Origin of the sequence: Azospirillum sp. TSO5, assembly GCF_003116065.1 — a bacterium.
GTDB lineage: Bacteria > Pseudomonadota > Alphaproteobacteria > Azospirillales > Azospirillaceae > Azospirillum.
The window spans coordinates 1-45,494 of sequence record NZ_LGQY01000112.1 but is presented as its reverse complement, the minus strand read 5'-3'; the positions used below and the strand labels follow the sequence as shown (position 1 = coordinate 45,494).

General features: G+C 63.6%; 41 protein-coding genes. 17 read left to right on the top strand and 24 right to left on the bottom strand.

Annotation, left to right across the window (positions count from 1 at the left end; all coding sequences use genetic code 11):
* Together TSO5_RS24975 and TSO5_RS24970 are read right to left on the bottom strand one after the other, a co-directional pair.
* The coding region (locus TSO5_RS24975) for a hypothetical protein (RefSeq protein ID WP_199231004.1) at nt 1-701 on the bottom strand (701 nt) is incomplete at its 3' end.
* A gap of 755 nt (nt 702-1,456) precedes the next feature.
* Nucleotides 1,457-1,711: a hypothetical protein gene (locus TSO5_RS24970; RefSeq protein WP_109154159.1), complete on the bottom strand. Its 255-nt coding sequence runs from the start codon at nt 1,709-1,711 to the stop codon at nt 1,457-1,459.
* Nucleotides 1,712-1,975: 264 nt separating this feature from the next.
* Between TSO5_RS24970 and TSO5_RS24965 the strand changes: the two genes are divergently transcribed.
* Genes TSO5_RS24965 through TSO5_RS24950 form a run of 4 tightly spaced genes read left to right on the top strand, consistent with a single transcriptional unit; the run spans nt 1,976 to nt 5,106 of the window.
* Complete coding sequence (locus TSO5_RS24965) at nt 1,976-2,515, top strand: iron transporter (RefSeq protein WP_109154158.1); 540 nt, start codon at nt 1,976-1,978, stop codon at nt 2,513-2,515.
* Nucleotides 2,516-2,564: 49 nt separating this feature from the next.
* On the top strand, nt 2,565-2,873 hold the full coding sequence (locus TSO5_RS24960) for a cupredoxin domain-containing protein (protein ID WP_199231003.1): 309 nt from the start codon (nt 2,565-2,567) through the stop codon (nt 2,871-2,873).
* 29 nt (nt 2,874-2,902) lie between these two features.
* Nucleotides 2,903-3,736, top strand: coding sequence for an FTR1 family protein (locus TSO5_RS24955; RefSeq protein ID WP_109154156.1), 834 nt, complete (start codon nt 2,903-2,905; stop codon nt 3,734-3,736).
* On the top strand, nt 3,691-5,106 hold the full coding sequence (locus TSO5_RS24950) for a 4Fe-4S binding protein (protein ID WP_109154155.1): 1,416 nt from the start codon (nt 3,691-3,693) through the stop codon (nt 5,104-5,106). The genes TSO5_RS24955 and TSO5_RS24950 overlap by 46 nt, the downstream gene beginning before the upstream one ends.
* 553 nt (nt 5,107-5,659) lie before the next feature.
* Here TSO5_RS24950 and TSO5_RS24945 read toward each other — a convergent pair.
* The 3 genes from TSO5_RS24945 to TSO5_RS24935 are packed head-to-tail and all read right to left on the bottom strand — an operon-like array spanning nt 5,660 to nt 9,588.
* Entirely contained in the window at nt 5,660-6,991 is a 1,332-nt protein-coding gene (locus TSO5_RS24945) for a TniQ family protein (RefSeq protein WP_109154154.1), read from the bottom strand.
* Between the two features lie 3 nt (nt 6,992-6,994).
* A complete protein-coding gene (locus TSO5_RS24940; protein ID WP_199231002.1) occupies nt 6,995-7,921 on the bottom strand; it encodes a TniB family NTP-binding protein in 927 nt (308 codons plus the stop codon).
* Nucleotides 7,918-9,588: a Mu transposase C-terminal domain-containing protein gene (locus TSO5_RS24935; protein ID WP_109154152.1), complete on the bottom strand. Its 1,671-nt coding sequence runs from the start codon at nt 9,586-9,588 to the stop codon at nt 7,918-7,920. Before TSO5_RS24935 ends, TSO5_RS24940 begins: the two co-directional genes overlap by 4 nt.
* Before the next feature lie 39 nt (nt 9,589-9,627).
* On the opposite strand from TSO5_RS24935, the gene TSO5_RS32375 reads away from it, so the two are divergent.
* Together TSO5_RS32375 and TSO5_RS32370 are read left to right on the top strand one after the other, a co-directional pair.
* Nucleotides 9,628-9,915, top strand: coding sequence for a hypothetical protein (locus tag TSO5_RS32375; protein ID WP_136706014.1), 288 nt, complete (start codon nt 9,628-9,630; stop codon nt 9,913-9,915).
* A gap of 148 nt (nt 9,916-10,063) precedes the next feature.
* Complete coding sequence (locus tag TSO5_RS32370) at nt 10,064-11,188, top strand: tyrosine-type recombinase/integrase (protein WP_158282480.1); 1,125 nt, start codon at nt 10,064-10,066, stop codon at nt 11,186-11,188.
* Nucleotides 11,189-11,291: 103 nt separating this feature from the next.
* On the opposite strand, the gene TSO5_RS32365 is transcribed toward TSO5_RS32370, so the two are convergent.
* Nucleotides 11,292-11,588, bottom strand: coding sequence for a hypothetical protein (locus tag TSO5_RS32365; RefSeq protein WP_136706012.1), 297 nt, complete (start codon nt 11,586-11,588; stop codon nt 11,292-11,294).
* A gap of 445 nt (nt 11,589-12,033) precedes the next feature.
* On the opposite strand from TSO5_RS32365, the gene TSO5_RS24920 reads away from it, so the two are divergent.
* From TSO5_RS24920 to TSO5_RS24910, 3 genes are read left to right on the top strand one after another with little or no spacing between them, the layout of a single operon-like run.
* Nucleotides 12,034-12,831 (top strand): damage-inducible protein, encoded by a 798-nt coding sequence (locus TSO5_RS24920; RefSeq protein ID WP_109154150.1) that lies wholly within the window; start codon nt 12,034-12,036, stop codon nt 12,829-12,831.
* Nucleotides 12,809-14,293, top strand: coding sequence for a DNA polymerase Y family protein (locus TSO5_RS24915; protein ID WP_343287127.1), 1,485 nt, complete (start codon nt 12,809-12,811; stop codon nt 14,291-14,293). The genes TSO5_RS24920 and TSO5_RS24915 overlap by 23 nt, the downstream gene beginning before the upstream one ends.
* A complete protein-coding gene (locus TSO5_RS24910; protein WP_109154148.1) occupies nt 14,290-17,445 on the top strand; it encodes an error-prone DNA polymerase in 3,156 nt (1,051 codons plus the stop codon). Before TSO5_RS24915 ends, TSO5_RS24910 begins: the two co-directional genes overlap by 4 nt.
* A 332-nt stretch (nt 17,446-17,777) precedes the next feature.
* Here the strand turns inward: TSO5_RS24910 and TSO5_RS32360 are convergent, their stop codons facing one another.
* The 4 genes from TSO5_RS32360 to TSO5_RS24890 form a co-directional block, all read right to left on the bottom strand.
* Entirely contained in the window at nt 17,778-18,359 is a 582-nt protein-coding gene (locus tag TSO5_RS32360; RefSeq protein WP_136706011.1) for a hypothetical protein, read from the bottom strand.
* 111 nt (nt 18,360-18,470) lie between these two features.
* Nucleotides 18,471-18,851, bottom strand: coding sequence for a hypothetical protein (locus TSO5_RS24900; protein WP_109154146.1), 381 nt, complete (start codon nt 18,849-18,851; stop codon nt 18,471-18,473).
* Between the two features lie 102 nt (nt 18,852-18,953).
* The gene (locus TSO5_RS24895; protein WP_136706010.1) at nt 18,954-19,370 is read right to left on the bottom strand and encodes a hypothetical protein; all 417 of its coding nucleotides are present in this window, start codon (nt 19,368-19,370) and stop codon (nt 18,954-18,956) included.
* A 17-nt stretch (nt 19,371-19,387) separates the two neighbouring features.
* Complete coding sequence (locus TSO5_RS24890; RefSeq protein WP_109154144.1) at nt 19,388-19,864, bottom strand: hypothetical protein; 477 nt, start codon at nt 19,862-19,864, stop codon at nt 19,388-19,390.
* 55 nt (nt 19,865-19,919) lie between these two features.
* On the opposite strand from TSO5_RS24890, the gene TSO5_RS24885 reads away from it, so the two are divergent.
* Nucleotides 19,920-20,150 carry a hypothetical protein gene (locus TSO5_RS24885; RefSeq protein WP_109154143.1) on the top strand — a complete coding sequence of 77 codons (231 nt, stop codon included), beginning with the start codon at nt 19,920-19,922 and terminating at the stop codon, nt 20,148-20,150.
* Nucleotides 20,151-20,594: 444 nt separating this feature from the next.
* Here the strand turns inward: TSO5_RS24885 and TSO5_RS24880 are convergent, their stop codons facing one another.
* Entirely contained in the window at nt 20,595-25,127 is a 4,533-nt protein-coding gene (locus tag TSO5_RS24880; RefSeq protein ID WP_109154142.1) for a strawberry notch-like NTP hydrolase domain-containing protein, read from the bottom strand.
* Nucleotides 25,128-25,613: 486 nt separating this feature from the next.
* Between TSO5_RS24880 and TSO5_RS24875 the strand changes: the two genes are divergently transcribed.
* Nucleotides 25,614-26,150: a hypothetical protein gene (locus tag TSO5_RS24875; protein ID WP_109154141.1), complete on the top strand. Its 537-nt coding sequence runs from the start codon at nt 25,614-25,616 to the stop codon at nt 26,148-26,150.
* Between the two features lie 80 nt (nt 26,151-26,230).
* Nucleotides 26,231-27,663, top strand: a protein-coding gene (locus TSO5_RS24870) for an IS3 family transposase (RefSeq protein WP_247870958.1) whose coding sequence is annotated in 2 segments (ribosomal slippage) — nt 26,231-26,600 and nt 26,600-27,663 — 1,434 coding nt in all. Because the reading frame shifts where the segments join, the coding sequence is not laid out codon by codon here.
* 367 nt (nt 27,664-28,030) lie between these two features.
* Here the strand turns inward: TSO5_RS24870 and TSO5_RS24865 are convergent.
* The 9 genes from TSO5_RS24865 to TSO5_RS24825 all read right to left on the bottom strand — a co-directional run bounded on the left by TSO5_RS24865 (nt 28,031) and on the right by TSO5_RS24825 (nt 35,006).
* Entirely contained in the window at nt 28,031-28,813 is a 783-nt protein-coding gene (locus tag TSO5_RS24865) for an XF1762 family protein (RefSeq protein WP_109154140.1), read from the bottom strand.
* A gap of 246 nt (nt 28,814-29,059) precedes the next feature.
* Nucleotides 29,060-29,743, bottom strand: a complete 684-nt coding sequence (locus TSO5_RS24860) for a hypothetical protein (protein ID WP_109154139.1) — start codon at nt 29,741-29,743, stop codon at nt 29,060-29,062.
* A 148-nt stretch (nt 29,744-29,891) separates the two neighbouring features.
* The gene (locus TSO5_RS24855; protein ID WP_158282479.1) at nt 29,892-30,122 is read right to left on the bottom strand and encodes a DUF4314 domain-containing protein; all 231 of its coding nucleotides are present in this window, start codon (nt 30,120-30,122) and stop codon (nt 29,892-29,894) included.
* Entirely contained in the window at nt 30,119-31,114 is a 996-nt protein-coding gene (locus TSO5_RS24850) for a hypothetical protein (RefSeq protein ID WP_146203834.1), read from the bottom strand. Before TSO5_RS24850 ends, TSO5_RS24855 begins: the two co-directional genes overlap by 4 nt.
* 250 nt (nt 31,115-31,364) lie before the next feature.
* A complete protein-coding gene (locus tag TSO5_RS24845; protein ID WP_109154136.1) occupies nt 31,365-31,949 on the bottom strand; it encodes a hypothetical protein in 585 nt (194 codons plus the stop codon).
* Complete coding sequence (locus TSO5_RS24840) at nt 31,946-32,362, bottom strand: hypothetical protein (RefSeq protein ID WP_109154135.1); 417 nt, start codon at nt 32,360-32,362, stop codon at nt 31,946-31,948. The genes TSO5_RS24845 and TSO5_RS24840 overlap by 4 nt, the downstream gene beginning before the upstream one ends.
* On the bottom strand, nt 32,362-33,102 hold the full coding sequence (locus TSO5_RS24835; protein ID WP_109154134.1) for a hypothetical protein: 741 nt from the start codon (nt 33,100-33,102) through the stop codon (nt 32,362-32,364). Before TSO5_RS24835 ends, TSO5_RS24840 begins: the two co-directional genes overlap by 1 nt.
* A 109-nt stretch (nt 33,103-33,211) precedes the next feature.
* Nucleotides 33,212-33,580: a hypothetical protein gene (locus TSO5_RS24830; protein ID WP_109154133.1), complete on the bottom strand. Its 369-nt coding sequence runs from the start codon at nt 33,578-33,580 to the stop codon at nt 33,212-33,214.
* Between the two features lie 166 nt (nt 33,581-33,746).
* A complete protein-coding gene (locus TSO5_RS24825; RefSeq protein WP_246458191.1) occupies nt 33,747-35,006 on the bottom strand; it encodes an AAA family ATPase in 1,260 nt (419 codons plus the stop codon).
* Nucleotides 35,007-35,647: 641 nt separating this feature from the next.
* Between TSO5_RS24825 and TSO5_RS24820 the strand changes: the two genes are divergently transcribed.
* The 3 genes from TSO5_RS24820 to TSO5_RS24805 all read left to right on the top strand — a co-directional run bounded on the left by TSO5_RS24820 (nt 35,648) and on the right by TSO5_RS24805 (nt 38,926).
* The gene (locus tag TSO5_RS24820) at nt 35,648-36,256 is read left to right on the top strand and encodes a hypothetical protein (RefSeq protein ID WP_109154132.1); all 609 of its coding nucleotides are present in this window, start codon (nt 35,648-35,650) and stop codon (nt 36,254-36,256) included.
* 120 nt (nt 36,257-36,376) lie between these two features.
* Nucleotides 36,377-37,561: an ATP-binding protein gene (locus TSO5_RS24815; protein WP_109154131.1), complete on the top strand. Its 1,185-nt coding sequence runs from the start codon at nt 36,377-36,379 to the stop codon at nt 37,559-37,561.
* 897 nt (nt 37,562-38,458) lie between these two features.
* On the top strand, nt 38,459-38,926 hold the full coding sequence (locus TSO5_RS24805) for a hypothetical protein (protein WP_109154129.1): 468 nt from the start codon (nt 38,459-38,461) through the stop codon (nt 38,924-38,926).
* A 54-nt stretch (nt 38,927-38,980) separates the two neighbouring features.
* Here TSO5_RS24805 and TSO5_RS24800 read toward each other — a convergent pair whose 3' ends face one another.
* Together TSO5_RS24800 and TSO5_RS24795 are read right to left on the bottom strand one after the other, a co-directional pair.
* Nucleotides 38,981-39,268, bottom strand: a complete 288-nt coding sequence (locus tag TSO5_RS24800) for a hypothetical protein (RefSeq protein ID WP_109154128.1) — start codon at nt 39,266-39,268, stop codon at nt 38,981-38,983.
* Between the two features lie 91 nt (nt 39,269-39,359).
* Complete coding sequence (locus TSO5_RS24795; protein ID WP_109154127.1) at nt 39,360-40,415, bottom strand: phosphoadenosine phosphosulfate reductase family protein; 1,056 nt, start codon at nt 40,413-40,415, stop codon at nt 39,360-39,362.
* Nucleotides 40,416-40,606: 191 nt separating this feature from the next.
* Here TSO5_RS24795 and TSO5_RS24790 point away from each other — a divergent pair, with 191 nt between their 5' ends.
* Together TSO5_RS24790 and TSO5_RS24785 are read left to right on the top strand one after the other, a co-directional pair.
* Entirely contained in the window at nt 40,607-41,092 is a 486-nt protein-coding gene (locus TSO5_RS24790) for a MucR family transcriptional regulator (protein WP_109154126.1), read from the top strand.
* 173 nt (nt 41,093-41,265) lie between these two features.
* Nucleotides 41,266-43,449: an ATP-dependent RecD-like DNA helicase gene (locus tag TSO5_RS24785; protein WP_109154162.1), complete on the top strand. Its 2,184-nt coding sequence runs from the start codon at nt 41,266-41,268 to the stop codon at nt 43,447-43,449.
* A gap of 553 nt (nt 43,450-44,002) precedes the next feature.
* Here the strand turns inward: TSO5_RS24785 and TSO5_RS24775 are convergent.
* Both TSO5_RS24775 and TSO5_RS24770 read right to left on the bottom strand, forming a co-directional pair.
* Nucleotides 44,003-44,215: a hypothetical protein gene (locus tag TSO5_RS24775; protein WP_109154125.1), complete on the bottom strand. Its 213-nt coding sequence runs from the start codon at nt 44,213-44,215 to the stop codon at nt 44,003-44,005.
* A 282-nt stretch (nt 44,216-44,497) separates the two neighbouring features.
* The gene (locus TSO5_RS24770; RefSeq protein ID WP_109154124.1) at nt 44,498-44,728 is read right to left on the bottom strand and encodes a hypothetical protein; all 231 of its coding nucleotides are present in this window, start codon (nt 44,726-44,728) and stop codon (nt 44,498-44,500) included.
* Nucleotides 44,729-45,494 lie beyond the last annotated feature (766 nt).

Below are 45,494 nucleotides of genomic sequence, written 5' to 3'. Positions count from 1 at the left end.
CTGGTCATGATCGTGCCGAGACCCAGACCACCGTACTGCTGGGCCTGCGACAGGAAATCGCCCAGCGATGCGCCAAGCGGTCGGGTCAGCACATAAGCGATCCAAAAGGTCAGGATCGGGTTGGCGCCGCGGTAGTAGGCGAGCGTGACCAGCGCGATCAGCCCGCCGAAAACGAGCACGCCGAGCTGGAAACCGAGTTGGAGCGCCTCGGTCGCAAGATCGCCGGCCGCCGTGCCCAGAGCGAAAGTGAAGAGGATCGCTGTCCAGTAGAACACCTCGCGACGGCTGGTGACGATGGTGTGGATCGACAGCGTCCGTTCGGCCGCATACCAAGTGGCGAAAATCGCCGCCAGGGCCACCGCGAACACCGTGGTGCTGACGTAGAGGCTGACATTCAGGCCGTCCGTCAGCGCATCCGTGATCTGGGTCCCGACAACGCTGACCAGCACGACGGTCAACCAATAGATCCAGGGCACATAGGCCTGCGCCCGCAATTGCAGCAGCAGCGCGCCGCCCAGCAGCATGGCCATGATCGCACCGGTCAGGCCGGTCCCCAGGCCGACATGGACGGCCAGATAGTCGGCCCCGGTTTCACCCACCGTGGTGGACATGATCTTGATGATCCAGAAGATGAGCGTGACCTCCGGCACTTTGTTCAGCATACCGGCGCCGGACGCCCGTGCGTCGTGTGTCGCGTGCATTGGATGGCTCCTTCGCATGTTCGCGGTGAATTCGCGGCTCGGAAGAAGCCTAGGGTCGGCAAGGTTCGTCGGCGGTGGACCCGATGTTGAAAAATCCCAATGTCGGAAGTGGGTGCCGCCGGATCATACGCCTCCCGAAAAAACAGAGCTTGGTGGCGTCTCTTTTCCTTACCGGAAGCCCACAGAAATCATGCAAAATCCCAATGTCTGGCCGAAGGAGGTGCAGGCTTAGGTTTTTCTATTTCAGATCATTTGCATTTTAAGGATGCTACCGCTCCACAGTCCGCACCAACACGAACCATCAAAGACGGGAGGGACGGACTTACTATTTGCGGGATTATCTGGAGGATCGTGTCGACGATGCGAGGATCAGTGTTGCTCCGGCAGCCGCTTGGCAGCTTGCGCAAGGGCGTTCGGGCCGAGGTGGCCGGCCTGGATAAGGGAGCGATCGCCCCGACGCTGCCCGCTGGCGAACTGAGCGGCGGCTCATCGAACTGGAGCTAATCAAGGGCGCGAGCCATGGCAACGTCCACATGTTCGCCCGCCGGCGCAGTGAGACCAATGCCGTCCTGATCGCCATTCACGGAGACCAGCGGTGATGCCGGCGCAATGGATGACCAGTGTGCTCTGCTGGTTCTCGCTTTTGATCGATACGAAGCGCATGGTGGGGCGCTGAACGGCCGCGCAGATTGCCGGAGCGTCTGCCCAGTCGTTCTTGTAACGCTTGACGAAGGGCTTGACCGACTACATCGGCATCAAGTGGCCCTATACCCGAGCTTGCTGATTTCACGCGCACGGCGATGCCCGCGAGCGCATGCTTCCATGCCGATCACCCAGGCCGCCAAGCTGGCAAAGAACGTCAGCACTCCACCGCGGTGCAGCCGCTTGGTGAACACAATGTTGCCGCGCTCGTCCACACCATGAAGTTGGAACTCCATCTTGGCAAAATCGAGGCCGATGATCGTGGGTTCCATGGGAAGGACCTCCGCTTCCAGAAGGCCGATCCTCATCAGGTGGTGTCCCTCACCAGAAACAGGCGGCATCCATCCCAACAGAGCCCGACCGGTCACAGTTCCTGGTCCGTGGAACGTTGAAACCGGGAGCGGACATCGGTCTCACCACAGCGTTGCCACCAGGGAGAACGACGTACTGGGCGGCTTCTTACTGCGACACCATGTCGTACTATACATTTTCCCAATGTCGCGATATCCCCGTTGACCCACCGCCGCGAATGCGGATGATTTGCAATCACAAATCCAACGGGGTGTATCCACATGATGCTTAGAATCACAGTGCTGGCTTCGATCCTCCTCACGGGAACGGCATTTTCCGTTGCGGCGAAAGAATACCCTGTGGGTAAGCCGCAGACGCAAGAGGGGCTCGATGTCGCGGCTGTCTATCTGCAGCCCATCGAGATGGAACCAGCCGGCATGATGCGGCTAGCAGCCGACAGCGACGTCCATCTGGAGGCCGACATCAAGGCCACCAAAGACAACAAGAACGGCTTCGCCAAAGGCGACTGGGTGCCCGATCTGGTCGTCGAATACACGTTGACGAAGGACGGTGCGGAGGTGGCCAAGGGTCCCTTCATGCCGATGGTCGCCAACGACGGCCCGCACTATGGCGACAACGTCAGGATGGCGGGCAATGGCAGGTATCAGCTGATCCTCAGGATTTCTCCGCCGTCGGCGAACCAGCATGTCCATTTTGGTCGCCACGTGGACAAAGAGACTGGTGTCGCTCCCTGGTTCAAACCGTTCGAAGCAAAATATGACTTCGTCTATGCCGGTACGGGTAAAAAAGGTGGCTACTAATGCCATTGTCTCAAGCTGGTCCTGTCGCCTGTTTTGTGTGGCTCCGATCTTGGTCGGGGCCGTTTCCGGACTTTCCGGGCAGGCGTACGCAGGCGATCCCGTCTTCAGGATCGTCTTCGAGGACGGCAAGATGACGCCCCTGCGCATCGACGTCCCCGCCGACACGCGGATCGAGCTGCAACTCGTCAACACCGGCAAGACGCCGGCCGAATTCGAGAGCCTGCCTTTGCGTAAGGAGAAGGTCATCGCTCCGGGGGTGACCACGGACATGGTGATCAAGGGGCTCGATCCCGGCGAATACCCGTTCTTCGACGACTTTCATCCCGACGCGCCGCCTGCGGTGCTGATCGCCAAGTGACGGGCCACGCAACGAAAGGCGGGCGGCACATGTATGGAAATGTGATCTTCGTGGTGTGGCGGGAAAGCGTCGAGGCGCTTCTCGTCGTCGGCATCCTCAACGCCTGGCTCGCGGTCAATGCGCCGGAGGCTCGCCGTGCCCGTGTCTTTCTGTGGTCGGGTGCCCTCGCCGGCCTCGTCGTCGCTGGGGCGCTCGGTGGGACCTTCGTCGCTCTGGCGGATGTCCTTTCCGACACCGCTATCGGAATTTTTCGCACCGTCATGGTTCTGGTCGCGGCCAGCCTGATCCTACAGATGGTGGTGTGGATGCGACGCCACGGTCGCACCATGAAGCGGGACCTCGAAGGTGCGCTGGGAGAGGCGGTGACCACCGAAAATTGGTGGGGCGTCTTCACCCTGGCTCTCATCGCATTGACTCGCGAGGGCTCGGAGGCGGTGGTCTTTCTTTACGGCATCCTTTCCGCCGATCTCGGGGATGGGCGTCTGCCTGCCACCGGTGCGGGAGGTCTCGGTCTCCTCGCCGCATTCGCCACCTATGCCCTACTTCAACTCGGCAGTCGTCGCCTGTCTTGGAAGGTGTTCTTCCGCGTCACCGAGTCGATGCTCCTACTTCTGGCCTGCGCACTGCTCGTCTCCGGCGTCGATGGTTTGATCGATCTCGATGTTCTGCCTGCGCTTTCGCGCCGGCTTTGGGACAGCTCGTGGCTTCTGTCCGACGGCGGATCCCTCGGCGGCTTGGTGGCTGGTCTCACCGGATATCGCGCCCGTCCGATCCTGACGGAGCTTCTCGCCTTCCTTGCTTATTGGAGCTTTGTGCTATGGCTGATTGCACGACCCCGTCGGCAACGCACCGTAGCGGCCTGAAACGGGCGCTGTCCGACCTGGGTGATTGGATGGCCCGGTCGCGGCGGCTGATCATGGGAGTGCAGTGGACGGTGATCGTCATCTATGCCGTCCTGATCATCGTTCCCACGCTGCTGCCGTTGCCGACGAACGTCGACCGCATCTGGTCCCACATCACCATCTTCGCCCAATTCGTGTTTTGGGGGATTTGGTGGCCGGGCGTGCTGTTGTCGATGATCCTGTTCGGTCGGCTGTGGTGCGGCGTCCTCTGTCCGGAGGGGGCGCTGTCCGAACAGGCCGCCACTTGGTCGCTGGGTCGCGCCGTGCCGCGCTGGGTCACTTGGAAGGGGTGGCCCTTCGTCGGTTTTCTCGGCACAACCATCTACGGCCAAATGATCTCCGTTTACCAGTATCCGGCTGCCGTCCTGGTGATCCTCGGCGGTTCGACCGCCGCCGCTATCGCCGTCGCTCTGATCTGGGGACGCAACAAGCGCGTCTGGTGCCGCCATCTCTGTCCGGTTAATGGGGTGTTCGCTCTAGTTTCGAAGCTGGCGCCGGTTCACTATCGGGTCGATCGCGACGCTTGGGGGCGTTGGCGGAAGCCTGCTGACAGCCATCGTACCGTCGTCAATTGCGCACCGCTGGTGCCGCTGCGCACGCTGGACGGCAATGCGCAATGCCACATGTGCGGGCGATGCAGCGGCTTCCGCGACGCCATTGCACTCGACCACCGCCCCTTCAGCCATGAGATCGTTCACGTCGCCGGCCGTGAGGCCAAACCCTGGGAGACGGCGCTGATCCTGATCGGTCTTCTGGGTGTCGCCGGAGGCGCCTTTCGTTGGACGGGAAGCAGCCTGTTCATCGACCTGAAGATGTGGTTCGCCGAAACGCTGCTGTCGCTTGGGGCCGATCGCCTGCTCGATATGGTGATGCCCTGGTGGATTCTGACCAATTACCCTGCAAACAACGACGTTATGAGCGTGCTCGATGGCATCACGCTGTTGGCCTTCATCGGCGCGGAGGCGCTGTTCGCCGGCCTCATCTTCGCGGGCGGCCTCGTGCTCGCAACCCGCATCGCCGGCGGATGGTCGTCCGTTTGCTTCCACCATCTTGCCCAGGCCCTGATCCCGGTTTCTGCCATCGGCGTCATTCTTGGGCTTTCGATGACAACGGTGATGCTGCTGCGTACCAATGGGTTCTATCTCGGTTTCATCGACCCGCTGCGGGCCGTCCTCCTGGCCGGCGCCACCGTGTGGTCCGCTTGGCTGTCGGCCAGAATCGTTGAGCTTCATGCGACCTCCCCATCCCGCCGGCTGCTTGCTACGGGCATGATGACGATCCTGTGCATTCTCGCTGCAGTGAATTGGGGGACGCTCTTCTGGACCTTATGAGCGGGCGGCAGTCCGAAATGATGTTTCCACGCTTCATGAAGAGGTCTTCACGATCAGAAATTTAGAATCTACTGAAGGAGGGATCATATTCAACTTCTTATGGTCCCGACCACCCGCGCCGAAAGACCAATCGCTTGGTCTCGATCAGAAGTTACCGGTTTTGAAGAATCCGTTTCAACACCAGGGTCGCCGTCAGGCGCATCACCCAAGGCAGAACTTAGAGGCGTTCGTCGTGCAGCTGTTGGAATTTGCTCAGGTTGGAGTAGCGGTCCATGACCGCGAGTCACCCAGAGGGCTGGTCGCCATGAGAACGAACCCCCGGCCTCCTCGATGACCAGTCTACGGCGCGAGACGGGCCCTTGGGGCTTGAGCATGGTGGTCGGCACGCAGAGTGTGCGCAATGGGAGCTCCACGAGCGCGGGATCACCGGAAGCCAGCACGCTTATGGGGAACCAGTATGTCGATGGGCTATGCGGTAGGCAGCCAGGGCAGCCTCCGACAACCGTTGCAACGTGCGTCTCCGCACCGCTGGCGGGGCATGGCGCACAGCCAATCACTCGGGGCTCGAAAGGATCGCTTCCGCCAGACGCCGGTAATGAGCGGCATCCTGCAACCCAATTATCCGCAGCGTGGATGGTGGAGGGTCCGGTGTCTCTTCCGGAAACGGCTTGCCCGCACCTGAGCCCCCCGCCTTCTTGCGCTGAACGGAGGCTTTCCGGCCATGGTGGGCAGACCGCCTTACAGACGCTTCGCCAGCAATCGTTTCCAATCGCTGTCGCAGAAGCTCCGGCCACTTCGCGCTCTGGGCAACCAGCCAAGCCCGTTGGTCCTCTCCGAGCCAGCAGAAGAGCCAATCCAAGGAGGCGACCCACCGATACGATCCAAAGCGGGGCTCCGACACCAGAGCGCTGGTTTCTTCATCCAGCAGAAGGGCCACCACAGCGGCCAGCAGGCTTCGTCGCCGCGCCATCGGCACGCAGCATGCCCAGTATCGCAGGTCGTTTCTTGGTTTGAACTTCCCAGGCGATGGAAAAGCGTCGCTGTCGAATGCATTGATCGCATGCTCGCGAGGGTAGGCGCTCTGGCCCGCCGTCAGCGCGACAATCAAGTCTTCGGTCGCTGCGATGAACGCTGCTGGACGCGACCGCCCCATCCATCGAGCCCTGGGCGTCCGGCGGCTCAGCGCCCGACAAAGGTCCGTCTCGAAGGCCATGACCACACTCCACGCGCGGCTGGTCGGAGTGTTGTCGGCAGACGTACTGGCGGCGCCATCCTTTGGACCTGCCGTCGCATACTCATCAAGCGGACGATCGCAGGCTCCACAACACAGTCGGGTTCCGCCATCGGACGGTACAAATCGGAGGGTGCTGGCCGTTTGACAGAATGGACAGAGATGGCGCAGCGGCAGACGGTGTCGGTGACAAAAGCCAACCGCCGCATACGCCCAATGACGACGCAGGTAAGCATGCCGGCCGGCGGCGTGATCTTCGCTCAGGCAGAGATCGCACCACCCTGGAGCCAGAGCATCCGCATAGCGCTCGGTTCCGTTGGTCGGATCCAGAACACCCCAGTCCCAGGCGAACCAATGGCGCGGCCAAGTCGGGTTGGCCGTCTTCAAAGCAAGGGTCGAAAGACGGTCGACGGGAAGCCGGGCTGCCGAGGCAAGTGCAGCAATTTCCTGGTGAGCCGGCCGGTAATCCAGACCGTTCATAGTCGGCATGGTTTCCGCATCGTCACCCGGTGTGGTTAGAAGCCCCCGCAAGGCACCGCCGTCGAGGTCATATCGGCAAGCGACCCGCGACAGCCACGACGACAGCAGCTCGTCTTCCATCGGCCGGGGGGCGAGCGGCAGCACCGTTTGGGCCAGGACTGATCCCAGTGTCATCGCCTACACCGCCACCGAAGACTTCCGTCCCATGCCGCGTTGCGCCTTGACGGTCATGGAAACCAGCGGAAGCACGAGATCCTCGGCGGTGAAACTCTCTTCATCAATCATCTCCCGGCCGCTCCGGATCGCAGCGATCGCCACGGTTTCGATCAGCCGGAAGACACGCACCGTGATGCCATCCGTCATCGACAGCACGCGCCGGCTGACGGAGGCGCTGCCAAGGGACGACCGTTGCCGCAACGGCAGAATTGCCGCGAGGCTGGCGAGCAGGTCGCGGAATGCCTGATCGTCTCGCCAATGCGCCAACTCAAGCGCGTCGAACCGGTCGGCAAGCTGCTGATCGGTCAGCAACGCCATCCGAGCCTCGTCGGTGCCGGCGCAGACCAAGGGGATGCGCAGATCATTGGTCAGGAATCGCAGCGTGTTCAGGAAAATCCGCTGTTGACGGTAGGTGCCGGCCAGCATGGCATGCACCTCGTCGATGACCAGCACCCGAGCGTTCATCTCGCCCAACAGACGCCGACACAGGTTGCGGGCGCCACGCACCGTTCCCGCTCGCCGTTGCGGCACGCCGAGAGCGGTCAGCAGTTCGTCGTAGAAATCCCCCTCGTCCGGCTGCGTCGGCATCTGGAATGCGACCACCGGCATCGTCGTCACCCCCGTTCCCTCGTTGAAGACCGCCGGATGGTCCCGCACGAACTTGCGGATGATCTTGGTCTTGCCCATGCCGACATCGCCGAACAGCAGCAGGCACGGCATGCGGTCCCGCTTCGGGTAGGTGAGCAGGTCTTCGAGCTTGCCGAGCGCCGCTTCTGCCCTCCGATGGTTGATCCAGCGGTCGGCCCGGATCCATTCGATGCGTTCATGGTCGGCCAAGCACGCGTATTCGCGATAGGCCGGATGGAGGTGCTCGAAGACCTCGCTCATGACCATTCCTCCACATCGTAGGGCATCAGGGGCTGATCGGTCGGCGGGCCGTCGTCAATGGGCGAGGGTGGTGAAGGCTCCCTCCGCTCTGGGGTTGCGCTCGCCGCCTCAGACCCGGCAAGTGCATAGGCGGTACGCTGCACCGTTTGTCGGGCGGCTTTGGTTCGTGCCGCAGCCTCGGCGACCAGCATGCGTTGGGCCTCGATCGCATCGAAGATCATGGCCTCGTCGACCGACCGGCGTCCCCGTTCCCGCAGCACCCGCATCGCCTCCAGGTGCTCCCAGCGTGTAATGCGCGGCCGGCGCAGATCGCGGTAGCGGATCGGCCAGTGCTTTCCATCGGGAGCTTGGAGAAACACCCGCGACAAGTCGCGTGGGTCATATTTGACCGGCATCCGGGAGTCCGATTGTCCGGCCCATACGCTCAGAATGCTGTCCCAGTAGTGGATGTTGAAGATCCGGATGCCCTCCCGCGTCACCTTCCGCTTCTCGAACGGCAGGAAATCGAACAGGAACCGCTCCGGGTCGGCCGGATGACGCACCGGGGTGGGCCGCTGGGCAACGGCGTCCTCCCACGCCGTCATCGGCGGAAGCTGAAGAGCGCTGTGAATGCTGGCGTGGTAGACGCCCACGATTTGAATGGCGAGCCACGCCTCCAACTCCGGCAGCGTCATAACCGCCGTCTTCTCCGGGTCGTAGTCGCCCTTCTCGTCGATGTTCGAGAAGGTGGTTCCCGGCAGCAGATGGACGGCGCCCATCATTGTCCCGATCAACCGCTCGATGTGGCCCCCGAAATGCGGGGTCGCCGGAGGCCGATACTGTTGCTCGATGCCGTACTCCCGACAGCCGCGCTCCAGAGCCTTCGAATGGAAGTCCTTACCGTTGTCCATGTGCACGGTTTCCGGAAGCCCTGCGACCGGCCAAGGAGCCGCCACCCCGCGTTCCGCCAGCCAATCCGCCTTCGGTAGCACGGCGTGCCGCATGGCCATGGCGACGGAGGTCGCCGATGGAGCCTCCAGAGTCAGATAGAATCCCACGACCATCCGGCTTGCGACGTCGATCATCAACGTCAGCCAAGGGCGTCCAAGGGGCAGTCGGTACATCTCGTCGACGACCATGACATCGACGCGAGTATGGTCGATCTGGACGACCTGGAGAGCGTGACCCGATACATACTCCCCGAAGACGGGACGGAACTGGTCACGGGCTGCTTTCGGTCCCTCCCGCGCCTTCACCAGAGCTTTCCGGCCCTGCCAATCAATGCGGACACGCAAAGCCTTCACCGATGGCGTCGAAAGGCCCCGCGCCTTGCATTCGTGCTCGATGTGCCGCCGCAACCCGGCCACCGTGGGATGCTGGCGTGTCATGTAATAATCGCGGATTGCCGCTTCGATGACGCTCTCGATCTCCGGCTCCAGGCAACGGAACCCTCGGGCTGGACCCGGCTTCGGTGGAATCAGGGTACTTGTCACCGGCTTCTCGCGATAGAGCGCCACGAGCGCATAGATGCGGCTCCGCTTAAGCCCCAATATGGCAGCGGCATCGGCGACCTCCGCCCGCGTCAAACGCTCGCGCTCTGCCAGCGGCCGGACGACGCGCTCTCGGCGCTCCGCCTCGTGCCACTCTTCGTCAGTGGCCGATTGATGATCGGGTTTGCTCTGCGGCATAACCGCCACCGTGACGACGTTCTGTATCGAGATTGTCCGGTGATCCTGGACATCAATCCGGTGATCCTGGTTTATTTTCCACCGATCCTGGGAAACGCGGGCGATTTGAAACTGCTTGAATCTGAGTCCAGCGATCCCGGAAAATCGACAAGGCAGTTGGTGCGAAAAGCCGGTGCCGGCCAGCGAAATAACCTTTACTGGATGAGGACCAACGGAAATCCAGATCGCATCTCAACAGCCTCCCCCGTCCACCGTTCCGTAAGCCGGTTCATGCAAAATGCTGCCAGTTCATGCGAAAAGTCCGGAGCTGTCGGCAACCGTCCCTAAACCTCTGACCGCCTGATCCATGACCTCCCAGCCGCTCCTTCCCGTCGTAACCGGGTCCAGAGACGACAATCCTCTTGATCGCGCTCTCGCCCTCGACGGCGTGATCCTGCCGCACGCGCCGATCGCTCTCGCAATCGCACGACGCTTGGTGCCCTGGTGGCGGGCGCTTCAGCGCAACGCGCCCGCCAACACCGTTCGCGCCCTGTGGGCTGATGCCCGCCATTACATCCGCTGGTGCGGACTCAACGGCCGCGTTGCGGTTCCTGCGGGGCCGGAGACGGTGATCGCCTACCTGACGGCACTCTCCAAGAACGGCGGCCGCGACGGGCAGCCGGCCGCCTACGGAACGGTGGCAAGGCGGAAGTCCACCATCGCAACTCTTCATGAGGCTGCCGGCCTGCCGGACCCTTGCAAGGACCGGCTGGTGCGGCTGGAGATGAAAGGGTTCGCTGGCCGCCTCGGGCGGCGCCCTGCCCAGGCGGTCGGGCTGCGCCGCGAGGACGTGCAGGAGATTCTCGGGGCGCTCAATCGTGAAGAGGGGCCACAGGCGGTGCGTGATGCGGCGCTGATCGCCGTCGGCTACGACACGTTGCGCCGCCGGGCCGAGCTGGTGCGGCTGACGGTCGCCGATGTCCAGGCTGAACGCGACGGCAGCGGCCGGCTGTTCGTGTCCCGGTCGAAGACTGACCAAGGCGGGCAGGGCCGCTGGTGCTGGTTGGGCCCCGACACTATGACCCTGCTGCAGCGGTGGCTGCGTCTGCGCACCAGTTTGCTCGACGAGGCCCTGGCAGAGGGAGAGCAACTGGTGCGCCGCTGCAGCCGCGGGGACACCGCCCGGCGTGAGAAGCTGGAGCGCAGGCAGTCCCGTTTGGAATGTTGTCGCGCTGTCCTGTGGCTGCAGATCGGCACCGACCGGCTAACCCGCGGGACGGACGTTGTGCTGGGACCCTTGGCGGTGTCGGGGCCGGACCCTGGCAAGCGGGTCGGCGAGATCTTCAAAGCGCGAGCCAAGGCTGTGGGGCTGGAGGGCACCGGCGTGCCGGGGGAGGGGGCGGTGTCAGGCCACAGCCTGCGGGTTGGCGCTGCCCAGGACCTGGTGGCCGCCGGGTTCGGCCTGCCCGCTATCCAACAGGCCGGCGACTGGACCTCCCCCACCATGCCCGCCCGTTACGGTGAGCGCATCGCCGCCGGCGCCGGCGCGATGGCGCAGCTGGCGGAGAAGCAGGGGCGTGGAAATTCCGAAACCTCCGACGATGAGGCTGAAAGTGGTTAAGGGAATCAGGTACGCTTAGTGTCTGCTAAGGCGAACCTGATCCCAACGCGTGGGCTAATCGAAGGGCCCTTGATACAATCGAGAAGTGGGGTAAACAGCGCCGTTAGACGTTGAAGATCTTAGCAATGCCCAGGATGATCGAAAGCGCAACAGCGCCAGCGGCGATGGTAAATACGTTCCCAAGCCAGTTCAGGACAAGGCCACCCGCGACATTGTCTGCCTTGGTGTTGCCCAGCAGGCGGCGCGTCCATGATCCTATCCGGGGCAGAGATACCGATACCACCAGGAACAGCGGGTTTACGACGATCGTGGCGACGAACAGGTTTATCCACTGCTCGCCGCCCATGCCGATTTCCGGCAGCCCTACCATGAGAATGGCCAGCCCGAACACATAGAGCATGAACGAGCCCAAAAGAGGCCACGTCACGGCTGGAGTCGGAGCCGGAACCGTGGGCGAAGTGGTATTCGAAGTGCTTCCGCTGCGGCCCCTCCACCAAGCCAGCAGCATGCCTAACAGGGGGACTGACAGGGCACTGAGCAGATAAGTCAGCAAGTTCGCGAGGATGCCGCTCCCGACACTGTTGCCGCAGACCGACGCTAGAAAGTTCATTTGCTATCTCGTCTTATCATTTTGCCAAATTGGGGCCGACACATCGTGCACGCCGCAAACCCCATCACATACTTCCTCGACAAGGACATATGCTGTGCGACATAGCGCCGCGCTTTAGCGTGATGGGTAGCGTCTGGCAACCTGAAGCCGAAGGCCAAAAACCAAAGCTTGACAGTGCTCCTGTTTTTGGAGAACAAAAAGGGAACATAATCCTTCTCTCTCTGTCTCAAGAGACATGCATCCTGAGCCGCGCCCAAGCATCGCCCTACAAGACCTGCGCAACCGCATCCATCAGCTGGAGATTGGCGGACGGCGCACGGTGCGCGTGCTGCCCTTCGGCATCAGCGAGGTCGACGGTCGGCTGCCAGGTGGCGGGCTGGCGTTGGGGGCCGTCCACGAGGTGGCCGAGGGAGGTGACCTGGGCGTGATCCACGCCGCGGCGGCCACCCTGTTCGCCGCGGGCATCCTGGCCAGAATGACCGGGCCGGTGCTCTGGTGCCTGCGGGCGTCGGACCTGTACGCCCCGGCGCTCTGCCAAGTCGGGCTGGATCCAAACCGGGTCATTTATGCCGAGGCGCCGGATGAAAAGACGCTGCCTCTGCTGGTGGAGGAAGGGCTGCGCCACCGCGGGCTCACGGCCGTGGTCGGTGAACTGGCCAAGCTCCCCATGGTGGCGTCCAGGCGCATGCAAATCGCCGCCGAGCACTCCGGCGTCACAGCCATCATCCTGCGCCGATGGCGCAGCCCGGCCGCCGCTTCCGCCGAGATCGGCCAGCCGACGGCTGCCGTCACCCGTTGGCGGGTCTCAGCCCTGCCGTCCAGCCCACTGCCAGCGCCAGGGATAGGCCGCAGGCGATGGCGGGTGGAACTGGTGCGGTGCCGTGGGGGCGTGGCAGGTGAGTGGGACATTGAGGGCTGCGATGAAGAGGGTCGTCTCGGTCTACCTGCCCACTTGGCCGACGGATCGGCTTCGCGTCAGGGCACGCTCATCGAAGGGACAGCGCGAGCGGTTGGGCTCCGGTTCGGCACTTGAGGCCGACGAGCCGGCCGACAAGCCCTTCGTCGTCGCTTCGACCGGCGCGCAGCGCGTCATCACCGCGGTGGACGTCGCCGCGCATCGGCTCGGCCTACGCCGGGGCATTCCACTCGCGCACGCGCGGGCGATGGTGCCCGACCTGACGGTTGCCGACGCCGATCCTGACTCCGATGCCGAGGGCTTGCACAGGCTGGCCTTGTGGGCGCTGCGCTACAGCCCAATGGTGGCCGTGGACCCGCCAGATGGCCTGTGGATCGACATCACCGGTGCCAGCCACCTGCTGGGTGGCGAGCGCCCGTTGCTCGACGATCTGATCCGCCGCCTTGCCGCGATGGGCGTCACCGCGCGAGCTGCAATCGCCGGCACGCCCGGCGCCGCCAATGCGCTCGCTCGCTTCGGCCATCGGCCAGTGTCTGTGATCGACGATGGGCTGGAGGTGGTGTCCGCGTTGCCGGTGGCCGCCCTCCGGCTGGGGTCTGAGATGACCGTCGAACTCCGACGCCTGGGCTTCGAGACCATCGGCGATCTGGAGGCAACGCCGCGTGCGCCTCTGGCCCATCGTTTCGGCACATTGCCCGGCCGGCGGCTGGATCAGGTCTTCGGCCGCGTTGCCGAACCGATCATGCCTGTCGTACCGGTCGAGACTGTCCAGGCACGACGCAGCCTGGTCGAACCTATCAGCACGGCTGAGGCACTCCAGGCCGTCATCGCGGCGCTGGTGCAGGACCTCTGTGGGCAGTTGGAACAGCATGGGCTGGGCGCCAGGACGCTGGACCTGCTCTGGCACCGCGTGGACGGCACAATGCAGGCTATCCGCGTCGGCACGGCGAAGCCGGTGCGCGCAGCTCCACACCTCACCCGCCTGCTTGTTGAGCGCATCGACAGCGTCGATCCGGGCTTCGGCATCGAGATCGCCATTCTGACCGCGACGCTTGCGGAGCCATTGTCGGCTGAGGAGGTCGGCCGGCTGGTGGCCGGGGAGACCGATCCCGGGACGTTCGACGAGGTGGCCACCATTGCAGGGCTGGTTGATGTGTTGGGCAACCGGATCGGCCACGACCGGGTTTTCCGGTGCGCACCGGTGGAGAGCGACGTACCGGAGCGGTCGGTCACGCGCATCCCCGCCCTGGCGCCGCCGGTACCAGCCGGTTGGCCCTCCAAGTGGCCGCGGCCGGGACGCCTGCTGACGCCACCGGAGCCGATCGAGACGATGGCCCTGATGCCTGATCACCCGCCGATGGCTTTCACCTGGCGCGGCGTGCGCCGGCTCATCAAGCGAGCGGATGGGCCTGAGCGAATCCATGGCGAATGGTGGCGGCGTGACCGCGAGATGGCGGCCGCGCGCGACTACTATGCCGTCGAGGACCATACGGGCGAGCGCTTCTGGCTCTACCGATCCTGGGAAGGCTCCCCGGACACCGGGCCGATGCGATGGTTCATCCACGGGCTGTTCGGATGAGCGCGGCCGAACAGGCGCGGGATCCCGGTGGCTCGACATACGCCGAGCTCCAGGTGACAACCCACTTCAGCTTTCTTCGCGGGGCCAGCAGCTGCGAGGAGTTGTTCTCGCGGGCGGCGGCGCTGGGAATCCCCGCGCTGGGCATCGTCGATCGGCATTCGCTGGCGGGCATCGTCCGCGCCCACGAGGCGGCGCGGCAGACTGGCGTCCGGTTGGTCATCGGAAGCCGGCTTGACCTAACTGACGGTACGGCCCTGCTGCTGTATCCCATGGACCGGGCGGGCTACGGTCGGCTCTGCCGTCTGCTGACGCTCGGCAAAAGCAGGGCAGGGAAGGGGGCCTGCGATCTGTCCTGGGAGGACGTCGCCGATTGGGCCGAGGGCTTGCTGGCCATCCTGGTGCCGGATGAACCGGACGACCGCTGCGCCCGGCAACTGGCGCGGCTGCGCCATACCTTTCCCGGCCGGTGCTACGTGGCCCTGACGCTCCGCCGGCGACCGGGCGATGTCCTGCGGCTGCACCTGCTGTCAGAACTGGCCGCGGCCCACCGTGTGCCGACCGTGATGACCAACGACGTCCTCTATCACGCGCCGGAACGGCGCATCATGCAGGACATCGTCACCTGCATCCGCAAGGGCTGCACCATCGACAGCGCTGGGTTCCGGCGGGAGCGGTACGCCGACCGCTTCTTGCAGCCTCCGTCAGAAATCGCCCGCCTCTTTGCCCGGCACCCAGAAGCGGTGGCGCGGACGCTGGAGGTCGTGGAGCGATGCCGGTTCGGGCTGGACGAGTTGCAGTACCAATACCCGGAGGAGGTCGTGATTCCGGGGCTGACGGCGCAGCAGTCGCTGGAGCGGCTGACCTGGGAGGCGGCGGCACAGCGCTACCCAAATGGTGCCCCTGAGAAGGTGCAGGCGGTGCTCAGGCATGAACTGCGGCTGATCGACCAGCTTGGTTACGCACCCTATTTCCTGACCGTTCACAGCATCGTTCGCTTTGCCCGTTCCCGCGGCATCCTGTGCCAGGGCCGGGGGTCAGCCGCCAACTCAGCTGTCTGCTACGTGCTCGGCATCACCAGCATCGACCCAGAAAAGCACAACCTGCTCTTCGAGCGCTTCGTATCGGCAGAGCGCCGTGAACCGCCGGACATTGATGTCGATTTCGAGCACGACCGCCGTGAGATCGTCATCCAGTGGATCTACGAGACTTACGGCCGCCACCGTGCAGCTCTGACGGCGGTGGTCACCCGGTACAGGGCGCGTGGTGCCGTCCGCGACGTCGGCAAGGTGCTCGGGCTCACCGAAGACGTCACAGCGGCACTGGCAGGGCAGATTTGGGCTTGGTCGGATGAGGGTGTCGAGGAGCAGCACGCGAAGGAGCTGAACCTGAACCTCAAAGACCGGCGTCTGCGTCTGACGCTGGAGCTTGCCCAGCAACTGATGGGCACGCCCAGGCACCTGTCGCAGCACCCGGGCGGTTTCGTTCTCACGCAGGATCGGCTGGACGAACTCGTCCCCATTGAACCCGCGGCGATGGAGGACCGGCAGGTCATCGAATGGGACAAGGACGACATCGACGCGCTGAGGATCATGAAAGTCGACATCCTGGCGCTGGGGATGCTCGGCTGCATGCGCCGGGCCTTCGAGCTGCTGGAGGAGCACAAGGGCATCCGCATGGACTTGGCCGGCATCCCTGCCGAGGACCCGGCGACCTACGCGATGATCCGGCGGGCCGACACACTGGGCGTCTTCCAGATCGAAAGCCGGGCCCAGATGGCCATGCTCCCCCGCATCAAGCCGCGGACCTTCTACGATCTCGTCATCCAGGTGGCGATCGTCCGGCCCGGTCCGATCCAGGGCGACATGGTGCACCCCTACCTGCGCCGCCGTGAGGGGCTGGAGCCGGTGGACTATCCCACGCCGGAACTCAGGGCGGTCCTGGGATCGACGCTTGGCGTTCCGCTCTTCCAGGAGCAGGCGATGCGGGTGGCTATCGAGTGCGCCGGCTTCACCCCCGGCGAGGCCGACCAGCTGCGGCGGGCTATGGCCACCTTCAAGCTCACAGGTGGTGTCAGCAAATTTTCGAGTAAGCTGGTCGACGGCATGGTGGCGCGCGGCTACAGCCGGGAGTTCGCCGAGGGTACCTTCAAGCAGTTGGAGGGGTTCGGGTCATACGGTTTCCCGGAAAGCCACGCAGCGAGCTTTGCGCTGATCGCCTACGCCTCCTCCTGGATGAAGTGCCATCACCCTGAGGTCTTCACCTGCGCTCTCCTGAACGCTCAGCCCATGGGCTTCTATGCGCCGGCCCAAATTGTTCGGGATGCGCGCGACCACGGTGTCGAGGTCCGGCCGGTCGACGTCAACGCTTCACGTTGGGACTGCACGCTGGAGCCGGTGGGGCAGGGCAGGTTGGCCGTCCGCCTCGGACTCCGGCTGGTGAGAGGGTTGGCCAACGCCGCCGGCGCCGGGATCGTCGCCGCCCGCGAGGATCGTCCCTATGGCGACGTTGAGGACCTGTGGCGCCGGGCGGGTGTGCCGGTCGCGGCACTACGCCAGCTGGCGGCCGCCGATGGCTTCGCCGGTATGGGGCTTACGCGTCGAGAGGCTGCTTGGGCCATCCGGGCGCTCCGGGATGAGGCCCTGCCGCTCTTCGCGGCCGCCGGGGCTGCGCAAGAGGCGGTGGAGCCGGAGGTCACCCTCAGGCCCATGAGCGAGGGCAGGGAGGTGGTGGAGGATTACACGATGACGGGCTTGAGCCTGCGCAGTCATCCTGTTGCTCTCCTCCGCCAGGACCTGCGAGGGCAGGGCAGCATCACCTGCGCCGATCTCCCTCGCGCGCGGGACGGACGCAGGGTGACGGTGTCTGGCCTGGTGCTGGTCAGGCAGCGGCCGGGATCGGCCAACGGGGTGCTATTCCTGACGATTGAGGATGAAACCGGCATCGCCAACATCATCGTTTGGAAGAAGCTCTTCGAGCAGCAGCGCCGCATTATCCTGGGAGCCAGCATGCTGGCGGTGAAGGGCCGCGTGCAGATCGAGGGCGAGGTCATCCACCTGATCGCGGAGCAACTGGTCGATCAAACGGACCTACTGCGGTCGGTTGGAAGTAAGGAGATGCCGACGCAGCCTGCCGGCAGGCCTGCACGGGTGTAGCGTCACCAAGGTTCAGGCTGCTTTGTTGGGCCAGGGCCATGGCATGGTTTGGCTAACGCTTTCGACCGGCAGGCCACAGCCGGTGTCGACAGCCACGAGGCGCAAGCCAGCAGCGTCTGGCAGCCCCTCCACCAGTTGGATTGCGCGCTCGGCCGACATGGCCCGAACGTGCCAGACCACGGTGGGGATCTCTGAACTTTCTGGAAACCCCTTAACCCCAAACAGGCGCATCAAGTGCTCCATCATAGGTTGGTTACTGATGCGACTGTACTGTAGCTAGGTCTGTCGATCGATGCACACAAAGTTCTCGTTCTTGATCATGCTTCGCCGGTCTAGCGCTTTGCTATGTAACCCAGGTGCCATACCCGATACCCTTCATCTTCGCTATCATGACACAGAGGCGCTCTGACGGCTTTATTCTCGAAGAACCAGCACGGGTATGTTTTTCCTAACGTATGTTGCCATTCTTTTTTTGCCATCGGTAGCCCAATGGTCTCTGCGACTTCTGCGGCAATCATATCTTCGTCTCTAACATCTATCCAAATATACCTGATCGACTGAGCCTTCCGCCCCTTTGACAACGGGGAGAAATCGACGCTGTAAGGGGAATAAAGGTTACGCGCGACACATTCTAAATTTAGGCGGTCTTGTGTCTTGCCATTCACACGGTCTTGATGCAGTCGCTCTCTAACTTCATCACACCGTACTTCGGAAAATACTCTGCGAACGCTCTCCTCAGACATTCCTGGGCGCACACGCTGCAAATATTCCTTTGCGTATCCGTCGGCCAGCGCGTGAGGAATATTCAATGCGATCAGCAGAGCCGGTAACACAAAGAGCCGCAATGCCACCATCACCTCCAACGTGGAAATAAAACACACATAAGAACTATTATGGAAATAGTCGCTAATCATGCGACATCGCATATTGGGCCGACACTATTCCAGATGTAGCTTCGCCACGCGATAAAAAACGGGCCGCTGCATGGATTCAGCGGCCCAAGTCTAGCGAGGATGGGGTGGGTTCTATACAGCAGGCTGGGATAACGCCGGCTGAACGAGCGCTGCAGGCGGGATTGCCCAAGGCCCGGAAGCGAGATCCTCTTCCCACCGTTCCCATTTGCCAAGTGCCTGGGACACCCGCTCTGCGGTCAGGTAGTACGTGTGCCGGTCCTCAATGCTCAGCTCTGCCGTCCCATCGCGCAGAAACCAGCGCAGATGCTTCGCCTGCCACTGAAAGGGGCCGATCTCGTACTGGCGCCAGATTGACCCAGCGATCTCGGCCGACAGGTACTGGACCAACTCGGCATCAGCGGGGCGCTCCCGGTGAAAGGTGCCCTTGAGGAGTGCTGTGACTTGGCCCCGGGCGTGGGCTTCGCTGATTGGGTTGGCGAGGGATTTCCTCATCGGCGCGCTCCCGAGTGTCGAGCCACGACGATACGGCAGAAGGCTGCGCCTGCGCGCCGGAGAAAGGCAGCGAAAATCATCGCCTTTCCGATCCGTCATCGTTCAGGAGGTTTTGGCGTCCGGCGGCGCGATCAGCTCATCGGCAAGATCGAGGACGTCATCCCACTGCGGCCTCGTCGATTTGCTCAGGCGATGCCGGACGGCCAACTGGTCAAGCGTAACCTCCTCGTCCTCGTATTGGATCGGCACGTTTGCGGAACGCACCAGGGCGCCGGTGATGCCGCCGTCGGCGCGATCCTTCCAGACGAGCAGGGCAAGCCAGCGGTCGCCCGCCGCGTTTTGAACCTCGAAGGCGAACAGCTTCTCGGGGCCAGGGCGCTCGGAGTTGGCCCACAGCCCCTCCCCTGCATCCCCGATCATCTCGTGCACGAAGCTGCCGTATCCGGACAGTGCGGCCAGCAGGGCGGCCAGATCGTCTTCGAACGGACGCATAGCGTTCTCGGTGTTTAAGCTGGACAACGACAGGTCTCCTTTGCTCACGCGCCACGGCGGGGGCGCGGGTGGATGAAGGGTTGGGCGACCGCGTGAGGAACGAACACCATCGCTATGTCCCTCTTGCCGTCGCGGTGCCGGCGGTGAATGCGATGCAGACCGTCGATGACCTGCGTGGTGCCGCCTGCCATACCAACGGTGAGGATCGGCACCTCAGCTTCGGCGGGTGTCATGGTGGCGATCCGGCGTTCATCGCGCTCGAAGAGGGCGACATGGGTCAGCAGCGCCTGATCCAATGGAACCAACTCAGGGGGGAACTTGGATGGTGCGGAGCTCACCAGCGCCAGCAAGCCCTCAACATCGTAGATCTGATCCTCGAAGATGAAGCTGCGGCCGGTGATCTCGGGGATGTCCTCGTCCAGCACCAGAGCCCGGTGCCGCTCCTCCAGGTGCCGGCGCAATCCGTCCTCCGTCTTGTACGGACGCCGGCACTGAGGACAGATCAAGTTGCTCGTGAGCATGGTTGAACCTCGGGTGTGATGACGGTTCCGGCCCGTACCCCAGCCGGAGAAGGTGTTGTGCCGCGACGCCGGGCGCGGCCTGGATGAGCCGCACGATGAACTCGTGGTCTTCCTGCCCATCCAGCAACTCCACCTGCAGAGCCCGTCCCAAGCGCAGATGCGACAGCAGGAGTTCGCGCCAGTCCGCTGCGGCCTGTTCGATGGTTCCGGCGTCGGTGTCCGACCGGGAGGCCCCCAGCCGGCATTCGAGGAAGCCGTCGAGAGTTGGAAGCGGCGGCTCGGTTGACCTCACCCCCTCTGCCGGAGGCTTGGGCCTGACCAGGGCGAGGAAGCGTAGGAACGCGACCAGCTCTGTCGATGACGCGGCAGCAAGCCTCTCCTGACGGCTGATCGTGGACCGCGCTACCGGTGTGCCGCCCAGAAAGTGCAACAGCGCCGCCATGCCAAGCTGGGATTCAATCCCAAGTGCCTTGCGCAGGGCTCGTAGCTCAGGCCCGCTGGCCTGCCCCAGGCCGTAGTTCGTCGCCATGTTTCGTATCCATTCCTATCCAGGGTCGGGGTCCGATCCTGGCCGGCTCCCCTGCCCGCCTCGCCTTCCCGCCGCACTGGCGTTCGACCGCGACATTCGAGGGACGGGGGTGGCGGAGAGGGGGCGAGTTGATTCCCTCCCCTGCTCCTTCGGGGAGCCGGCGGAACCTGCCCGAAGTGCCGGACAGGTTCCTTTCCCGACTTAGGCCGCTTCCGCTGCGTCGGCGTCGTCCTCAGCCACCGGCGCTACGCGGAGAAGCGCGGTCATCACCGACGCATCGGCGGTCGGGACGAAAAAGCGCGTCGCGTACTGGACAATTTCGCGCCGGCAGCCAAGGTCGGCCAGACGCTTGATATCCGACGGCTGGAACCCGACGACCTCGATCCGATACTCGCCGTTGACGCGGGCGCGCTTGAGCTTCCACCCGTTCACCAGATCCAGCCGCACATCGGTAAGAACCGCGTCAATGGCCTCTTCCGGGGTCCAGGCCGTATTCAGATCGGCGCCCAGCTTCGCCAGGGTGGAACGCACGCGTCCGGGATGGATCAGGCGACCAAGGTACTGAGCGCCCGTTTCATCGATCACGCGGAAGACCCGGCCCCCGGCATCCAGGCGGTCCCAGACAGGGAGCAGAACGCCGCAAATGAGGTTCAGATCGTAGCCTTGCAGTTCCTTCGTCGCCCTCGCCTGTTCAAGCCACAGGGTTTCGGCCTCGCTGCTGGACAGGATGGCGAAGGCCTTAGCGGATGACAGATTACGGGCTTCCTCGAAGCGTTCCGAGTAGGGGCCGATAAGCCGGACTTGTGCGATCACGCTCCCTGCGTCGTCCGTCCGGGCGCGGGCCGTGGCGACCGCGAACACCGCCCCCGTGGCGATCTCGCGGACAAAGCCGGTAACCTCCCGCTTCTTGCCACCCATCCGTCCGTCGGCAACGGCATGGAAGGAACGGGGCGTGCGGCGGTGCCATGCCCGGAGGTGAACGTAGTAGGTTTCCGCCTTGGACGACGGCTCGACGTACACGGTCCGCGGCGGGCTCACCACTTCGATGCGATCTGCCCGGTATTCCTCGACGCCCTGGTTATAGACCCCGGCATCAATCGCGGCCTGAACTTGCTCATCAAGGCGATCTTGGAACTCATCAAAGAGCGCGTTCTGGTCGGCCACCTTCAACGCCAACAGGCGGTTGAGGAATTGACGCACCGGAGGGAAGCTGTTGCGAGTGAGGTTCCCTTCCTTATCGGTCAGGCGGAGCCCCAGCTTGCGCTCAAACTCAGCCATGGTGAGCCCGGCAACCGAGCTTCCAATGTGCAGTTCGAGGATGATCTGATTGATTGCCGCCGTGCCGTACTCGCCTTCCAGATTGTCCCGCTCCGACATCAGCCCTTGGCTGCCGGTGTCGCGCTGCCCCTTCGTGAGAGCGCCAAGCGCCCCCAGCCGGCGGGCGATGGACGTAATAAACCGCAGTTGGCCGCGAAGATTGGTCGTGACCAAGATGTATTCCGGGGCCTGCGCTTGATCGGAGCGGTGGGTGCGCCCCAGGGCCTGGGTGCATTCTTTCGCATTCCACCCCGCCTGCAGCACGTAATGACGGCGCAGGCGACGATTGGGGATCTGATTGGACGCGTGAAAATCCACGCCCGTGTTGGCGGCATTGCTGAAAATCAGAATGCGCTTATTGTCGTTGGCGAACGCTTCCATGTCGGCGAGGCGGGCGCCCTCGCTCCGGGCTTGGATCTGGCGCGTCGGCAGACCGGTTTCCGGATCGGCCAGGGTGACGACCCGGCGGGAGCGGCCCGTAATCTCGGCCACGGTTTCCACGCCGAAATGGTCGATGATGGCTTCCAGCGGCCCGTGCGGCACCTTGAGGGAGCCGACGCGGGCCAGCATATCGTCACGCATCATGACCGCTTCTGCGCACACGACGCGGTTCCCCGCTTCGTCGATTACGGGGCGGGTCCGCGTGTTGCCCTCTTCGTCGGTGTATTCCTCGTAGGCGTGAATGGGGAACGACGCCTCCAAATACTGCATCAGAATGTCACGAGGCGTCAGGTCCAGATCGTCGAGAGCTTCCATGGCGCCCTCCTTGGACAGGGCGCGTTCCTGCTGGGCTTCCAGGGTATTCACGAGTTGGACGACCACGGCATGACCGGCGGCTATGTCGCGCTCCATTTCACGGACCGCTGTCGGCAGCTGCATGGACGTGAGAACCTGATTCCAGAAGCGCTGGTTGGCCCCCCAGAATGCCGACAGGGCGGCGCTGCGGGCGCCGGCGTCAGACTTAGAACCCGCTGAGTCCATGGCGGCATCGAGGTTGGAAAGCACGATTTGCCAGGCATCAGCCAAGGTATCGTAGGTTTCCAATTGAGCCGGGGCCAACTCGTGAACCAGCCGCTCAAACTTCACGTCGGCGTACGACAGCGAGCGGGCCGAGAACAAGCCCATGGCCTTCAAATCACGGGCGACGATCTCCATTGAGGCTACGCCGCCGGCCTCGATGCGGTACACGAAAGCCTCTTTGGTGGGAAACGGCGTGCCCGGTCCATAAATGCCGAGGCGATCAGCGAAGCAGAAATTGCGCACTTCGGATGCAGCCGTGGCCGAGATATAGACGACACGCGCCTTTGGTAGCAGACGCTGAATATCGATTCCTGCCAAAGCCGTTTGAGACGCTTTCGTGCGGCCCCTCTCCCCCTTTTCATCCATGGCGTTGCCCATTTTGTGGGACTCGTCCATGGCAAGAACGCCCTCAAAATCTGAGCCCAGCCAGTCGACAATCTGCTGGACCCGCGATTTACCGGGGCGGTTCGACCGCAGTTCTCCGAACGAAACGAGCATCACGCCATGCGCGGCCTTCACCGCCTCGCCCGCCGGGGTGGCGCGCAATGGGAACACCAGGGCCGGATCGCCACCCAAGGCCTTGAAGTCGCGCTTTGCGGCCTTCAAGAGTTTGGTGCTGTCCTTCGTCAGCCAAACATGGCGTTGAACGCCCTTGTGCCAGTTGTCCAAGATAATCGCGGCGATCTCGCGCCCTTTGCCCACCCCTGTTCCATCGCCGATGTAGTAAGCACGGCGCCACGGAACACCATCGGTATGTGCTTCCAGCCATTGAGCGTGCGCTTGACCTGCGTAGCAGACGACTTCCAACTGCGCAGCCGAGATTTTTCCTTCCGCGATCACGTCTTCCGGGAAGCTGGGCACATACCAGATTTCCGGCGGCGTGACCGCCGACATGGCCCAGCTTTCCACGAGCTTTCCCGGATGCGGGGCCGGCGTGGGCAGGCCCAGCTTGGCAGTGTCCAGGCGGGCCGGACGGTAAGCGGCAAAGCGGCTGTCCGCGCCGTCACCGTCGTCGTCCACCTTGGACGTACGGCGCACCGGGGCCAGGAGGCGGATAAGCTGTTCCAGGGTGTCCGCCTGCCCAATGACCGGCGTGGTGTTGTTCGCCGGAACCTTGTCGATCACCACGACGCGGGTTTCGATGCTGGTTCCATGAGCCTTGTAGAGCGCACCACCCACAAGCAGGTTGGCCCGCACGGCGTATTTGGAGCGGATACGCGTGATCCACGAGCCCCGATTGCCGATGGCCCCGGTGTTTTTGCCGGTGATGCAGACGAGACGGCCACCGTTCGGCAGCAGCTTTAGCGCGGCCTCGACGTGTTCGCCGGCCACCGACAGGTCCTTTTTGTCGCCCGTGCGGATCGACCGGCTAAAGGGCGGGTTCATCAGAACCACGGTAGGCGTCAGCTTGCCCGCGAAGATGTTGTGGACCTGTTCGGCATTCTCGCCGGTGGGCTCGTAGCCGAGCGCCCGCAGAACCAGCTTGCGACGGTTGGCGATTTCGTTGACGTGGACCTTAGCTCCGGCGTTGGAGGCATGCACCGCAAGCCCCCCATTCCCGGCGCTGGGCTCAAACACAACGTCGCCTGCAGTCACGCCCGCGGCCCAAGCCAGCGCGTAGGCGTAGGCGGGAGGCGTCGAGAACTGTTGCAGCGCCAGCATTTCCCCATCGCGGCGGGTCTGAGTGGGGAACAGAGCCGCCGCCGCCTCGATTTCTGACGCGATCCGAACGGCGCTGTCCGCATCAACGTCCAGCTTCCAGACGGCAGAGTTGGCGCGAATATGGCGGTTCATCGCCAGTTCCGACGCCTCATAGGCGTCCTTGGCAACGTAAGCGCCCGCGCCCATGGTTCCGCCGAACGCTTCGTCCGCCAGTTTGAAAAGCTCCGCCGACGACATGGCCGCCCCGGCGTTGATCCGTTCCAAGAGGCGATCGGCGAGCAGAGCGTAGCCGCTCACCATCGTTTCATCGCAAGCAGCCGACGCGGGCGGCGGGGGCTCTTCCGGAGCGCAGTCGTTGGCCGGGGGAGCCCACGCCATTGCGGCCAGCGCCGAGGCGTCCAGCGTGCGCACCGTGGACGCCTGTTGCGCCAAGAGATCGCGGCGGTACTTCACCACGCCCACGATGCCGGCGTTCTCATTTGCGAGCTTGAGCAGCACCTTACGCAGGTATTCGCCGGCGGTGTTCAGAACAGGCATTGGCGATGCGGCATGGGCGGGGTCCACAACAAGAACCTCACACCGAATGACCTCGACGTTGAGAGCCGTGAACATGCCGGCGGGCGTGCAGCGAACCTCAATGCCGAAGCCGCGAGGCAGCGTGCCGGCCTGGACGGCGGCACCGACGCTGGAACGGTAGCGGTTCATGACAAGCGAAAAGTCGGGAGCGGATTGCATGCGGGAGCCTCTGCGGGCGGAGTGTGGGGAACACAGCGCCGTTATATCGTACAGAGCGCAGCCATGCAACGATAAATGAAGCGTAACGCTACACTTTAAGCTCCGCCATCTACAAGCGTGAGGTATCTTCAATGTATCGGTCGGACGCGGAGCAATAGTAATGCGTTTTAGGTGGGGTGGTGGCAAGGCGCGCTTCTAATGCAATACTTGATGTCCGAGTCAGACGCTGGCTTGCCCAGTCATCCCTGGTTAGGGCGCCGCCGGCAGCGCCAAGGCGCAAGCTGCGTCGGATCTGGCGCAGGTCACGCATGGGCGAAGGCGGCAGAGCATCACCTAGCGGCAGCTAGTCGTCTGCAGCCCAGAGACCCGCTGCGGCGACTGCGGCAATCTCCGCAACTCTCCATCGCCCGTTCTGGAAGTCCCTCCTAACGGAACCGCTTATCTGAGGCTCCGTTCAGATGAGGGCGTTAACACAAGGATCGAACTATGTCGCCATCGCATCGCAAGATCATGATCAACAGGGCACCGGTGTTGACGCTGTGGGCTGCAGTGGTCGCGGAACGGCTAGGTCTGGACCGTGATGAGGCCCTCACTATGGGAAAGGCTCTATCGGGCCTCACAGCGCATGCCAAAGGTGTCCGGCTGGGAATTTTCGAGCCGACCCCAGAGACGGTGAGCGATCAGCGCAAGGCGCTCCAAGATGGCGAAGAGATCCACCTTCACCTCATGGGACGGTCGGTCCCCGCCGTGCACACCAAGGGCGGCTTGCGTGCGGTCCGTCAAGGCAAGCCGATCACGCCGGCGAGCGTGAACCGGTACTTGGCCGGGAAGTTTGGGGACGACCTGGAGGATGTGCGTCAGGCCATGACGGTGCTGGCCCACTCATTGCCACCGGCGGACCTCGCACGGCAGGCGTTCCGGATGTATGAGGCGTTCCGGCCCGAGGTGAAGGCCGGCACCGCCGGGTGGGGCGCCGAGGGCGAGTTGGACTTGGCGAAGCTCGCCCCGGCTGCCCGTTCGTGACGGACGATACCCTCTGTGCCAACGTTGAGTGAGACAGCCGCCTGCTGAAATGATCGGTAGAGGGCGCTGTTGAGGACCTGATGAGCACACCGACACTCCCCCCTGCTTCCACCACCGTATCCACTCCCGACCCGGAGGTGAGCGAGCGCCCGCAGCGCCGCAGCTTCAGCGTCGCCGACAAACTGCGCGTGCTGGAGGAGATCGACCGCGCCCACCCCAAGGAGATTGGCGCCATCCTGCGTCGTGAGGGGCTGTATTCCTCCAATGTCACCCGTTGGCGCCGCCAACGCGATGGTGGACAGTTGCGCGGCCTCGCCCCGGCCAAGCCGGGGCCGAAGACCCCGCCGACCAATCCTCTGAAAAGCGACGTGGAGCGCCTGGAGCGGGAGAATGCACGCCTGCGTGAGCGCCTCACCCGCGCCGAAGCGGTCATTGATCTCCAAAAAAAACTTTCCGACGTGCTGGGACTTCCGTTGCCCTCGATGGACCACGGCGAGAGCAAATGATGACCGCCATTGAGCAGGCTGCTTCGGCGGTGGACGTCTCCACCGCCTGCCGGGCGCTTGGTGTGCCGCGCGCCAGCTTCTATCGTCATCGCGACCGGCAGCGCCGGGTTGGTCCACCACCGCCATCCCGCCGTCGGCCCCGTCCACCACGCGCGCTGAGCGGCGGTGAGCGCGATCACGTGCTTGACCTGCTGCATGGGGACCGCTTCGTCGATGCCGCCCCGGCCCAGGTCTACGCCACCCTGCTCGATGAAGGGCAGTACCTGTGCTCGGTGCGCACCATGTACCGCCTGCTCGCCGCCAACGATGAGGTGCGCGAGCGCCGCCAGCAGTGCCGGCACCCGACCTACAGCAAGCCCGAACTGCTCGCCACCGGCCCCAACCAGGTGTGGAGCTGGGACATCACCAAGCTGAAGGGCCCGGTCAAGGGCACTTGGCTGTGCCTCTACGTCATCCTCGACATCTACAGCCGCGCCGTGGTGGGCTGGACAGTGGCCTACCGGGAAAGCGCGGCACTGGCCGAGCGGCTGATCCGACAGACGGTGCGCAAGCAGGGCATCACCCGCGACCGGCTGACGCTGCATGCCGACCGCGGGGCGGCGATGAAGGCCAAGGCGGTGATCGAGCTGTTGGCTGATCTCGGCGTGACACGCAGCCACAGCCGACCGCAGCAATCCAACGACAACCCGTTCTCCGAGGCGCAGTTCAAGACGCTCAAGTACCATCACACCTTCCCGGACCGCTTCGGCTCGATCCAGGATGCCCGGGCGTTCTGCCGCGCCTTCTTCGGCTGGTACAACACCGAACATCGACATTCCGGGCTGGCGCTGATGACCCCGCACCAGGTGCACTACGGCGACACCGCTGCGATCCGCGCCGCGCGTCAGGCAGTGCTCGATGAGGGGCATCGCCGCCATCCCGAGCGTTTCGTCCGCAAGCCGCCTGAAGCGCCGGCACCGCCAGCTGCCGTATGGATCAACCCGCCGGCCGAGCCGAAGGCGAGCTGATGCTCAGTCCTGTCATCCCGGTGTTCGGCTGGAGATCGGCCATCCCGCCGTCCCGGCCTGCCATTCAACACGCCGGCGCGCGAGGGGGCGGGCAAGGCTCTTCTCGAGGGACCCGCCTCACAGGGCGGGACGGAAGGGCCTTGTGCGACCTGAGCCCGCCGGCATCCTGCGAGCAGACGGACGCGGCGACCAGTTTGCTGGCGCCTCCGATCACGCAAGTTTCCCGAGCTTGAACTCAAATCTCGGCTGTCTCATTCGCGTTGACACGTTCCGATATGCTCTGTGTATGGCCGGTCTCCCGACGTCGTGCTTCGACGCCGAGAAGCCGCGGCGAGCCAGACCCGCGGAGTATGCATGCGCTGCTCCCTCAGTCTTGGAGTGCCGGACGTGCCGCCTTGAGGTCGCGTGCCCAGCGGACCTTCGGTACCAGGGGCGTTTTGTCGACCCTCTGGCGGCTCCGGCTGTTCCAACTCTTCGGTCGGGTTACGTGCTCGGGTTTCCAGCGGGCGTAGCGGAGGCTCATGCCGGATTCCGTCGAGAGCGTGTATGTGATTATGCGGTCGAACCCCCTCCGGGCAGCCTCAGAGGCCGCCCAGGCATAGAGGGTCGAGCAGGCCTTGTACCGAAGCGTGTCCGGGAGGCTCCGATCAACGCACAGCCGGTTAACCTCCACCCAGGCCGTCTGCGGCAGCATCCGGGCCACTGGCCGTCCAACTGAAACGACGCCTACCAGCGTGTGACCGTTCCAGATGCCAGCGCCATACCGCCAACAGACGGGAGGCGGGCAGTGATCGTGGTGGCGCTGGACGAAGGCTTTCATCCTGGAAAAGGCGATGGGCGCGACTTCCAACTCGCAATCCAAGAGTAGCTGCCCGTCTTGATCGGCCACCCGACGCAGCCGCTCAGCGCCCAGGTGCTCCGCCGCTTGCAGGTTCTGCAGCAGGGACGTGCGGAAGTCCGGATCGGCCATCTCATAAACCAGTTCCTCATAAAGCAGATGGCAGCAGGTGGAGATCATGAAGGAGTGATCCGACCAGATTTCGGCCAGTTCCACGACCTGCGGCTCGCCGCAATGGATGCATGTCGGGATGGTGTAGTCGCGGTCGAAGTCGATGGCGAGCTGGCGATCAGCCTTGGAAAGCATGTTCATTGGCAGAGTCCGGGTGTAGCGGCGGCTGTGTGGCGGCGCTCTGGTGTCGGGGGCGGACGAAGACGGCTAGGGCGGCGCGATTGCGCGGAGGCCCGTGAACCAACAGGTGGTCGCGGCCCTGATCGGCTTGAGGTCACGGAGACGGGTGACGGACAGGGCGCGAAACAGGGGCGAGCGAAAGGGCCTGCACTCCGGCCGACGGGCCGGCCGTTTAGGTGGCGAGATTGCTGCGATAGATGCCGGCCGTCACGGCAACAGCTCCACCTTGTCGAGCCGGGTCACGCAAGTGTTCCAGTACGACTTCCACACCCCGTCCGGAATGAACCAGGAGTAGGGGCTGTTCGGATAGCTGCAGCTCTTGCACTCGCCAGCGAACGGTGGGGTCGACAGAGTTCCGGTCATCCCCTCCGTGCTGGACAGCGAGAAGCCAGGCTCCCGATGGACCACGCGTATCCGGGTGCCCGGCGTCTTTGGGGGAAGCCGGAGCAGCACGAACCAGTCGCTGGTTCCCGGCCCGTCATGGCCGGAAAACACATGGGTCCAGCCAGGGGTGAGCGGCACCTCGCCCTTGACCGGAATGGCGTAGGGATGCCGGTCGAGAATGAGGTGCCAGGGTTGAACGGGCGCACCTTCCATGGCGGCATATCCGCTCCCCTGTCGGACGGCGGCGACGCACTCAATCGGAGGCACATCCGCGATCAGTCCCGCGCGGCGGAGGACCGCCAAGCCGCGCGCCGACACCGGCCAGGGCTTGCCGTCGCGCTCGTAGTAGGCGGGTTTCACCAAGACGCCCGTGCCGTGGAGGTCCAGCAGACGGTCTGGCGGTACCGTGCCTGTGCCGATGATGGAGCAGGCGGGATCAGCATGGATCCCCGCGAGCGTGTCCAACTCGGCAGCGCACAGGATCGGGAGAGGGGATAAGACGACCATGGAGTGCTCCGGTGTCGCGGTCGGATTCCCGGTGCGGGAATGGCAGCAAGCGGGGGGGACGCAGGTGCCGCTGGTGGGCTCAGGCGCTGGCTTCAAGCGTCAAGGAGCCAAGGACGGGGGCGCGCTCCAGGGAACGCGCCCGCAGCGGTTAGGCGATGATCTCGAACTCGTCTTCCGGCAGGGCGAGCATCAAGGACCTGCCATTGTCCCAGTCGACACGGATTTGCCCATGCCCCGGTGGTCCGAACTTGAACATGTTCACGGCTTTGACCGTGCCGGTGGCCCCCGGCTCAATTGGACAGGGATCGGGTCCCATCTTCAGCAGGCGGATGCGGTCTTCGGCGTTGGGCAGAACACCTTGAGTGACGGAGACGCTCATACCGGGCCTGCCGCACCAAGCTCGGCGTGGAGAGCTTCGTCGGACTTGTCGGCGCAGGATGGGCATTCGCCATCGAAGGCATCATCGCCGGTCGCGCCGGGGCCGTGGCAGGTGCGGCAGACGTCTTCATCGTCATTGTTGGTGCTGGCATCCTTGTCGCCGCTCACCACCGCAAGGAGTTTCGTGATGTCTCGCTCCAGCCCGATGAAATCGTCGACCTGGGGGGTTGGCGTCTTGTAACCAGCCATGGCGGCGATGGTCGGCAGCGCGTCATTGAGCAGAGCCAGCATATCCGGCAGGTGAACCAGCAGAGCGCGGCCGGCGGCGCTGTCGAACACGGCGCGCTCGGCCGCGGTGAGGTAGCGCATGCCATTGTCCTGCAGCGAGAAGCCATCGGGGTCGATGTCCCGTTCATCGGCGTCGGACATGGACACGACGCGATAACCATCGGCGCTGCTGGCGTCCACCTTCCAGCTGTCGATCAGCTTGCCGTTCTTGAAGGCCTCCGCAGCAGCCTTGCGCGCCAGCGCAACCAGATCTTCATCGGCAGTGTCCGCCGGCACGACGAGCGGCATGGCCGTACGGCCATAGGCCTGCATGGTCATGCCGTACTCCACCGAGATCGTGACGGTGCGGAGGGGCTTCGCTCCGGCAACGTGTTCGTCGGTCAGATCGTCGATGTCGGCGACACCAAAAAAGGCGCACAGGTCACCCGCGTCCACATCGACCTCATAAGGGCCACCGTGGGCGTCCAGTTCGGCGGTGCCTTCGGCCAGGAAGTCGTTATCCGGGCTGTCGGGCAGAGCCCGAATTTCATCGGCGTTCAGTTCCAGCACCTTGTCGGTCACGTCGATCAGGGTCGCGCCGTCGATGTCCACGGCTTGATCATTGACCCAGGCCTGCGGTCGGAACGTCGCGAACAGGCGCTTGTCGATGGAGGTGGCCGCAATTGGAGCGGTCATGGCGGGTGCCAAAGTTTCGGGTGCAGGCATAGCTGCGGTCGCCTTGCATGTTGGGGAACGAGGCAAATGTATCGTACACAGCGCATAAGGCAATCAAAAAATGCGGCGCGCTCCGGTTTTATTTGCCGCTATTCTGCACCTCTACGAAGTCTGGCTCTTACGCAGAGTGAAATCTGTATTTCCAATTGTCCATGTGGGACAGCGAACAACAAACACCAGCGGCCACGCCTTGGAAGACGTGGCCGATGCGATTTCGCTTTTCGCCCGCGATTACCGGGTTCTAGCTCGTCGGCGGTTGGGCGAGCAGCGCAAGTGCTCCCTGCCCTCTTTCTGTGAGTGCCCACGGTTCAAGCCACGCTCTCTTGCCCGGCGAGTGCCGGACGACGCCCAATGCAGCGAGGGTCCGGGCCAGACGCCAGCGGCTGTTCCGCTCCCGGCCCCAGACAAGCGGTGCTGAGGGGGCCGCCTGGATCGCGGCCAGGGTGCGGAGCTGCTCAGCGTCCAGCACCGGACGCCACGGAGCATCGGGATCGAACGGCTCCAGCTGGCGCAATTCCATCATGCGCTCGCGCGGTTTGCGCTCACGCCCGATGGGAGGGAACACGACATAGCAGTGGTCATCGAAGGGTGACCCGCAGACCCGCCGGATTGTCCCAGCGCGACCGGTCATGTGGTCTCCCATAACCCGGCTATCGTGGGTGCAGATGACGCAGCCACCCTCCCGAAACCAGTTGGCCGCTTCCGCGTAACGGGCTTTACGGTCCTTCGTGCAGAACCCGAGGCAAGCGCCAGTCTTGCAGCGGCCGTCGAAGCAATAATCCACGGCCTCAGGCGGCTGGTGACGGGCAAAACGGGATTCGGTCATTCGGCCAGCCCCTCGCGCTGGGTCCGTGACCGCACACCGAATTGCTCGAAGCTCATGCGCGTTCCGCCGATGGTGCAGAGTCGCCCATGCACCACGCTCTGGTCGACACCGTAAGCACGAGCCTCCTGCAGAACCTCTCGGTAAATCTGCCGATCCAGCGTCGGAGCGGCTTGGCCATCGCGCCAGATAAGGAAGTGGCCGATCCGCCAGTCCCGCGTCACGCGCCGGCCAAGCGCCCCGTCGTACACCCGGCGTCGGGTGACGACGACGGCTACGAGCCAGCGGCCTTCAACAAGGGCGTCGGGTGCCGCGATCCATGACGCCAGTGCGGCCCGCGTAGCCGTCGGCTCGACCATCGGCATGTCGTCGCCTGGAAGGCACCAGACAGGAGATGAGGGGCTCTGCATCGCCATCAGTCCTCCGCTTTGCGCAGTCTGGCCGTCATGGCGTTCCAGTTCGCGAAGTGCGCGGCCGCGGTGACACCGAAGGGCCGTTCCGTCACATGCCAGTCCAGCCAGTCATCCGTCTCGCCGGGAACCGGGTGCGCGCAGCCGAACTGCTCGGCCCAGGCCTTTGCGTCGTCGAGCAGCTTCGTTTCCCACTTGGTGCCCTTGGGAGCCTTCGGGTGGGTGGCATAGCCGTTGGGACCTCCCTGACCGCGATTGTCGGCGAGTAGAACCGGCTTACCGTCATAGGTGATCGTCGCCGTAAAGCACGGGGTCTCCTCGCTCAGAGCCTTGACCTCGCGGTAGTTCGTAACGGCCCATCTGTCCATGTCCGACGGCGGATCAACCGGCAGGGGGTGGTTGGACCGATGGTAGAGGTAGGCCGGGCCACGGCTCTCCTGACGCCCCCCATCCAGGACGACGACGACATTCTCTCCGCCCTTGCTGACGACGCCGTACACCATCGCCCCCTCATGTTCGTATTCGACGCGGGCTCCCTTCTCGAGCGTCAGGTTCGCCAGGAAATCGTGCAGCTTGGACGGGATGGGCACCTTGGACGGGGTGAAGACGGCGGGACCACCGGTGAAAATCTCCAGATCGTCGGTGACGACGGAAACCTTGGCCGCGATCTTGAACACGACGGCGTTGACCGTCTGCTTGGTCTTCGGGTGGGTCAGGCAAACACGGTCGCCCTTGCTGTGTGGCATGGTGCGGTTCTTTCCAGGGATGAGGGGCTGTTGGGCGGTGTGGGGAGCGGTGGGATGCGGTCGGCGGCTGATGTCGGGGAACCGAGAAGGGGTAACCGCCGACCGGCATTTACGCGGCTCGGACGGGGGGAGCCTCGACCGGCCGAACCCTCATTGAGGTCAGGGAGGTAGCTACGGGCAGGCTCGGGATCGGGCGGCGGCGGACACTGAAAGGTTCCAGGCCCGGCGGCACAACGGTTTCCATCACGAGGCGGAAGTCCGCCACCGGCAGGACGATCTCCTCGCGCGTGTCTTCCAAAACCACGCGACCAAACCTCATACCGTCTTTGGTGTCGAAGCTGCTTTTCAGAATGCAGCGCCGCCCTTTGTGTTCGCCTTCCTCAATGATCCAGCGAATGTTCGTGGTTTGCCAAAGCGGGAGCTTTTGCGGGCCGAAAAGGTCGGATTGAGAGCCGGGCGGCGGATGAATAGTGGGCATCGGAGCCTCGGACGTGTTTGGGGAACACAGCAAAAGTATCGTACAAAGCGCATGGCTGCAACAATATAATGCGCCCTGTACGATGTTTCCTGCGGGCCGAAGCTGGTGCAAGCCTTGGCGTTTTTGTTGTGCCGGTAGGACGAGGAGCGACGCGAGTTCGTGCAGATCAGGCAGCGAGCTGCAATTCGCAGTCATCGAACACCGGCATATTCCACCGGCCGCCAAGGTCTTCTCTCAGGAGGAGCACCAGTTCATCGCTGGCGCGAGTGACCGCGGTATAAAGCCAACGCCAGCGGTCATCGCGAAAGACTCGCGAGTCGTCAATGACCGTCACGCTGTCCCATTCACTGCCCTGTGCTTTGTGGACAGTCAGGACATAGCCAAAGTCGAATTCTTCAATACCTTTTCTAATCTTAGGGCGGGTGATGCTGTGATTAAAGTGCTGTTGGAACATCCATGGCGACGTGGGTAGGTCTTTGCGTCTTTTCGCCTCATCCTCGATCAGGACCGACAGGTTGAAGACGCCCTCCCCTTTCTCAAAGCCCTGCTCGGCGTCGGCCGTCATGATGCCCATCATGCCGTTGAAGAGCGCTGCGTCGCGGTTGTTCTTGCAGCACATGACGGGCTCCCCCCGCATTGGCATCGGGCCGGAGAACCCGTGCAGCGCACGCAGGCGGCTCGTGTAGGCAAAGCGGACTTTGTGAACCCCGCACAGCGTCTGCGTCGTACGGCGGGCGACGAGGCGCTGGGTCTGGGGGGTGAGCGGGAGAACGTGGGCCGAACCGGCGGACCCGAAACGGCGCGGCAGCTCGCCATTGCGGATCATGGTCGCCAGCCGGATGATCGGGCTTTCCTTGGCCTGCCGGTGGATCTCGCGCAGGAGGAAGTCGGGGGCGCTCTTCGTAAATGCGCCGGCACCGCTTATGGGCGGAAGCTGGTACGGGTCGCCGAGGACCAACACCTTCTTGCCGAACATCAGGATGTCGTTGGCCAGCCTCTCGTCGATCATTGAGCATTCGTCCAGCACGATCAGGTCCGCCTCTGCGGCCGGCCCGTCGATACGGGATACGAAATAGATTTCCCCCGTCTCTTCGTCCTCGCGGGGCTCGTAGATCATCTGGTGGATGGTCGTCGCGTCCTTGACCCCCTTCTTGCGCAGGATGTGCGCAGCCTTCCCCGTATAGGCCCCGGACGCCACCTTCTTGACCTTGTTCCGCTCTTTGAGGCGTTCGATCACCTTATTGGCCGTGTACGACTTGCCGGTGCCGGCGCCGCCGCCGAGGAAGTAAACCTGCGGCGCACGCTTGTCGCTGTACCAGTCCTCAATCGCACGGATTGCGGCGAACTGTTCGCTGCTAGGCGAGGTTTCGTCATAGATGTTCTGCGGGATCATCGCGGCGGCCATTCGTTTGACCAAGGAGAGCATGGTGGAAGCTCCATAACGGCTTCATGTATTTAAGCCTGTTTCGGGCTTTGTCGCAAGATGCGAGCGCAATCAACCGAATTTTTATTGACCGTTGTCTGAGTAATACGGTAGAATGTCCGCCCTTGTTCTTTCAAAATCGCACTCAGACAATGAAGCTCAAGAGCCTTGCCTTCGCCGCCTTCGCGCTACTGACGCTTGCCGGATGCACGCCGCTCGTGGTCCTGATGACGCCCTCCCCGCCTCCTGGCTTGCGGTCGTCAGACCAGTCGCCGGTAGAAGTGCAGCGTCAAGAGCCTGCCTCTGGCGGTCAGGGGCAGGCCCCGCTCCAGCAATCCACCCGGTAGGAGTCTCCCTTAACCGGGCGTTTAACCGCTCGAGCGGGAACGGAAGCCGACTCAGGGTGGGCTTGATCGAAATCTGACAGACGCTGATGGTGCTGAGAAATACGTCATTGTCTGGCTCACCCACCCCAGCGGCTGCAGCCGGCACGCTCCCTTATTCACATTTTGCACCGAGGTACTGGACAATCTGAACACTTCCGTGTCGGAGTTCCGTGAAGGAGAAGACTCCGCCGGACGCTTTGCAAGCGGATGTGCCCTGGCCGCATAGTGCCGGCGTTTACCCGCAGACAGAGATGAACGATGACCGAGCCGAGGCATCCCACCGAGAACCCGTACTGGCACGAGTTTGACAAGCCGCACGTCGTTGACCGCGACGAAATTCGGAGCCTCTGCCTCGAGTGCCTGCACGTCGTGCTGGCCAGCGTCGCCATGCCGGCGCTCTGGGTCGAGGACGACGTGGAACCCGCTTGGGAGTTCCCAAACCTTGCCGCGTTGCATCACAGAACCGCCGAGGCCGAGCTTTCCCGAAGCCTGCTGAAGCTTGCAGTTCTCGTCCGAACGTTCGACGACCAGTTCAGGGAATCGCCCGGTTACCTTGATCACAGGAGGAGGATCGACGACGAGCAGGGCCCGTTCGGACAGTTCTACGAAGGCAGCGGGGAACTGGGGATTCGCGATAGCTGCAACAAGATCATTCACGCCACCGATTTCCGTCCGGTCTACGACAACGGGAGCGCCCCTCGAGACGAGGGTGTGTGGGCGATGAACGGCACCGTCGAGCTCACCAGCCGCGACCGGCAACGGGGATGGTCAGTGGGACTAAACGTGTTCGCCTTCCTGGAGGCGGCCATCGACCTAACGTCGTTTGGGTGCCCGCAAGAACTGCCGGCGGACGCAGCTGGGCCGTAAACGCCGGAGACTTCCATCCGCCGGGTGACGTGACAGCCGTGCGGGAGAATCGCGTGAACACTCAGGACGCCTCCGCTATAAGTGACGCCTCTTACCAGGACGGATTGCTGGAGTCGTGCATTGGATCCCTACTGCAACCCGTATCGCCCAGGGGCCGGCACGCGCCCGCTGATCCTTTCGGGCCGTCAGGCCGAAATCGATGCGGTCACCAAGCTGTATAAGATGGTGAAGGGAGGCGCACCGCAGCGTTCGATAATGTTCTACGGCCTCCGCGGCGTCGGGAAGACCGTCCTGCTGAACGAGGCCGAGCGCATAGCTGAGGAGGAAGGCTACCGCATCGAGCACATGGAATTGGCGGAGGGGATCGACTTTCGCGGTGAGATTGCCAAAGCCGTCCGGAAGCTGCTTCTCCGGGCCAATATGTTTGAGCGGGCCAAGGACTTCGGGATTTCCGCCCTCCGGGTGCTGAAGGCTTTCACCGTTGGAATCCCCGACGGGCCGGAGTTCAGGTTCGACGTCGATGCCGCGCTCGGACAAGCCGACTCCGGGGACCTAAAGTCCGACCTCACCGACCTGTTCGTGGCGCTTGGCGAGGCGGCGCGGTCATCCGGAACGCCCGTCGGACTGCTGATCGATGAGGTGCAGTACCTCGACGATGCCGGCCTCGCTGGGCTGATCGCCGCCAGCCACCGGATCTCGCAGAAGGCTCTGCCCATCGTCTTCATCTGCGCCGGGCTGCCGCAGATCGCCGCCCTTTCCGGCGACGCGCGATCGTACGCAGAGCGGCTCTTCGACTTTCGACCTGTCGAGAACCTGCGCCGCGCCGCCGCAGCCGAGGCCCTGGTCGGCCCGGCCCGGGAGCGGGACGTCCACTTTGCCCCGGACGCCGTGGAGCACATTCTAGACATCACAGAAGGCTATCCGTACTTCATTCAGGAGTTCGGTAAACACGCTTGGGAGCAGGCCCTCGCCAGCCCGATCACCAAGGTTGACGCCGAGATCGCACGCTTTGAGGCTACGAAGGCCCTCGATGCGAGCTTCTTCAAGGTCCGCATCGACCGGGCGACGACCGGCGAGAAGAGATTCCTCGCCGCCATGGCGGAGATCGGCAGCGGCCCCTACCGCATTGCCGATGTGGCCGCCCACATGCACAAGAAAGTGGATCAGATCGGCCCGGCGCGTGCGACCCTGATCCGCAAGGGGTTCGTGTACGCCCCGCAGCATGGCCTCATCGACTTCACCGTTCCCCAATTTGACCAGTTCGCACGCCGGTTCTTCGATCTTGACGAGCCTGTGGAAGATTAACCACCGGGCGGTTCAATCTGTCCGCAGTCCCGGTACGCCGGGGCAGCCCCCATGCCGTGAGGCGAGTTTGCGGGCCTCGGGTCGGTGCGCCGGGCATAGCCTCCCGTCTGCCGAACGGTCAGGCGGCAGGCGATGTCGCGCAGCTCGCGATAGCTGCCCCGCACGTCGAGCACCCGTTCGCTCGCTTGCACACCATCCGGTCCCCCGCGTTCGTCTCCGAGGGCGTCGGGGGGCGGGGAGGTCCCCCTGGGTAGGATTGCGGCAACTATTGCCACCTGGCCTGCAGTCGTCAGACCGAGCGCCGCCAGAATTGGAGCGCCAAGAACCTGCCTCTGGCGGTCAGGATCAGGCTCCAGCCCAGCGTCACCTCCGGTAGGAGACAACGCTGGCGAGAGAGCAGCGCCTGGGCGGACCTCGCCATAACACCAAGGGTAGGATTGTCCTTTTGCGGAAAGTCGCGCAATAATAGCGAGACACAAAGGAAGGGCACTCTAAGGATGCATACTCGGTTATGCAACACATCACGTGAGCATTGTGTCCGTACGGTACGGCTAAGTGTCGACTGACGTCGCCAAGCTTGCCACTTCGGTCGGGAATCCTCCCTGGAATAGCGCGAGCGTCCGCCATGCATTTCGTCGTCGTCTATGGCCCTCCAGGTAGTGCTCTCGAACAATACGTCGCAATGATCCAACGCTCCGCTCCTGACGTCACAGTAGCGGCGATGGCGATCTCGGACGCCGTCACCCCGGAGGCAAAAAATGAAGTGCGTCGCGCCCTCCTGACCGGACGCGGTCCTGTGGAGGCCCAAGTCCTAGCGAGGGTCGCCGACTTGGTTCTGGAACGGTGCATTGAGCGCGCTGCGAGGGCCGAAATTGCGCAAGCTGAGGAGGTGCCCCAATGATCGCCGATCATGCGGGCCAGGAGCCTGCCGCCGCCGGGGTGGCCATGATGCCGGTTGGACATTTGGAGGAGTTGATCCGACGACGCCGCCTCGTGCTTGCGGTCGGCTCTTATCCGATAAACCCGTCTCGGGCGGAGATCATATCGGCCGAGGATACCGGTCTGCTGATCGGCGCCTCCCCCATTGGCGGTGGCCTTGCGGGAGCGGTGCCAATAGCGCCCAAAGAGACCACGCACAATCTACTTCGGATCGGCTCTTCTGTGGCGGAGCCCTATCTGATGACGTCGCTGCAGACGGCCAAGACGTGTCTCGACGAACTCGCCGCCAGGGCTGGCCTCACCATTGAGATTGCGGGAATGTTCTACCGATCCTCGGACTGCTACCTGCATGTGGCATTGGACGCACAGCGCCTTACCGTGATCGCCTACCCGCAAGTGCCGCCCGCTCGCGGATGCTCGAACTAGAGCGGATGTCAGCGCATAGCATCGATTTAAAGCGTTAGAGGATCGCGTGGGTTCTCAGTCGTATTTCTTGGCGTCCAAGCGCGACAAGGGCTCGAGGCTCCGGCGCTCGTTCGCCTCGTCGACCGCCTGGTTGAATGCGCGGCGCATGATCCAGATGTCGCGCCAGAACGCCGTGTAGCGGAAACCAAGGAACGCCAGCAGGACGACCGCGATGACCGCGCCCGCGATCAGGGTCGCTGTGTGCAGCCACGGGAGTAGCTGGCTTGCCACGACCAGCATGCACATGCCGATGGCGATGGCGCACAGTGCCAAGCGGTTGCGGTGGTTGTTACGGTAGGACATCGGGCTGCACCTCTCGGCGGGAGCATACCCGGAGAGGAGGCTGTCCGACAGGGCGAAGTGAGCCCGACCAGGAGAAGGAGACCTCCGGCGGTCAGCAGGGGCCGGCGTTCTCGCCGTATGCGCCCTTCGGCAGGTGCCAGTCCGCGGTAGCCACGCGGATGAGTCCTTCGTAGGTGCGGGACATGGCGATGCGGATGGTCTCCGGATCCATGTCATGCGCACGCCCACGGTCAGCGCGCTGCGTGACCGTTTCGTCCCGCTGGATGGTGTGCCCCAGCTCGCCCTCCATCGTGGAGATCACGCCAAACATCTCGGGCGCTGCCACGCGCAGGCTGGCCCATTGCGACGGCGAGCCATAGATGCACGCGGCACAGGACGCCCGCCCCCATCCCAGGTAGTAGCAGGGATGAGCTACAACCCCATGTCGCCTGATGATCGCCCAGACATCCTCGTCGCTCCAGGCGTGCACGGATCGCCAGACATGGACTGTCCGGTTGACCCGTCTACCAGGTGCGTTGCAGCGATGGTTCTCGAACGGTAGGTACTTGGCCCGGTTGGTGCTCTCCGCTGCCCGTTCTCCGGTCATCACTAAGACGCGTTTGCCTCGGAACCTCTCTTGGTTGTTGATCGCAATAGACATTACATCCACTTTCAAACCACCACTGCACCAGCGAATGCGCAGATTGGGCGAGAGCGCTGGCCAGCGCCGCCGGGTCGCGACTTCGCCGCGCTCTCCACCGGCCACCTTCACGCCTTCAGGTGTTTCGAAGGCCACCGGCGCGATCATGGCGTTAGTCTTCAGGAGTTCACGCTTGAAGCCACCGATTCGCCAGGAGAAATAAATGCGCAACCCAAAGGCTGCAGCGAACTTGCGGCAGTAATCTGCCGTGACCGGCCAGTCCATGAAATTGCCGTGGTCCTCACGACCGTCAACATCATGGTGCCAAAGTTCAATTTTTTCAGGATCAATACCACGCTCCAGCAGGTCAAGGACCAGTGCAACGCTGTCTTTGCCCCCGCTGAATGCTATAAGGAAATGGTCATAGCTTGCCAAGTCCGGTTCGAAGAAAGGAACCGAAACTGGGCCAAGCCCAGAGATCGGAACTGAAGCGGAATCGGAGAAGATGTCCAGCGTGTACTGGAACATAGGGGACTCCGGAATTGTGGGGGAGGGCGGCGCCGATGAAAGGAAGTATATCGTACACAGCGCATAGAACAAGATAAAAAATGCTGATCTCCGAGTTTTCGTTGTTGAGTTTACACTGTGATGAATGCCGTTCTTCGTGCTAGTTTGGCGGCCCGCATCACCGTCTTGCACCGACAGTGGAGACACTTTGAATGTCCGAGCAGAACCATGAGGATCGCTTTGATCAAGCAGGCCTGGTGCAGATCACCGCCAAGATTGCGTCCGCGTACCTGAGCAACCATACCCTGGCAGTGGCTGAGATCCCTGCGGTGCTGCGCGGGATCTACGGGGCACTCTCCACCGCGAGCAACCCCGCATCGGCGCGATCGGAGGTCCAGCAGCCGGCCGTCCCCATCAAGCGTTCCGTGTCGCAAGACACGATCACCTGCCTGGAATGCGGGCAGAAGAACAAGCTTCTCAAGCGTCACCTGCGCGTCGAGCACGACCTGGCGCCCGACGAATACCGGGCGAAATGGGGTCTGCCGCCGGAGTACCCGATGGCGGCACCCGCCTACGCGGCGGCTCGATCCGAACTGGCAAAGGGTATGGGGCTTGGGCGTCGCGCTCAGACACCCGCGCCAGTGGCACCGGAAAAACCGACAGGGCGTGGCCGTGGTCGCGGCAAGGCGGCCCCCTGACATCGGGGTGATACGGCGGAGCGACTAGATTGCCGCCGCCGCCGCTGCTTGGGGGCGCCGGCGTTCCCGGCCGCACCGAACAAGCCAACGTCTTGGAGGAGCTGGATGACGGGAAAACTGGGGCGGAGCTGACAAATCTGGTCTCACGGTCGGGAATCCAGCACAATCCCGGCATGAGCGGGCAAGCTATCGCGTTATCAACGGAGTCCCTGGCCGGGCTGGTGGAGCGCGTGACCTTTCACAGCGCCGAGACCGGCTTTTGCGTGCTCCGGGTGAAAGTCCGGGGGCATCGGGACCTTGTCGTGGTGGTCGGCCATGCGGCGATGATCTCGGCCGGGGAGTGGATTCAGGCGAGCGGCAGCTGGGTCAACGATCGCACCCACGGCCTCCAGTTCAAGGCCACCTTCCTGAAGGCAACCCAGCCGACCACGCTGGAGGGCATCGAGAAGTACCTAGGCTCTGGCATGATCAAGGGAATCGGCCCGGTCTACGCGAAGAAGCTCGTTAAAGCGTTCGGCGAGGCCGTGTTCGACGTCATCGAGGCCGAACCTGCTCGCCTGCGCGAGGTCACCGGCATTGGGCCCAGGCGGGCCGACCGCATCGTAAAGGGATGGGCCGACCAGCGGGCGATCAGGGAGATCATGCTGTTCCTGCACGCCAACGGCGTCGGGACCTCCCGGGCCGTCCGCATCTACAAGACCTATGGGCAGGAGGCCATCCAACTCATCACCGAGAACCCATACCGGCTGGCCCGGGACATCCGCGGCATCGGCTTCAAGACGGCCGACCAGATCGCGGCCAAGCTGGGCATCGAGAAGACGGCCATGGTCCGCGTCCGGGCGGGCATCGGCTATGCGCTGGCTGAAGCGATGGACGAGGGGCATTGCGGTCTGCCGGTGGAGGACTTGGAGAAGCTCGCCAGCGAGCTCCTGGAGGTTGGCACCGATCTGGTGGCCGGGGCGCTGGCGGACGAGCTTCGGGACGGCGCCGTGATAGCCGACCAACTGGAGGGTAGGGGCTGCGTCTTTCTGGCCGGGCTGTACCGGGCCGAGCAGGCCATCGCCGCCCGGCTGCGGGGACTTGCGGGCGGGACGCTGCCCTGGCCCGCCATCGACATGGAGAAGGCGCTGGAGTGGGTGAAGGGGAGGACGGGACTGACGCTGGCGCCGAGCCAGCGGGAGGCTGTCCGGCTTGCCCTGGCATCCAAGGTGATGGTCATCACCGGCGGCCCGGGCGTCGGTAAGACGACGCTGGTCAACTCCATCCTGAAGATCCTGGCCGCCAAGCACATCCGCATCCTGCTGTGCGCCCCGACCGGCCGCGCGGCCAAGCGGCTCTCGGAGAGCACCGGAATGGAGGCCAGGACGATCCATCGGATGCTTGCCTTCGACCCGGCTGCCGGAGGCTTCAAGCACAGCGAGGAGAACCGGCTGGAGTGCGACCTGCTCGTCGTCGACGAGACGTCCATGGTGGACGTGCCGCTGATGAACGCACTGCTGAAGGCGGTTCCCGACAGGTCGGCCCTGATCCTGGTCGGTGATGTCGACCAGTTGCCGTCGGTGGGGCCGGGGCAGATTTTGGCTGACATAATCGCATCCGGCGCCGTGCCTGTCGTGCGCCTGACCGAGGTCTTCCGGCAGGCAGCGGCCAGCCGCATCATCGTCAATGCCCACCGCATCAACCAGGGGCAGATGCCGGACCTGACACCCGTAGAAGGCTCAGACTTCTACTTCGTCGAAGCGGTGGAGCCCGAGGACGGTGTCCGCAAGCTGATCGAGGTCGTTCGAAACCGGATCCCGAAGCGTTTCGGCCTCGATCCCGTACGCGATGTCCAGGTGCTCTGTCCGATGAACCGCGGCGGTCTCGGCTCTCGGTCGCTGAATGTGGAACTCCAGGCGGTCCTGAACCCGCCGGGCGATGTCCGGGTCGAGCGCTTTGGCTGGACCTATTGCGTTGGCGACAAGGTGATGCAGACCGAAAACGACTACGAGAAGGAGGTCTACAACGGGGACCTGGGCGTCATCACCGCAATGGACCCCGAGAACAGCGAACTGCTGATCGACTTCGACGGCCGGGAGGTCCCCTACGACTTCGGCGAGCTGGATAGGGTGTCTCTGGCCTATGCGACGACGATCCACAAGAGCCAGGGCTCGGAATACCCGGCCGTCGTCATCCCGCTGGCGATGCAGCACTGGACGATGCTCAAGCGCAATCTCGTCTACACCGGTGTTACCCGCGGGAAGCGGCTGGTCGTCGTCGTGGGCCAGCGGAAGGCGCTCGGGACGGCGGTGCGGGCACGGCAGGAGGGGCACCGGTGGTCGAAGCTGAAGGAGTGGCTATTGGCAAAAGCAGCCTGACCAGCGCGGAAATCTCTTCTTCTTTCACTGGTGCAGCACTTTCGATCCGGACGGGCTTGCCTCGATGTGCAGGCGCCCGCGCATACCCCCGCCGTGAGAACCCGACAGATCAGCCCGACCCGCGTCTTTGCGGCCGCAGGATTGCTGTGCGCAACCGCTGCATGACCGACGAGGTCGCCGTCGATCTCAGAACAATGGGAGTTGCACCTTGCCACCATCGTCCGCGTGGCGCCGTGCTGCCTGCACGGCAGCATTCTGGGCGCCCTCCTGGCTGCGCGATCTCCCGCTGGCAACTTGTTCGCCGGCAACGGTTACGGTCCATACCCAGCATTCAGGACGCCAGGTTACAGCGAGATCGCACCCGTGAATGCGGGTGGCCACGTGACGAACGGACCAAGCCGGGGACTGGTGCATCAGAGCCTCAGGTGCGATTTGTCGATAGCCAGTCCACATCTGGCGCCTATCAGCGCTGTGGGGAATCTACGGAGGAGACTGCCAGCCCACATTACCAAACCGGAGAGGACGGTCGAGGCTTAGAGCGGGCGGGTGCGGGTCAGTTCGGCCTATTCAGCGCTTGCTCGTCGTTTGCCGGACTAGCCATGACCTCAACAAGAGCGTCCATGTCGTTATAGAGTCTCTCCAACACTTGCGCGACCAGCTCACTTGCAGGGCCCTTTTCGCTGCCGCCGGTGGCGAGAGGGCGCAGCACTTCGAATGCCTCATTCATGGCAGTAAAAGCAGTCGCAAGTCGTTCATTACGCGTCATAGTTTTCCTCAGGTGACGCCGCTGTCGGAGGTAGACGGCGGGTTTGTACGGTGCCGGTTCTATTGAGGCACCCTAGCCGCAAACTCCTTAATCGACAACTTAAGGCAGTCGGCCGTCCTGCAGGTCGGCGCGGTCGGCTCGCATGGCCCGCTGGCGGTGACCCACGCCGTTGTCGTCGCCCTGCTCGGGTTCACCCCGACCGCCCGTGATCTGGCCGCGAGCACCGGTGTCGTGCTGCTACACCATGAGGGCCTGCCGCAGATTGATGTCAGTTGAGCGCAATCAGGCGCCCATACCCACTTCCGCAGCTACGAGCAACGCGAGGAGAGTGGCGAGAGCGATTAGGCCTGTGAGTAGGCAGGCGGTTTGCGATCCCGACAAGCGACGCAAGCGCAACCCCAGGATGAGCCAGCGATTGGGGCCGGCCGAGACCGGCGGTGGAGAGCCCGACGTGGCGGCGAGCACAAGGAATAACATAGACGATGTCACGAACAGCCAGAACAGCATGATCATACTCAGCACTCCTTATCGCGACAGGCTCTTTAAAGCATACGAGCACGGCGGTGAGCCCAGCGCATCATCGGGTGCTCTCGCGCGATCCATCTATAAGTTAGCTTGGCCGTGCCCTCACGTTCCTGAAAAGTCCAAGCAATATCTTGATGGTCGGTATGAACGACCAGCAACTCGACACGCAGCCCATGCCGCTTCAAATACCGTTGAGCGGCGGCCCGCGCCAAAATTATGCCCACGGCCTCCAAGCCCGTGCTGGTGCGGCGCTTGCCTCGGATCGCCCCCCCCATTATGTGCGGTTTGCGACCGTCCGCCACCAAAACTGCGCCCCAGCCTCTATGATGCGGTTGCGCGGAAGCGTCGGAGAATACGCGGACGATATCAACCCGAACACACTCCCCGCTATGCACCGCTTCCTCCATTGATAGACCGCAGCAGGTCAACGCCAGCTTGGACACTCAGCGCCGGCGTGGCGATCGACCAGGCTGGGCCAGCCGCTTCGCCATGCCCCATTGTCCCAATGCGAATGCCGCGGCGGGATCAAGAGCCTCTGGAGGCTCGGCATCTGCCGGGCGGCGCCTGTCGCTCATTTCAGGATCTTGGAAGGATGGCAGGCGGCGGTTCATGAGGCCTCGCTTTTTATGCTGAAGGAGTCTACCGCGCGCATGCTCGCCATGCGCGAAAATTTTTGCTGCTGATCGGCGCCATCGACGCGCAGGGCCTGCTGGTGGAGGGCAGCGCTGGGCGCTCGCCCACTACGACCACCGCG

What these genes read in the sequence shown, in the direction of transcription:
- TSO5_RS24970 (WP_109154159.1), bottom strand. Translation starts at nt 1,711, where the DNA reads ATGAGGATCGGCCTTCTGGAAGCGGAGGTCCTTCCCATGGAACCCACG.
- TSO5_RS24965 (WP_109154158.1), top strand. Translation starts at nt 1,976, where the DNA reads ATGATGCTTAGAATCACAGTGCTGGCTTCGATCCTCCTCACGGGAACG.
- TSO5_RS24955 (WP_109154156.1), top strand. Translation starts at nt 2,903, where the DNA reads ATGTATGGAAATGTGATCTTCGTGGTGTGGCGGGAAAGCGTCGAGGCG.
- TSO5_RS24950 (WP_109154155.1), top strand. Translation starts at nt 3,691, where the DNA reads ATGGCTGATTGCACGACCCCGTCGGCAACGCACCGTAGCGGCCTGAAA.
- TSO5_RS24945 (WP_109154154.1), bottom strand. Translation starts at nt 6,991, where the DNA reads ATGACACTGGGATCAGTCCTGGCCCAAACGGTGCTGCCGCTCGCCCCC.
- TSO5_RS24940 (WP_199231002.1), bottom strand. Translation starts at nt 7,921, where the DNA reads ATGAGCGAGGTCTTCGAGCACCTCCATCCGGCCTATCGCGAATACGCG.
- TSO5_RS24935 (WP_109154152.1), bottom strand. Translation starts at nt 9,588, where the DNA reads ATGCCGCAGAGCAAACCCGATCATCAATCGGCCACTGACGAAGAGTGG.
- TSO5_RS32365 (WP_136706012.1), bottom strand. Translation starts at nt 11,588, where the DNA reads ATGCTCTATGTGTTCGGGCTGGCCATTCTCATGGTAGGGCTGCCGGAA.
- TSO5_RS24920 (WP_109154150.1), top strand. Translation starts at nt 12,034, where the DNA reads ATGCATCCTGAGCCGCGCCCAAGCATCGCCCTACAAGACCTGCGCAAC.
- TSO5_RS24910 (WP_109154148.1), top strand. Translation starts at nt 14,290, where the DNA reads ATGAGCGCGGCCGAACAGGCGCGGGATCCCGGTGGCTCGACATACGCC.
- TSO5_RS32360 (WP_136706011.1), bottom strand. Translation starts at nt 18,359, where the DNA reads ATGATTAGCGACTATTTCCATAATAGTTCTTATGTGTGTTTTATTTCC.
- TSO5_RS24900 (WP_109154146.1), bottom strand. Translation starts at nt 18,851, where the DNA reads ATGAGGAAATCCCTCGCCAACCCAATCAGCGAAGCCCACGCCCGGGGC.
- TSO5_RS24890 (WP_109154144.1), bottom strand. Translation starts at nt 19,864, where the DNA reads ATGCTCACGAGCAACTTGATCTGTCCTCAGTGCCGGCGTCCGTACAAG.
- TSO5_RS24880 (WP_109154142.1), bottom strand. Translation starts at nt 25,127, where the DNA reads ATGCAATCCGCTCCCGACTTTTCGCTTGTCATGAACCGCTACCGTTCC.
- TSO5_RS24875 (WP_109154141.1), top strand. Translation starts at nt 25,614, where the DNA reads ATGTCGCCATCGCATCGCAAGATCATGATCAACAGGGCACCGGTGTTG.
- TSO5_RS24865 (WP_109154140.1), bottom strand. Translation starts at nt 28,813, where the DNA reads ATGAACATGCTTTCCAAGGCTGATCGCCAGCTCGCCATCGACTTCGAC.
- TSO5_RS24860 (WP_109154139.1), bottom strand. Translation starts at nt 29,743, where the DNA reads ATGGTCGTCTTATCCCCTCTCCCGATCCTGTGCGCTGCCGAGTTGGAC.
- TSO5_RS24855 (WP_158282479.1), bottom strand. Translation starts at nt 30,122, where the DNA reads ATGAGCGTCTCCGTCACTCAAGGTGTTCTGCCCAACGCCGAAGACCGC.
- TSO5_RS24850 (WP_146203834.1), bottom strand. Translation starts at nt 31,114, where the DNA reads ATGCCTGCACCCGAAACTTTGGCACCCGCCATGACCGCTCCAATTGCG.
- TSO5_RS24845 (WP_109154136.1), bottom strand. Translation starts at nt 31,949, where the DNA reads ATGACCGAATCCCGTTTTGCCCGTCACCAGCCGCCTGAGGCCGTGGAT.
- TSO5_RS24840 (WP_109154135.1), bottom strand. Translation starts at nt 32,362, where the DNA reads ATGGCGATGCAGAGCCCCTCATCTCCTGTCTGGTGCCTTCCAGGCGAC.
- TSO5_RS24835 (WP_109154134.1), bottom strand. Translation starts at nt 33,102, where the DNA reads ATGCCACACAGCAAGGGCGACCGTGTTTGCCTGACCCACCCGAAGACC.
- TSO5_RS24830 (WP_109154133.1), bottom strand. Translation starts at nt 33,580, where the DNA reads ATGCCCACTATTCATCCGCCGCCCGGCTCTCAATCCGACCTTTTCGGC.
- TSO5_RS24825 (WP_246458191.1), bottom strand. Translation starts at nt 35,006, where the DNA reads ATGCTCTCCTTGGTCAAACGAATGGCCGCCGCGATGATCCCGCAGAAC.
- TSO5_RS24820 (WP_109154132.1), top strand. Translation starts at nt 35,648, where the DNA reads ATGACCGAGCCGAGGCATCCCACCGAGAACCCGTACTGGCACGAGTTT.
- TSO5_RS24805 (WP_109154129.1), top strand. Translation starts at nt 38,459, where the DNA reads ATGATCGCCGATCATGCGGGCCAGGAGCCTGCCGCCGCCGGGGTGGCC.
- TSO5_RS24800 (WP_109154128.1), bottom strand. Translation starts at nt 39,268, where the DNA reads ATGTCCTACCGTAACAACCACCGCAACCGCTTGGCACTGTGCGCCATC.
- TSO5_RS24795 (WP_109154127.1), bottom strand. Translation starts at nt 40,415, where the DNA reads ATGTTCCAGTACACGCTGGACATCTTCTCCGATTCCGCTTCAGTTCCG.
- TSO5_RS24790 (WP_109154126.1), top strand. Translation starts at nt 40,607, where the DNA reads ATGTCCGAGCAGAACCATGAGGATCGCTTTGATCAAGCAGGCCTGGTG.
- TSO5_RS24785 (WP_109154162.1), top strand. Translation starts at nt 41,266, where the DNA reads ATGAGCGGGCAAGCTATCGCGTTATCAACGGAGTCCCTGGCCGGGCTG.
- TSO5_RS24775 (WP_109154125.1), bottom strand. Translation starts at nt 44,215, where the DNA reads ATGACGCGTAATGAACGACTTGCGACTGCTTTTACTGCCATGAATGAG.
- TSO5_RS24770 (WP_109154124.1), bottom strand. Translation starts at nt 44,728, where the DNA reads ATGATCATGCTGTTCTGGCTGTTCGTGACATCGTCTATGTTATTCCTT.